Consider the following 53841-nt stretch of genomic DNA (forward strand, 5'->3'; position numbering starts at 1 on the left):
TCAAGACGCACGCCGTGGGCCAGTACCGCACGCTGATGGGCGAGCTGCAGGACTTGGTGAAGAAGGCGCACGCGGAAGGCCGCGACTGGCTGGGCGGCGTGCACTGCGGCCCGCTGGACACCTATGCGCTGACGCTGCTGCGCTGGGGCACCATCGCCGGCATCAACCCCGAGGACTTTCCCGAGCTGTGGGCGCATGTGCAGCGCACCGCCCAGGTGCCGGCGGTGGCGCGCGCCATGGAGCGTGAGAAGCTGCAGCTGAGCCTGTACAAGCCGGCCTGAGGCGGGCGGAGCGGCCGCTTCGATCATCCTGGCGTGCAGAGGCGCTGCATGGCGTCGGTGCGAGCGGACTGTAGGGGGGGTATGCGGCTCCAGCGCCCGCCAATAGGGCGCTATCGGCTTACTTATAGGGGAGTATGTGGTGACCGCGGGCTGTGGGAGCGGGCTTGCCCGCGATGCGGCGTCGCCTCGCGTTCAGTGCTTCATCGCGGGCAAGCCCGCTCCCACGAAAAAGCCATCGAGCCGTGGCCTGCCTGGCGGGGCGATGATGCCCGAATCCTGCGCCGACGCCCGCCCGCCGGGCGCCTCAAGCTATCGACAAGATAGCGCCATCAACTTGCCCGAAAACGCACCGTGAAGCACGCGCCCGGCGGCTGCTGGCCGGGGTGGGCGTCGTCCACGCTGACCTCTGCGCGGTGCTGCGCCGCGATCTCCTGCACGATGGGCAGCCCCAGGCCCGAGCCGTGCACGTTGGTGCCCAGCGCGCGGTAGAAGGGCTGGAACACGCTGGCGCGCTCGGCCTGGGGGATGCCGGGGCCGTTGTCCTCCACCTGCACAGCCAGCGCGCGGCTGAACGGCTCCACGCGCAGCCGCGCGGTGACGACGCCGGGCGATTCGGGCGTGGAAGGCGTGTAGTGGATGGCGTTTTCCACCAGGTTGCGGATCATCTCGCGCAGCAGCGTGGGGTTGCCCAGCAGCGTCAGCTCGGGCGCGCCGGGCGCCGGGCCGTCGTAGCCCAGGTCGATCTGCTTGTCCATGGCCTGCGGCACGGCCTCGCGCACCACGTCGATGGTGAGCTGCGCCAGGTCGCACGGCTGCTGCGCCATCACGGCGCCGCCGGCCTCGGCACGGGCCAGCGCCAGCAGCTGGTTGACGGTGTGCGTGGCGCGCACGCTGGCGTGGCCGATCTGCTGCAGCGACTGTTTCAGGTCGTCGGCGCTGGCGTCCTCGCGCTGCGCCAGGTCGGCCTGCATGCGCAGCCCGGCCAGCGGCGTCTTCAGCTGGTGCGCGGCGTCGGCCAGAAAGCGCTTCTGCGTGGCGATGGAGTCCTTCAGCCGCGTCAGCAAGTCGTTGACCGAGCCGACCAGCGGCCCCACCTCCTGGGGCACGGCGCTTTCGTCCAGCGGGCTTAGGTCGTCGGGCTTGCGCGCGCGGATGCGCGAGGCCAGCGCCGACAGCGGCCGGATGCCGCGCACCAGCGCCAGCCACACCAGCAGCACCGCCAGCGGCAGGATGGCGAACTGCGGCAGCATCACGCCCTTGATGATCTCGGCCGCCAGCACGCTGCGCTTCTCGCGCGTTTCGGCCACCTGCACCAGCGCCTGGGCGCCGCTGTCGCCGATGGGCACCCACAGGTAGGCCACGCGCACCGGCAGGCCGCGGAATTCGGCATCGCGCAGCTGTGGCTCTTCGGCCAGTTCGCCCGTGCTCGGCTCGTGGCCCGCGCGCGGCGGCGCGGGCAGTTCGCGCTCGCCCGACAGGTATTCGCCCTTGGCGCCCAGCACCTGGTAGTAGACGTTGTCGGAGTCGTCGGCGCGCAGCAGCTCGCTGGCCGGCTGCGGCAGCAGAAAGCGCACGCGCTGGCCGGGCGTGACCTGGATGAACTGCGCCAGCGCCTGCACGTTGTAGACCAGCGCGCGGTCGAACGGCTTGTTGGCCAGGTTCTGCGCCACCAGCCAGGTCAGCGCCAGGCTGACGGGCCACAGCAGCAGCAGCGGCGTGAGCATCCAGTCCAGGATCTCGCCGAACAGCGAGCGCTGGGCGCGTTGGAATATCTTCACTGCATTGCTGCTGTTTCGGTAGCTGCCAGCGCTTGCCCAGCAAGCGCGGGCGCCTGATTCAACCCGGAATCTTCTCGAGGCAGTAGCCCAGCCCGCGCACCGTGGCGATGCGGATCGGCCCCTTCTCGATCTTCTTGCGCAGGCGGTGGATGTAGACCTCGATGGCGTTGTTGCTCACCTCCTCGCCCCACTCGCACAGGCGCTCCACCAACTGCTCCTTGCTCACCAGGCGGCCGCTGCGCTGCAGCAGCACCTCCAGCAGGCCCAGCTCGCGCGCCGACAGGTCGACCATCTTGCCGTCGATGCTGGCCACGCGGCCGGTCTGGTCGTATTCGAGCGGGCCGTGCTTGATGGTGGCGCTGGCCGCGCCCATGCCGCGCCGCGTGAGGGCGCGCACGCGCGCTTCCAGCTCGGTCAGCGCGAACGGCTTGGCCATGTAGTCGTCGGCGCCGTAGTCCAGGCCCTTCACGCGCTCCTCGATGCTGTCGGCCGCGGTGAGGATCAGCACCGGCAGCGTCTGCCCGCGCGCGCGCAGGCGCTTGAGCACCTCCAGCCCGTGCAGCTTGGGCAGGCCCAGGTCGAGGATCAGCAGGTCGAACTCGGTGTTGGTGAGCAGGGCGGTGTCGGCCTCGGTGCCGGTGGCCACGTGGTCCACCGCGGCGCCGTGGGTGCGCAGGCTGCGCATCAGGCCATCGGCCAACACCTGGTCATCTTCGGCGATGAGGATGCGCATGAAAGTCTCCTGTGGCGGCGCCGCGCGCCGCATCGTTGTACTGGGCGTTGGCAGCAAATTCTAGAGCGCCGCCGCGGGGGCCGCGCTGGGGTTGTCCCCCGCATCGGCGGGGTGGGCATGCGGGTGCGCGGATGGTTGCGCGGGGCGAGCAGCGCAGGCCACGCCATTCGCTATCAACAAGATAGCTATCGGCGCTTGCTGTACAAGCTCTGAAGGCCGATTTCGCCTGAAACATCAGGCCGCATACGCCTCCAGCCCCAGCGCCACCACGGTGGCGACCTCGTCGCCCACGGCGGCGCGGAACTCGGCCTCGGCCTGCGCCACGGCGTCGCGGAAGGCGGCCAACCAGTCCAGCCCCGTCGGCGTGAACACGATGCGCCGCGCCCGGGCGTCGCGCGGGTCGGGCTCGCGCGCCACCAGGCCCCAGGCTTCGCATTGGTCCACCAGATCGCCCATGGACTGCTTGGCTATGCCGGCCCAGGCGGCCAGCTCGGTCAGCCGCGCGCCGCCCAGCGGCAGGTGGCGCGTGATGTGGATGTGCGCCGCGCCCACCTTGTCGCGCGCCGCCAGGTTGGCCAGCGCCAGCGGCGCCTGCTCGCTGGCCGCCATCAGCTGCAGCACGCGCTCGTCGAAGCGGCGCATGGCGTGGCCGAGCAGGCGGCCGAGGTGCGTCTCGCGCCAGCGGTCATCGTCGGGCTCATTCATGCGCTAGATAGTAAGGCAAACTGACCATAAATCGGCTTTACGGCAATCAATGGATTGATATACAGTCCTGTTCAAGCATCCAGTTGATTCGGGTGCATCCGCTTCAACCCATTGATCTCAAAGGAAAAATCATGGACATGGCCGTCGCCGACAAGACCGAAAAAGCCAAGGCCCTGCAGGCCGCGCTGGCGCAGATTGAAAAGCAGTTCGGCAAGGGCACCATCATGCGCCTGGGCGAAGGCGAGGTGGTCGCCGACATCCAGGTCGTTTCCACCGGCTCGCTGGGGCTCGACGTGGCCCTGGGCGTGGGCGGCCTGCCGCGCGGCCGGGTGATCGAGATTTACGGCCCGGAATCGAGCGGCAAGACCACGCTCACGCTGCAGGTCATCGCCGAGATGCAGAAGCTGGGCGGCACCTGCGCCTTCATCGACGCCGAGCACGCGCTGGACACCGCCTACGCGCAGAAGCTGGGCGTGAACCTGCAGGACATGCTGATCAGCCAGCCCGACACCGGCGAGCAGGCGCTGGAAATCGTCGATTCGCTGGTGCGCTCGGGTGCCATCGACCTGGTGGTGGTCGACTCGGTCGCCGCGCTCACGCCCAAGGCCGAGATCGAGGGCGACATGGGCGACAGCCTGCCCGGCCTGCAGGCGCGGCTGATGAGCCAGGCGCTGCGGAAATTGACCGCCACCATCAAGAAGACCAACTGCACGGTGGTGTTCATCAACCAGATCCGCATGAAGATCGGCGTGATGTTCGGCAGCCCCGAAACCACCACCGGCGGCAACGCGCTGAAGTTCTACGCCTCGGTGCGCCTGGACATTCGCCGCATCGGCACCATCAAGAAGGGCGACGAAGCCATCGGCAACGAAACGCGCGTGAAGGTGGTCAAGAACAAGGTCAGCCCGCCCTTCAAGCAGGCCGAGTTCGACATCCTGTTCGGCGAAGGCATCAGCCGCGAGGGCGAGATCATCGACATGGGCGTGACCGCCAAGGTGGTGGACAAGAGCGGCGCCTGGTATTCCTACCAGGGCGAAAAGATCGGCCAGGGCCGCGACAACGCCCGCGAGTTCCTGCGCGAGAACCCCGATCTGGCGCGCGAGATTGAAAATCGTGTTCGTGAGTCGCTAGGCATCGCCGGGCGACCCGCAGCGGTGGAAGCCGCTGCGGAAGAGGCGTGAGCCTCTTGAACACGATTTCAGTGCAGGCTCATATTGGCGCAGCCTATGTGAAGGCCGCGTCAGCGGCCGTGCCGAAATTAAAACAAGGTGCGCGAGTCGCTCGGCATCGCCGGGCGACCGGCGGCGGCGGAAGCCGCCGTCGATGAGGCGTGAGCCGAATTCGCACCGCAGTTTCAGCGCAGGCTCACGTGCGCGCAGCGCACGTGAAGCCGCGAAGCGGCGTGCCGGAGCTAAAACCGGCGTCCGTGAGTCGCTCGGCATCGCCGGCAGGAGGCTGACGCTCTCTTATTGGGAGCTGCTTGCGCCTTCTGCAAGCGGACTTCATAGTGATTTCATTATGAAATCAAGTGTGAATCGGCGCGAACAGCCATCAAATTGATAGCATCCAGCAGCCCATGACCCCACGCCCCGCGCAGACCCTCTCCCTCAAGGGCCGCGCCCTGCGCTACCTCGCGGCGCGCGAGCATTCGCGCGCCGAACTGGCCACCAAGCTGTCGCGCCACGTGGGGCCCGAGGACGACCCGGACGCTGTGGCGCGCGTGCTCGACGAACTGGCCGCCAAGGGTTTCATCGACGAGGCGCGCGTGGCCGAGTCCGTGCTGCACCGCCGCGCCGGGCGCCTGGGCGGCGCGCGCGTGCTGCAGGAGCTGCGTGCCAAGGGCCTGCCCGACGAGGTGGTGGCCGACGCCGCCGCGCAGTTGCGCAGCACCGAACTGGCACGCGCGCAGGCCGTCTGGCGCAGAAAGTTCGGCCAGCCGCCCGCCGACGCGGCCGAGCGGGCGCGCCAGCTGCGCTTTCTGGCCGCGCGCGGCTTCAGCGGCGACGTGGCGCGCCGCGCGCTGGGCGGCGCTGCGGACGACGACGATTTCTGACGCCGCGCGCACCCGCCACCACCCCTTCAAGTGCGGGCTTGACAGCCGCGCGGGTTGCCGCCGCAATCACCCCGCCAGCGTCATGGTGATGGAGGCCCTTGGGCCGCACCCACATGGGCTGCAGGGAGAACAAAACAATGAGAATCGTCTACGCCTTGAGCGACAAGGGCGCGCGCGAGTGTGCCGCCGCGCACAGCACCTTGCCGGTCGAATTGCATGGCTTGCTGCGCATGGTGGATGGCCGGCGCACGCGCGAGGATCTGCTGGCCGCCACCGGCAAGAGCGCGCTGACCGCGGGCGGCCTGCGCTGGCTCAGCGCCTCGGGTTACATCCAGCCTTCCGAGATGGCCGACCTGGACACGCGGCCGGCACCAGCCACAGCGCCTTTTGCGCCCTCCGCGCCAGCGCACAGTGCGCCATCGCCCCTGTCGCGCCGCCCCGACGACGTGTGCCACGCCATGTCGAACTTCATGATCCGCTCGATCCGCCGGCACCTGGGCCGTTATGCCTACGAGCAGCAGATCGCCACCGCCACCACGCTGGGCGAGTTGCTGCCGTACCTGCACCCGCTGATCGACGCCATCGTGGCGCGTGCCGGCACCGAGGCCGGTGCCGAGTTCGCCGACTCGGCGGCCTTTCTGCTGCAGCCGCCGCGCCGGGCGCAGCGGCGCTGATCCTGCGCCGCCGGCGCCGATTCAGCGCGCGCCGGTCACAGCCCCAGCATCAGCCGCAGGTTCTGCACCGCCGCGCCGCTGGCGCCCTTGCCCAGGTTGTCCAGGCGCGCCACGCACACCGCCTGCTTCGCCTCGTCGTTGCCGAACACCCGGATTTCGAGCTGGTTGGTGTTCTTCAGCGCCACGGCATCCAGCTTACCGGATTCGGGCGCCGCTTCCACGCTGACGGCCTCGGCGCCCGCGTAATGGGCGCGGTAGGTGTCGAGCAGCTGCGCGGCGGTCGGCTGGCCGGGCAGGGTGTCAAGGTGCAGCGGCAACTCGACCAGCATGCCCTGGTCGAAATTGCCCACCGCCGGCACGAAGATCGGGCGGCGCGTGACGCGACCGTACTTCATGATCTCCGGGATGTGCTTGTGCTTCAGGCCCAGCGCGTACAGCTCGTAGGCCGGCGCGCCGCCGGCTTCATAGGCCTCGATCATCTGCCGGCCACCGCCGGAGTAACCACTGACCGACGGCAAGGCGACCGGGTAATCCGGCGGCAGCATGCCGGCGTCCACCAGCGGCCGCAGCAGGGCGATGGCGCCGGTGGCGTAGCAGCCCGGGTTGGCCACGCGATCGGCAGCCTGCACGGCGGCGCGCTGGTCCTTCGACAGCTCGGGGAAGCCGAACGTCCAGCCCTCGGCCACGCGGTGCGCCGTGCTGGCATCGATGATGCGCGGCTTGCGGTTCGGCAGGGCGTCGATCATGGCCACCGACTCGCGCGCGGCGTCGTCGTGCAGGCACAGGATCACCAGGTCGACCGCGGCCATGATCTCGCGCTTGGCCTCGGGGTCCTTACGGCGCGCGGGGTCGATGCTGACCACCTCCACGCCCGGCATGCCCTGCAGGCGGTCGCGAATCTGCAAGCCGGTGGTGCCGGCCTCGCCATCAATGAATACCTTGGCCATTGCTTGAATCCTTCCATCGCGGGGCCTGCGTCATGGCAGCGTAAGGCCCTCGCGCACAATTGGTGCGTCGCACCATGATACATTCGCCGAGGCGGCCCGCTGGCCCTGCGGCAGTGCGGCGCCCGACGGCCCACCGGTGGCCCGACCGTTTTCTCTCTCATCACACCAACACTCCTCAGAGGGGCCTCATGAAGATCCACGAATACCAGGGCAAGGAGATCCTGCGTCAATTCGGCGTGCCCGTGCCGCGCGGCATTCCCGCATTCACCGTTCAGGAAGCCGTGGAAGCGGCGCAGAAACTCGGCGGCCCGGTGTGGGTGGTCAAGGCGCAGATCCACGCCGGCGGCCGCGGCAAGGGCGGCGGCGTGAAGGTGGCCAAGTCCATCGAACAGGTCAAGGAACTGGCCACGCAGATCCTGGGCATGCAGCTCAAGACGCATCAGACCGGCCCCGAAGGCCAGAAGGTGCGCCGCCTCTACATCGAGGACGGTGCCGACATCCAGAAAGAGTATTACGTCTCCGTGGTCACCGACCGCGCGACGCAGAAGATTGCCTTCATCGCCAGCAGCGAAGGCGGCATGGACATCGAGGAAGTGGCGCACAGCCACCCCGAGAAGATCATCAAGGTGTTCGTCGATCCGCTGCAGGGCATGACCGACGCGCAGGCCAAGGAACTGGCCGACGGCATCGGCATCCCGGCCGACAGCACCGCGCAGGCTGTGGACGTGTTCAAGAAGCTCTACACCTGCTACATGGACACCGACGCCTCGCTGGTCGAGATCAACCCGCTGAACCGCGACAGCAAGGGCAACATCATCGCCCTCGACTCGAAGTTCAACTTCGACAGCAACGCCCTGTTCCGCCACCCCGAGATCGTGGCCCTGCGCGACCTGGATGAGGAAGACCCGGCCGAGATCGAGGCCAGCAAGTTCGACCTGGCCTACATCAGTCTCGACGGCAACATCGGCTGCCTGGTCAACGGCGCCGGCCTGGCCATGGCCACCATGGACACCATCAAGCTGTTCGGCGCCGAGCCGGCCAACTTCCTCGACGTGGGCGGCGGCGCCACCCCCGAGAAGGTGACCGAGGCGTTCAAGATCATGCTCAAGAATCCCAAGGTCAAGGCCATCCTGGTCAACATCTTCGGCGGCATCATGAAGTGCGACACCATCGCCACCGGCGTCATCACGGCCAGCAAGGCGGTCGACCTGAAAGTGCCGCTGGTGGTGCGCATGAAGGGCACCAACGAGGAACTGGGCAAGAAGATGCTCGCCGAAAGCGGCCTGCCCATCATCAGCGCCGACACCATGGCCGAAGCGGCTCAAAAAGTGGTTGCCGCCGTCAAGTAAGGAGCCCTGAACATGTCCATCTTCGTCAACAAAGACACCAAAGTCATCACCCAGGGCATCACCGGCAAGACCGGCCAGTTCCACACCGAGAAGTGCCAGGAATACGCCAACGGCAAGAACTGCTTCGTCGCCGGCGTGAACCCCAAGAAGGCCGGTGAGTCGATCTTCAACATCCCTATCTTCGCCAGCGTGAAAGATGCGGCCAAGGAAACCGGCGCCACCTGCTCCGTGATCTACGTGCCGCCAGCCGGCGCCGCCGCCGCGATCTGGGAAGCCGTGGAGGCCGACCTCGACTTCGTCGTCTGCATCACCGAGGGCATTCCGATCAAGGACATGCTGGAAGTGCGCAACAAGATGAAGCAGAAGGAAGAAAAAGGCGGCAAGAAGACGCTGCTGCTCGGCCCCAACTGCCCCGGCATCATCACGCCCGACGAGATCAAGATCGGCATCATGCCCGGCCACATCCACAAGAAGGGCCGCGTCGGCGTGGTCAGCCGCTCCGGCACACTGACCTACGAAGCCGTGGCACAGCTGACCGAGCTGGGCATCGGCCAGTCGAGCGCCGTGGGCATTGGCGGCGACCCGATCAACGGCCTGAAGCACATCGACGTGATGAAGGCCTTCAACGACGATCCGGATACGGATGCCGTGATCATGATCGGCGAGATCGGCGGCCCCGACGAGGCGGAAGCCGCCCGCTGGTGCAAGGACCACATGAAGAAGCCCATCGTCGGCTTCATCGCCGGCGTCACCGCGCCCCCCGGCAAGCGCATGGGCCACGCCGGCGCGCTGATCAGCGGCGGTGCCGACACGGCCGACGCCAAGCTCGCCATCATGGAAGAGTGCGGCTTCACCGTCACGCGCAACCCGTCCGAGATGGGCAAGCTGCTCAAGGGCTTGCTGTAAGCAGATCGCGGGCCGAGGCCGCCCTGAAGCGGCCTCCATGCTGCAGCCGGATGCCCCGCCAGGCCATCCGGCTGTATTATTTGAGCCGCCCCAAGTTCCTAGGGAAGAGACAAAGTGGAAGAATTTTTCACCGCCCATTTCTGGGTCGCCGTCGGTCAGATCATCATGATCGACATCCTGCTCGGGGGCGACAACGCCGTGGTGATCGCGCTGGCCTGCCGCGGCCTGCCGGCGCACCAGCGCACCAAGGGCATCATCTGGGGCACGGCCGGTGCCATCGTGCTGCGGGTCATCCTCATCGCCTTCGCGCTCGCCCTGCTGCAGGTGCCCTTCCTCAAGTTCGTCGGTGCGCTGCTGCTGATCTGGATCGGCATCAAGCTCATCGCGCCGGAAGAGGAAGACGCGCACGGCAGCATCCAGGGCAGCGACAAGCTGTGGGGCGCCATCAAGACCATCATCGTGGCCGATCTGGTGATGAGCGTCGACAACGTGATCGCCGTCGCCGGTGCCGCGCAGGGTGCGGGCGAGCAGCACCAGCTGCCGCTGGTCATCTTCGGCCTGCTGGTCAGCATCCCCATCATCGTCTGGGGCAGCCAGCTGGTGCTCAAGCTGATGGACCGCTTCCCCATCATCATCCTGCTGGGGGGCATGCTGCTGGGCTGGATTGCCGGCACCATGATGCACTCGGACCCGGCGCTGGTGCCCTACATCCCGCAGGACAAGACCGTGCACTACGCCATGGGCGTGGCGGGCGCGCTGCTGGTGCTGGCCATCGGCAAGTGGGTGCAGAGCCGTCGCAGCCCGCCACCCGCCTCGGCGGCATGAGGGCCCGTTGCATGTGGCTTTGCCCCTCGGCCCCCGGTTGATCGCAGCGACGGCCTGACATGGAGTTCGAGTACGGCGCACTGTCCGACGTGGGGCGCGTGCGCACCAACAACGAGGACGCCGTGATGGTCGATGCCGCGCACGGCGTGGCCGTGCTGGCCGATGGCATGGGCGGTTACAACGCCGGCGAAGTGGCCAGCGCGCTGGCGGTCGAACTGATCGCCGGCGAGATGGCGCGCTGGCTGCACGAGGCCTCGCCCGTGGCCACGCTGCGCGACGTGCGCCGCGCGATGGAAATCTGCGTCGACAACGCCAACCGCGCCATCTTCGACGCTGCCAACACGCACGCGGCCTATGCCGGCATGGGCACCACGCTGGCCATGGCGGTGGCGCATGGCGGCAAGTTCGTGATCGGCCATGTGGGCGATTCGCGCGCCTACCGACTGCGCGAGGGCGTGCTGGAGCAGCTCACGCGCGATCACTCGCTGCTGCAGGAGCAGGTGGACATCGGCCTGATCACGCCGGAAGAGGCCGCCGCCTCCGGCAACCGCAACCTGGTCACGCGCGCCCTGGGCGTGGAAGACACGGTGCTGCTGGATGTGCGCGAGGTCGACGTGCTGTGCGACGACCAGTTGCTGTTGTGTTCCGATGGCCTCAACGACATGGTGCGCAACGACGAGATCGCCGAGATCCTGGCGGCAGACCTGACGCTGGATGCCAAGTGCCAGCGGCTGGTGGGGCTGGCCAACGAACGCGGCGGGCGCGACAACATATCGGTGGTCATCGTCAAAGCCCATGAACCGCCCAAAAAGTCCGGGATGATGGCCAAATTGTTGAGAAAATAGGCAATAGTTGGCTTGTCGGCGCCCCAGCGGCTACGCTCCAATAGGCCACTCATACCAGTACAAGCCAGAAAACGGGAGCCGTTCATGCCGAAGTTGATCGTTTCGATCGACGGTGTCGTCGTCAAGGAATACCAACTGATCAAGGATCGCTCGACCATCGGTCGGCGGCCCTACAACGACGTCGTCATCGACAACCTCGCCGTCAGCGGCGAGCACGCCGTCGTGCAGATGGTGGATGGTCGCGCCGTGCTCGAGGATCTGGGCAGCACCAACGGCACCTACGTCAATGGCAAGGCGATCAAGAAGCAGGAACTGGCGCACGACGACACCATCGAGGTCGGCAAGTACAAGGTCAAGTTCGTCGACGGCGACACCATGTCTGCGCCGGTCAGTCTGCCCGGCGCCGGCCTGTCGGTGCCCATGGGGGTGGATGTCGGCTTCGGCCCCGAGGCCACCGGCCCGCGGGTGCGCGTGCTGAACGGCTCCGCCGCCGGGCGCGAGCTGCCGCTGACCAAGGTGGTCACCACCATCGGCAAGCCCGGCCTGTCGGTGGCCTCCATCACGCGCCGCGTGCATGGGTTCGACCTGGCGCAGGTCGAGGGCACGCACGTGGCGGCCGTCAACGGCGTGGCCGTCGACGCGGGCCCCATCACCCTCAAGAACCGCGATCAGATCGACCTGGGCGGCATCCGTCTGGAGTTTGTCGACCGCTGACACGGCGCCCCGGCGCGGGCGATGACAACGCATGGCTTGGGCTGGCTTGAAGCGCCATCGAAAGCGCACGCTGGCCACAGCGGTGCTGGTGCTGCTGGCGATCCTGCATGCATCCGGGGTGTGGAGTTTCGCCGCGCTGCACCGCGTGGACGAAGCCCTGTACGACCTGCGCCTGCGGCTGACGATGCCGCAGACATTCGACGAACGCATCGTCATCATCGACATCGACGAACGCAGCCTGGCGCGCGTGGGCCAGTGGCCCTGGAGCCGCGCCCGCGTGGCCGCGCTGGTGCGCGAGCTGACCGAGCGTCAGCAGGTGGCGGCGCTCGCGCTGGACGCGGTGTTTGCCGAACCCGACCGCAGTTCCGGCCTGCAAAACCTCGAGCGCCTGGCCCGCGAGGACCTGCAGCACGACCCTGCGTTTGCCGACTGGCTGGCCCGTGCCGCGCCGCAGCTCGACTACGACGGCGTGCTGGCCCGCGCGCTGCAGCAAGGCCCGGTGGCGCTGGGCTACTACCTCAGCAGCGACCGCGACGCGCGGCGCAGCGGCACCCTGCCGCGCCCGCTGGCCGAGGTGGATGCGCCGCCGCCCGGCATGCTGCACTGGGATGGCTACGGCAGCAACATCGCGCCGCTGACCGCGGCCGCCCCGCGCGCCGGCTTCTTCAACTCGGTGGCCGACCCCGATGGCAAGGTGCGCGCCGTGCCGCTGGTGGCGGCGTTCGAAGGCCGGCTGTACGAATCGCTGTCACTGGCCGCGCTGCGGCTGGGGCTCGACAACCCGCCGCTGCGGCTTGAGCGCGTGGCCGGGCAGGCGGCAGGCGGCCTGGCGGCCGTCACCCTGGGCTCGGGCGCGCAGGCCCTGCGCGTGCCGGTGGATGCGCGCGGTGCCGCGCTGGTGCCTTTCCGCGGGCCGGGCGGCCCCGGGGGCGGCTCGTTCCGTTACATCTCGGCGCTCGACGTGCTCGAAGGCCGTCTGCCCGCCGGCGAGCTGAAGGGCCGCTACACCCTGCTCGGCTTCACGGCGCCGGGGCTGATGGACCTGCGCGCCACGCCGGTGGGCGAGGTGTATCCGGGGGTTGAAGTGCACGCCAACCTGCTCTCGGGCATGCTCGACGGCCGCATTGCCGTGCGGCCCGACTACGCCGCCGGCTACGAAGTGGCCCTGCTGCTGGCCCTGGGGCTGGTGCTGATCCTGGGCCTGCCGTTGCTGCCCGTGGCGGCATCGCTGGGGCTGGGGCTGGCCTTGCTGGCCGGCATTCTGGCGCTGGATTTCTCGCTCTACCTGGGCGCCGGCCTGGCCATGCCGCTGGCCACGGCGCTGGTGCTCACGCTCACCGCGCTGGCCGTCAACATGGCGCTGGGCTACTTTGTCGAAAGCCGCGCCAAGCGCGAGCTGGCCCAGCAGTTCGCCACCTATGTGCCGCCCGAGCTGGTGCGCCAGATGGTGCGCAACCCCGAGCGCTACGGCATGCAGGCGCGCGCCGAAGAGCTCACCGTGATGTTCTGCGATCTGCGCGGCTTCACCAGCCTGTCGGAAACCATGGAGCCGCTGGCCCTGCAGGCGCTGCTGAACGACGTGCTCTCGCGCCTCACCCACGTCATCCGCGCGCACCAGGGCACCATCGACAAATACATGGGCGACTGCGTCATGGCCTTCTGGGGCGCGCCCGTGGCCCAGCCCGACCACGCCCGCCTGGCCGTCGATGCCGCCGTCGCCATGACCGCCACCATGCGCCAGTTCAATGCCGAGCGCGCGGCGCGCGGCGCGCCGTCGGTGTCCGTCGGCATCGGCCTGAACACCGGCGTCATGTCGGTCGGCAACATGGGCTCCGATCTGCGGCGCGCCTACACCGTCATCGGCGATGCGGTCAACCTGGCGGCTCGGCTCGAAAGCCTTTCGCGCGTGTACCAGGTCGACATCGTCGCCAGCCAGGCCACCGTCGACCACGCCGCCGCCGGCCAGCACCTGTGGCAAGAGCTGGATCGCGTCCGCGTCAAGGGCAAGCACCAGGCCACCACCATCCACACCGTGCGCGCCGCACCCGGCCAGGCCAGCGCCGCGCTGCAGGCCGAACTGGCCCTGTGGCAGGCCGCGCTGCCCCTGTGGCGCGCCGGCAGCTTCGAAGAGTTTCGAACAAAAGTTAACGAGCTTCAGCAAGCGAATGCCAACTTTTTCCTTTACCGGCTGTATGCCGCACGCGTAGCCTCACAGCTTCAAACACCGCCCGGCCCCGGCTGGGACGGCACCACGGACTTCGACGCCAAATAACAGCGCGGGGAGCTGAACATGAGGGTGCGTGTGCTCGGCTGCTCCGGCGCCATCGCTCGCGATTGCAAGACAACGTCGTTCCTGGTCGATCAGGACGTGCTCATCGACGCCGGCACCGGCGTGGGCGACCTCACGCGCGAGGAAATGCTGCGCATCGAGGACGTCTTCCTCACCCACGCCCACCTCGACCACATCGCCTGCCTGCCGCTGATGGTCGACACCATCGCCGGTGCGCGCGCCGGCCAGCCACTGCGCGTGCACGCCCTGCCGCACACCCTGGCCGCCCTGCGCCAGCACGTCTTCAACGACCTCATCTGGCCCGACTTCACGCGCCTGCCCTCGGCCGCGGCGCCCCTGGTCACCTTCCACCCGCTCGACGTCGGCGCCGTGCGCCACGTCCAGGGCCGCGCCATCGAGGCCCTGCCGGCCGAGCACTCGGTGCCCGCCGTCGGCTTTGCCGTGCGCGGCCCGCAGGCCGATGCGCCCTGGTGGGTCTTCAGCGGCGACACCGTGGGCAGCCCGGCCTTCTGGCAGCGCGTCAACCAGCTCCACGTCCACAGCCTGGTCATCGAAACCGCCTTCTCCAATGGCGAGCGCGCACTGGCCCAGCTGGCCCGCCACCTCTCGCCCGCCGCGCTGGCCGACCAGCTGGACCAGATCGACCCCGCACGCCGCTACCCCATCTACATCACCCACACCAAGCCGGCCGAAACCGAAACCATCATGCGCGAGATCGCCCAGTTCGACCAGGTGCGCCCGCCGCGCCGCGAAGCCGCGCACGACATCCGGTGGCCGAGCGCGGGGCATGTGTTCGAGTTGTAGGGGCGTGGTGCTGGATTGCATGCCAAATCTGCCTTCAGTGCCCTCCAGACAAGCGCTGACAGCTATCGAAAATTGAGTTGCACCGCGTCGACTTCATCTTCGTCCTCGGGCATAGACTCCAAAATATACGTTTTTAGCGTATAGTCCGCCCATGTTCACCGTCAGCGAAACCCGCGCATTCGTTCGCTCGATGGAGAACATCTGGGGCGAAGGCGAGCGCGCTGAATTCATCAACTGGATTGCCGCCAATCCGACCGCTGGCGATGTGATCGTCGGCTCGGGCGGTTTGCGCAAATTGCGCTGGTCGCGTCCGGGTCAGGGCAAGCGCGGCGGTGTGCGGGTCATCACCTATGCGCGCGCCGAGGGCGGGCAAGTGTGGCTGTTGATCGGGTACACCAAGGCCAGGTTCGACAAGCTACCCACCGAATTTTTAGTGAACTTGCGCAAGGAGATGGACGATGCCCAAGACGATGGACCCTGACATGCAAGCCTTCCAGGCCGAACTGCTGGAGGCCGTGCGCGACATGAAGGTCGGCCGCGCGGCGCGCACCACGCAGGTCGAGGTGCCGAACGCCGCCGACGCCCGTGCGCGGGTCGGCCTGTCGCAGTCGCAGTTCGCCACCTTGCTGGGTGTGTCGGTGCGCACGCTGCAGAACTGGGAGCAAGGCCGCAGCCAGCCCTCCGGCGCCGCGCAAACCCTCATCCGCGTGGCGATGACCGCGCCCCAGGTGCTGCGCGCAGTGGCATAGCGTTCGCCGTACCATCGCCCCCATGCTGCTCGATGAACTGAACGCCCAGAGAGACGCCATCGCGGCGCTCGGCCGGCGCTATGGTGCGCGGCGCATCCGGGTCTTCGGCTCGGTGGCGCGGCGGCAAGAAACCGCCGGCAGCGACATCGACCTGCTGGTCGATCTGCCGCCCGGCTACGACATGTTCGGCCAGCGCCTGCCACTGGCCCAGCAGCTTGAGCAGCAGCTGGGCCGCCGCATCGAACTCATCCCCGAGCACGAGCTCAACCAGCACATGCGCGAACACGTGCTGCGCGAGGCGGTGGATTTGTGAGCCTCGCACATTCCGTGGCGCGAAATCTCCGGGTTTCGCAACATCCTCGCTCACAACTACCTGGGCGCCATTGATCCCCAGACCGTCGCCCGGGTGGTTGCGCACGATCTGCCTGCCCTACAAGCCGCCATCCAGTTCCTGCTGAGCTTGCCGCAGGAATGAGGCCGGCCGTGTACTCTCGGGGCAAGAGGCCCTGGACGTGGCCTTGAGCTTGGGGTTGCGGCCATCGAAGGCCGGTGCGCAGGCTTCCCCTGTCGGGGTTATCGCTAGATACTCCCATGCCAGACGGCATCCAGCGCCTGTAATTCAAGCGCTGGAAACGTATACCCCCCCATCAACCTGGGCTTCTGCTGCTTTGATGCGGCCTGGCCATGCGCGCTGCAGGGCACGCAGCGCAGCGCCTGTATCGCCCGCGCCGGGGTAGTGACAAATCGTGTCACGCCGCCCGGCTGGGGCGCCGACCGACCAGATTTGTCAATCCTCTGGGCGCCTTGGGCGTCGCAAATTGTCACCTGGCACGCCCCGCCTGGCGCTGACCGTGAACTGCCGCACGAATCACCGCCCCCACGCGGGTTGGCACGGAACCTGCAAAAGAAAGGGTGCGCGGTGACGCACTGACAAGCGAAGTGTTTCCCGGTTAGCAATCAATTTCTTCCAAAGGACTGAACCATGAACAAGACTCTGCAAAAAGGCTTTACCCTGATCGAATTGATGATCGTCGTGGCGATCATCGGTATTCTGGCTGCCGTGGCGCTGCCTGCGTACCAGGACTACGCCATCCGTGCGAAGGTGTCTGAGATCGTCCTGGCTGCTTCGCAGTGCCGTACCAGCGTGACCGAAACGATTCAGTCCTCGCGTACGGCGTTTCCGGCAGCCAATGCGTGGGGCTGTGAAGCTAGCGCACCGACCAAGTATGTGGCCCGCGTGGCGACCGATGGTGTGGGCGTCATTACCGTGACGGCGGCGAGCGCAGCCAACGCTCCCGATCTGAAAGGCGCAGCAGGTGGCGTTATCACGCTGACGCCCTATGCCAACAACACAACTGCCATTGCAGCCACCGACCTGGGCGCAACGGTGTTCAAATGGGTTTGCGGCCCTGCCTCGACCGGTGGCATGCCTGCCAAGTACCTGCCCGGTTCCTGCCGCGGTCAGTAATCCGTCAAGCCTGACGGCCTGAAAGAGCATAGCCCGCAAGGGCTATGCTCTTTTGCTTTTTCTTCTTTTGTTCGCCACTGAAGCTGGATTTGCCCTGATGCGTGCCGAAACGTTCAAGCCCCTGGTGGCGCTGCTGGCCGTGCTGGTGGCGCTGTACGCCTTCGGCAGCGGCGGTATTTTTTTCTTTGACGACGCGCCGTCCATGGACGGCATGCTGGCCGTGCAAGACCGCATGGGCGCGCTGGCCTACATCTTCTCCGGCGATGCTGGGCCCCTGGGCCGGCCGGTGGCGCTGGCCACCTTCTTGTTGCAGCGCGGCGCCTACGCGGCGGGCAATGCCGACGCCTTCTTGTGGGTAAACATCGGCATCCACCTACTCAACGTGGCGCTGCTTGGGTGGCTGGTGTTTCGGTTGCAGCGGCAATGGCCACAGCACCTGGGCCGCAGCGAATGGCTGGCGCCGGCCGTGGCGTTTTTCTGGGGTGTGCTGCCAATCCTGGCTTCGGCCTCGCTGATGATCGTGCAGCGCATGACCACGCTCAGCGCATTGTTTGCGCTACTGGGCATGCACGCTTACCTATGGGCGCGCGACAACGCGGCCTGGGGGCGCTGGCCCGGCATGCTGGCGGCGCTGGTCTGCCTGGGGCTGTGCACGCTGCTGTCCGCCCTGAGCAAGGAAAACGGCGTGCTGCTGCCGCTGCTGCTGCTGGTGCTGCACAGCGTGCTGCTTCGCGCCCCCACGCGCGGAGCGGCAGGCGGCGCGCTGCCTGCCGACGGGAATCGGCGCCTGGGGTGGGTGCTGGGGCTCGCCCTCTGGCTGCCCAGCCTGGCGGTGCTGGGCTACGTGGCCAGCCGTCTGCCTACCATGGCCGGCACTTACTGGCTGCGCCCATTCACCTTGTCAGAGCGCTTGGCCAGTGAGGCCGTGATTCTGTGGGAATACCTGCGCGTGGCGTTTTTGCCGCGCCTGGCCGACCTCAGCCCCTTTCACGACGACTATCCCGTTCGCCATTTTTCCGACGGTGTCGTGCAACTGGCGCTGGCCGCCTGGGCAGCGGTGCTGGTGGCGGCGGCCGTGCTGTGGCGGCGGGGCCAGCCCCTGCTGCTGTTTGCGGTGCTTTGGTATTTGGCGGGGCATCTGCTTGAGTCCAGCGTTTTTGCGCTTTTCCTGTATTTCGAGCACCGTAACTACGTGCCGCTCATCGGCCCGGTGCTGGCGCTGGCGGCCTGGTTTGCCCAATGGTCGGCAGTGCCAGGCCGCATACGCGGGCTGATGGCCGGGGTATACGGTGTGTTTCTGGCCTTCATGCTGTGGCAGACCACCAGCATGTGGGGTAGCCGCCAGCAGCTCGTCTGGGCAAGGGCGCATCCGGATTCGCCGCGCGCCTTGCAGATGCTGGCCGGGGCCTACATGCAAGCGGGCAAGGTCAAAGACGTCGACACGATGTATGAAGGCGCCATACGCCGCAACCCGCGCCTGACCAGCGTGGCCATGCAGGGCCTGCGGGCCAGTTGCTACTTGAACGACGAAGGCCAGGCCACGCGCCGGTGGCTGGGGCATGCGCGGCAATCGCTGCCCACGGGGGTGCACAGCCATCTGACGGTGAGTTCACTGAGCGCCGTGGCGCAGTTGCAGATGCAGGGGCGTTGTGTGGGACTGGCGCCGGCAGACGTTCTGGCGCTGGCCGGCCTGATGCAAGGCAACCCCGTATTCCGTGGGGTGGATGATCGCCAGGGCCTGAGCGCCATCCGCGCCAATGTGCTGCTGTCAACAGGCGACGTTTCGGGTGCAATGGCCGAGTTGCGCCAGGCGCTCAAGGTGCAGCCAGACATGGATACCATTCAGGCGCTGTACGGTTTGATCATGTCAACACAGGGCCACGCAGCAGCGGACGCGTTTTTGCAGGAAGCCAGAGCCATCCAGCCCACTGGAAGCGCCTACGCGCGGCAGCAATGGCAACACAAGCTGGATGTGCTGGGCAAGCCTTGAGCGCGGCGAGCATCGTTCATCGGCACAAAGGATTCGGTTGGTCTATGTGGTTGGCAAAGATAAAGGCGTTTTCCCTTCATTTCGTGGTCACCGCACTGGTGGCGGTGCTGGCCGCATGGCTGGTATTCGCTCTGTGGTACCCGGCCCCCTTTGCAGAAATGATGGGTGGCATGAAGCTGTTCGTGCTGGTGGTGGCCTGCGACCTGGCGCTGGGGCCGCTGATGTCGCTGGTGATCTACAACCCCAAAAAAAAACGCAAGGAGCTTCTGACGGACTACGCTGTGGTGGTGGCGGTTCAGCTCGCGGCCTTGGCCTATGGCCTGAATACCGTGGCGCAGGCGCGGCCGGCGTTCCTGGTGTTCGCGGTGGATCGCTACACGGTGGTCAGCGCCGGGGAACTGCCGGCGAGCGAACGGGAGAAAGCCGTGCGCCCGGAGTGGCAGAAATCCAGTTTGCTGGCCGGCTACCAAACGGTGTACGCGCTGCGCCCGACCGATCCGGATGCCTCTTTTGATCTGATCATGAGCGCGCTGGGCGGTGGGCGTGATGTGCAGCACATCGTTGAAAACTACCGGCCGGTGGCCGAGCACCTTGGCGATGTGTTGCACGCGGCGCAGCCGGTGGCCGTGCTGCGCGAGCGCCATGCCGCGCAGGCTGCGGCCATCGATGCTGCTGTGGCGAAATCCGGAAAGGCAGAACAAGCGCTGCGCTGGCTGCCGGTGCAGGCCGGCACCGTGTTCTGGACAGCTTTGATCGACATGCAGACGGGTATGCCCGTGGCGTGGGTCAATGTGGATCCGTTCTGATCATAGGATTTGTGTTTGGTTGAGTCAGGAGTGCGCAGCGTGAGCGTCAGTGTCGTCCTCCCCGCAAAGAATGAATCCGCAGCGCTTGGCTTGACCATCCGTGGCATTCGACAGGTGCTGCCCGATGCTGAGGTGATCGTGGTCAACGACGGTTCTACCGACGACACCGTCGAAGTTGCCGGCATTGCAGGCGCCCGCGTGGTCAGCCATCCCTACAGCAAAGGCAACGGCGCGGCCATCAAGACTGGCGCCCGCGCGGCTGCGGGCGAAGTCATCGTGTTCATGGATGCGGATGGCCAGCACGACCCGGCCGATATTCCCCGTCTACTTGCGTCGTTAGCGCAAAGCCACGACATGGTGGTCGGCGCACGGCAAAAAGGCTCGCAGGCCAGCATGGGGCGGGGGCTTGCCAATGGCCTGTACAACCGCCTGGCGAGTTGGATGACCGGGCATAAGGTAGAGGATCTGACCTCGGGTTTTCGCGCTGTGCGCGCAGATAAATTCCGCGAGTTTCTCTATTTGCTGCCAAATGGATTCTCATACCCAACGACCAGCACCATGGCTTTTTTTCGTGCCGGATATTCGGTGGCGTATGTGCCAATTCATGCTGCCAAACGCTTGGGCAAAAGCCATATCGGTTATTCGGGGTCAGATCACGATTTCAACCCACCAGCTCTGGTTATTCGGGGTCAGATCACGATTTCAACCCACCAGCTCCGGCAAATCGGCGTAGATAACCCGAAGGCCGACGCTGGCCCGCAGGCAGAGCCGGTTGAAGGCGTCGTCCGGCTGTGCCAGCCGCTGGTGCGTCCAGCCGCCATCGTCGCCGCGCTGGAGTAAAAATGGGGTAAAAATGGGGTCAGATCACGATTTTTGGTCCGCCCACCCGGGGTCACGCGACGCTCAAATCCGCTAGGTCGACATAAATCTCGCCCAGCGTGACATGAGCACCCAGGCATTCCAGCGTGAGCACGTCGCCCGGCGCGGTCAAGCGTTGGTGCTGCCAGCGGCCATCAGCGGCACGCTGATACAGGTCGGCTTGCAGGCTGTCCTGGCGCAGCAGCAGGTATTCGCGCATGCTGGGCAGCAGGCGGTAGGCCAGCAGCTTTTCGCGCGTGTCGATGTGTTCGGTGCTGGGCGAAAGCACTTCGACAAGCAGGCAAGGGCGGCGCACGTAAAGCGGTTCGCGGTCGGTGGGGTCGCAGGCGAGCACCAAGTCGGGGTAATAGAACCAGCTGCCGCTGTCGTGGTCGATACGCACCTTCATGTCGGCTGTGAACAGCTGGCAGCCCTTGCGGCGGGCGTGGGGCAGCAGCAGGCCACCGAGGCCGATTTCGAGCGCGTGCGCCGGCTGCTGCCGCAGCAGCGTTTCGATGCGCAAACTCTTTTGGGCGTCCGGACCATCGTGGCGGTGCAGCTCGAATCGCCCGATTTCGCGGCCAGCCGCCGGCACACGCTGGGCCTGCTGGACGAGATGCGGGCGATCCCGAGGTTCCGGGCTGCCCATTTGTTCAATCGCGTGGAGCCGTACCTCAGGGGGCTGCTGTTGATGGCAGAAGGTGAGCCAGACGCGGCCATGCCACACCTGAAGGTGTCCATGCAGCGCTTCAACGACATCGACAATGCCTTGTCCACGGTCGCCAACATGGCCAACAGCGGTTATGTTTCGCATGCGCTGCTGCTGCTGGACGAAGCGCAGCAGGTGCTGGACCGGCAACCAGACGTCCAACTGGTGCGCAGCAGAGGTGCTTACGAAATGGAAGTCCAACGCGCCAGAGGGGAGTTGCAGCAGGCCCTGAAAACCCAGGAAGGAACACCGCATGGTGAGCGTTAGCGTGGTCATGCCCGCGAAGAATGAGGCGGGCGCCATTGGTGGCGTGGTCAAAGCCCTCAAGGCTTTGATGGAAGAAGTGGAGGTGATCGTCGTCAACGACGGCTCCAGCGACGACACCGCCGCCGTGGCCACTGCTGCCGGCGCCCGCGTGGTCTCGCACCCGTATTCCAAGGGCAACGGCGCTGCCGTCAAGACCGGCGCGCGCGCCGCCACGGGCGAGGTGATCGTGTTCATGGACGCCGACGGCCAGCATGACCCGGCGGATATTGCACGCTTGTTGGAAAAAATGGCCCAGGGCCACGACATGGTGGTGGGCGCCCGCCAGAAAGGCTCGCAGGCCAGTGTGGGCCGGGGATTTGCCAACGGCCTGTACAACCGCCTGGCCAGTTGGATGACCGGGCACAAGGTGGAAGACTTGACTTCGGGCTTTCGTGCCGTGCGGGCGGACAGGTTTCGCGAATTTCTCTACCTGCTGCCCAACGGGTTTTCGTACCCCACCACCAGCACCATGGCGTTCTTCCGCGCCGGTTATTCGGTGGCCTACGTGCCCATTCACGCAGCCAGGCGGATCGGCACGAGCCACATTCGCCTGCTGCGCGACGGCGCGCGGTTTTTTCTCATCATCTTCAAGATCGGCACCTTGTTTTCGCCAGTGAAGATTTTTGCGCCGGTGGCGCTGGGCATGTTCCTGCTGGCGACCGGCTGGTACGGCTGGACGTGGTGGCATCAGGGGAGATTCACCAACATGAGCACGCTGCTCTACACGGGCAGCGTGATGGTGTTTCTGATGGGCCTGATCTCGGAACAGATCACGGCGCTGATGTACAAGGATTCGGCGTGAGTGCGCCTGTCCCTGGATCGTGCGACAAGCACCTACAGCCCATACAATCTGACGATTGAATCATCGAATTGTATAAAAAATGTTTTCGCGCCAACTCGCCGATACGCTGAAACGCCTGGCCACCACCTTTCCCGTGGTGGCGGTAACCGGCGCGCGCCAGTCTGGCAAGACCACGCTGGTGCGCCAACTGTTCCCGGACAGGCCCTATGTGAGCCTGGAAGACCCGTCCGAGCGCGCCTTCGCGGCCGAGGACCCGAAGGGCTTTCTGGCTCGCTTCTCCTCGGCGGGGGCCATCTTCGATGAGGCGCAGCGCTGGCCGGATCTTTTCTCCTGGCTGCAAGGCATGGTGGATGCCGACCGCGCCCCCGGGCGCTTCGTGCTGACCGGCTCGCAGCAGTTCGGCCTGCTGTCCGGCATCAGCCAGACCTTGGCCGGGCGGGTCGGGATGACCCGCTTGCTGCCCTTGGCGCTGGGTTCCGAACTGCCGCTGGCGCAAGTGCGGCAGCCTGGCCTGGATGCCCTGATGCTGCGCGGCTTTTACCCGGAGCTGCATGTGCACAACGTGCTGCCGCAGGACTGGTTTGCCAGCTACGTGGCCACTTACGTGGAGCGGGACGTGCGCCAGGTGCTGCGCGTGCAAGACCTGGCCACCTTCCAGCGCTTTCTGCGCCTGTGCGCGGCACGCACGGGGCAATTGCTCAATCTGAGCGCATTGGCGGGAGAAACCGGCATTGCGCACACCACGGCGCGGGCCTGGCTGTCGGTGCTGGAAGCCAGCGACATCGTGCACCTGCTGCCGCCGTACCACCGCAACTTCGGCAAGCGCCTGGTCAAGATGCCCAAGCTGTACTTCGTGGACGTCGGTCTGGCCAGCTGGCTGCTGGGCATCGGCAGTGCCGATCTGCTGGCCTTGCACCCGCTGCGAGGCGCGCTGTTCGAAACCCTGGTGGTGGGCGAGTTCATGAAGGCGCGCCTGCATGCCGGGCAGCCGCCTCAGCTGTATTTCTGGCGGGACAACAACGGGCTGGAGGCCGACCTGGTCTTCGAGGTGGGTACCCGGCTGCAAACGGTGGAGATCAAGTCCGGGCAAACGGTGACGCCCGACTACCTGCAGGCCGCCCGCAAGGCCACGCGCTTTGCCGGTGACGAGGCTCTGCAGCCCTGGCTGGTGCATGGCGGCAGCGACAGCTACGAGCGCAGCGGCGTGCGTGTGCTGGGTTGGCAGGACGCGCCATACCAGGACAAGCCATGACTGGTGCAGCGGCTCGGCGCCCCGTTTTGCTGGTTCTTGCGTCCACCTATCCCCGATGGACGGGCGACCCCGAGCCCGGTTTCGTTCACGAACTGTCCAAACGCCTCGCCGATGACTTCCGGGTGATCGTGCTGGGCCCCCACGCACCCGACGCCAAGCCGCGCGAGATGCTGGAAGGCGTGGAAGTGGTGCGCTACCGCTATGCGCCCGAGCGTTGGGAAACGCTGGTCAACGATGGCGGGATCGTCACCAACCTGAAGCTGCAGCGCTGGAAGCTGCTGCTGGTGCCTGGCTTTGTTCTGATGCAGGCCTGGTGCGCGTGGCGCTTGTGCCGGCGCGAGAAGGTGGACGTGGTCCATGCGCATTGGCTGGTTCCGCAGGGGCTGATCGCCGCCGGGCTGGGTCGGCCGTTTCTGGTGACTTCGCATGGCGCCGACCTGTACGCGCTGCGCAGCGGGCCCATGCAGGCGCTTAAACGCCTGGTGCTGCGCCAGGCGCAGGCGGCGACGGTGGTGAGCCGCGCCATGCGCGATGCCGTGGCAGCGCTGGGCGCAGATGTTTCAAAGGTGTCTGTGGTGCCGATGGGCGTAGACATGGCCGGGCGCTTTGTGCCCGACGCTGCGGTGCAGCGCTCGCGCAGCGAGCTGCTGTTTGTGGGCCGTCTGGTCGAGAAGAAGGGGCTGCGCTATCTGCTGGACGCCTTGCCCGCCGTGTTGCGCGAACGGCCCGACGTGACGCTGAGCATTGCCGGCTTCGGGCCGGACGAAGAGCGGCTGAAGGCGCAGGTGCACGAACTGGGCTTGCAGGATGCGGTGCGCTTTCTGGGCGCGGTGGCGCAAAAGGATTTGCCCGCGCTGTACCGGCGCGCGGCGCTGTTTGTCGCGCCCTTTGTGAGGGCGGAATCCGGCGACCAGGAAGGGCTGGGCCTGGTGCTGGTGGAGGCCATCGGTTGCGGCTGCCCGGTGCTGGCCGGTGACGTGCCCGCTGTCAGCGATGTGCTTGCCGAGAGCTGGCGCATCGATGTGCGCGACACACGGGCGTTGGCCGCACGCATCGTGCAGATGCTGGCTGATCCCACCGCATCGATGAACCAGGCCCAGGAGGCGCGTGGGCGTCTTGTGAGCCACCTAGGCTGGGATCAGGTGGCTGCGCGTTACGCAGGTTTGCTGCAGAGCGCCTTGCCTCGTGACGGCGGTATGACCCCATGAGCGACCAGTCGGCTTTCTTGCCCCCGGAGCCGCAGAACGATGTCGAATGGCGAGCGGATCGAAAAAACCCATGCGTGCTGGTGCTCGTCGACGCCTTTCCCGTGCCTTCCCAGACTTTCATTCTCGATCATGTGCTGGGCCTTGCCAGGCACGGCGTGCACGTGACGCTGATCGCGCGAAAGGTGGACACGGCGGCAGCCGAGCGCCTGCAGTTGCCCAACGATCGGATTCAGCTACACGAGGCGCCACGGTGGTCGCTGCGCGCTTTCAGGAATCTTGCCGGGGTCATGCTGGCAAACCCCCGTTGCGCCCTCAGCCTCCTGCTGCTTCGCTGCGCCTGGCACGCGGCGCGCCTGATGGACACGCCTGCTGCGGCTGGTGACTGGGATGCCGTGCATGCCCATTTCGCCAACAACGGCATCGTGGCGCTGCTGGCCTGCCCCGGCTGGAAGCGGCGCTTGTTGGTCAACTTTCACGGTCACGATGCCACCGCCCTGCCGCATCGGTACGGCTGGTGGTCGTTGCGCGTCATGCTAGGGTCTGGCCATGCCATCGTGCACAGCGATTTCATGGCCAGGCGCATCGCCGCCCACACATCGATGAACGTCCACCGCGTGACGATGGGTGTGGATACGGGCAGGTTCTGCTCGCCCATGCGTGGACGCGAATGGCCGCGCCCACTGAGGCTGTTGTTCGTCGGTCGATTGGTGCCAACCAAAGGCGCCGACGTGGCGCTGTCGGCATTGGCGCTTTTTCGCGAGCGCCACCCTGAATACGACGCCCGGCTTTGTCTGGTGGGCGACGGGCCGCAGAAGCCTGTGCTTGAGCGCCTCGTCGCCGAACTGGGGCTTGAAGCGGTGGTGGAAGGGCCATCCCTCCTTCCGTATGGGCAAATGCCTGACGCCATGGTTCGGGCGGACGTCCTGCTGATGCCGTCGCAGATTGGACTGGACAAATCGCAAGAAGCGTTTGGGCGCGTGGCCATCGAGGCGATGGCCTGCGGCATCCCCGTCGTGGGCTGCCCGAGCGGTGGCTTGGCCGACACCATCGGGCCGGGCGGTGCTGTGGCAACCGGGTTCGACGCTTCTGGTCTCTGTGAAGCCCTACATTCCGCACTTGTCCAGGCCACTCCCGAGGCTTGGCAACGGGTGACGACGGCGCGCGCGGCAGCGCAAAGCCTTGGGCGGATGGAGGCCGACTACCTTGGCCTGCTCGCGATGATCGAGAAGGAAAACCGCCAACCATGAACGCACTTTCAACCGGACAGCCTGTACTGTCCATTCCCTATCTCAGATTCTTCGCAGGCCGTCTTCGGATGTGGGTTTCGCGCAAGCTGGAGTTGGGTGCAGGCCAGCGCCGCATCCGCCTGTTCACGCTGGACAACGACGTCATCGGCCGCCGGATACGTACCCAGGGTGCCTATGAGCCGGAGGTGCTGGCGGCCATCGATGCCGTCGCGGCAGGTGCTGGGCGCAGCGCGGGTGTCGCGCTCGATATTGGCGCCAATATCGGCAACCATGCCGTCAGCATGGCTCGCAGCTTCTCGCGCGTTGTTGCCTTTGAACCCCACCCGGTCATGGCAGCGGCCTTGCGCGCCAATGCCCTGCTGAACGGCTGCAGCAACTTGCAGGTGATGGAGATGGCATTGAGCGCGCACGTGGGGGATGGCGTCCTGCAACAGCAGCGGCCCGATAACAGCGGCACGCTTGAGCTGGCGGCAGATGGCGCCTCGGCGATGGATGCGCCTGGCCGGGTGGCCGTGCAGTTGATGCGTGGCGACGATGTGCTGGACAGGGTGCTTGAGCCCGGCGAGCGCGTCACGTTGATCAAGATCGATGTCGAAGGGGCGGAGCTGCCGGCCTTGCAAGGTTTGGCGGCCTGTTTGCAGCGCGATCACCCGGTGATCTGCTTCGAGGTTCGCCATCCTGCCGAAGGTCAACTGGTCCGCGCCTTCCTGGAAGATGCCGGGTATCGGGATTTCCAGGCCATTCGCGCATCCCGCATCGGGCTGGGCTCGCTGCACCGCTTGCTCACCCGCGCCGGGCGCAGCAAACACTACCAGTTGGAGCCGGTCGCCGAGTTCGAGGATCGCCACTATGCGGCGGTGTTTGCATTCGCTGCGCAGTCCGCATGACGCACCGCATGGGCGCGGAAGCGCTACGGCAGTTTCTTCGCCGCGCACTGGATGGCCCGCAGTTGTTCGTGGTGGCCTCCCAGTTGATGCGGGTGGGTTTGTTGACGCTGTATCTGTTCGCCGGCACGCGGCTGCTGGGGCCGGGTGGGTATGGCGCGCTGGCCACCGCAGTGGCACTGGCGGCCATTGGGGCCACGCTGGTGGGCTTGGGCAGCGGGATTGGCCTGGTGCGGCTTGCATCGCGGGACGCGGCGGTGTTCCCCCAGGCTTGGGGTGCATGCCTGGCGCGGCATGTGGCCAGCGGGCTGCTGATCTTGTGCGCCTACGCGCTTTTTGCGGGTCAATGGCTGTCCGGCCCGCTGTTCGCCGATGCCTTGGTTCCAATCGGCATTGCCGAGCTGTTGCTGGTGCCGCTTATCTCTGCCGTGGGTTATGCCTTCATTGCGCATGCGCGTTATCGCATGGGCGCCCTGATCCAGAGCCTGCCAGCGGTGGCGCGGTTCCTGGTGGCGGCTGTGCTTTTGTGGCGGGGTGCCGCTCCCGATGTCGGCGCATTTGCCCTTTGGGTATTGCTGGCAATGGCCGCAGCTTGCGTCCTGGCGATCTTGCTGGCCTGTGCATGGCTGCCATGGCCCGCCTGCCCGCGCTTGCGGGCGGTGCTGACGCCGGATTACAGCGTGGCCTACGCCGGATCGAACCTGGTGAACAGCCTTGCAGGCGAGGCGGACAAGTTGGCCGTGTACCGTCTGACTTCCGCCGACCAGACGGGCATCTATTCGGCCACGACGCGCATCATGGCGGCCTTTGCCATCCCGTTCGGTGCGTTAATCCAGTCCCGCAGCCACCATTTGTTCGCACTGGGAACGGCCATCGGGCCAGGCCACATGCAGTTCTTGCGTCGCTATGCCATGGCATTCGCGGGTTATGGGGTGATCTGCGTGCTTGTCAGCCTGCTGGCGGCGCCTTACCTCGTCCGCTGGCTGGGGCCGGGGTTCGAGGCCGGCGGTGCGCTTGTGGCGATATTGGCGTTCTGGGTACCGCTCAATGGCTTTCGGCAACTGGTGGGCAGCCTGCTCACCACCAGCGACCGGGCCTGGCGCCGTTCCTTTTCCGACATTCTCACGACGGGGGTGTTCGTCGTTGCCGCCCTGGTGCTGGTGCCTGCCAATGGCGTGACAGGCGCAGCCGAGGCCAAGCTTGCGGCCGAGTTCATCGGCTTGATGGCGACGTTCCTCATCTTCATGCACGCCCGCAAGACTTCCCGATGAATCTCTCCGAACACGTTCCCCAGATCAGCGTGATCATTCCGGTCTTCAACGACTTGAAAGGTTTGACGCGTTGCCTGCAACGGCTGGCTGATCAGCAACCGGATACGTCTGCCTTCGAGGTGATCGTGGTTGACAACGGTTCCACACCGCCGATCGAGGTGGCTGCGGCGCTGCCATTCCCGGTCAAGCTGGTACGCCATGAAACGCCGGGTTCCTACGCGGCGCGCAATGCCGGTGTCCGTGCATCGAGCGCGGATGGCCTGGCGTTTACCGATGCGGACTGCTTGCCGGCGCCCGATTGGCTCCGCGCGGGCCATGCCGCGCTGCTGGCGGGCAACGGTGGCCGCATCGTGGGCGGCGAGGTTTTGTTCACGCCCGAAAGCAAGCCGACGGCCGTGGCGATGTACCAGCAACTGATGGGGTTCGGGCAGGACAGCAACGTGAAGGAAAAGGGCTTTACCGCCACGGCCAATCTTTTCTGCACGCGTGCGCAGTTCGACGCGACAGGCCCTTTCGAGGAGCGATTGCTCTCTGGCGGCGACCGGGAGTGGTGCTGGCGCGCGACGAAACAGGGCTTTGCCGTGTGTTACACGCCGGAGGCCGTCGTGATGACCCCGGCCCGATCCAGCCTGCGCAGTGCCATGAAGCAGGCGCGACGGGTGGTGGCGGGTAGAAGATCCTTGCGCCAGCTTGGCTTGGCCCATGCCGGTACCGCCGCTCTGGCCAAACAGCGGTCAGCATGGCAGGCGGTCGGCTGGATCCTGTCGAATCAAGACATTGGCTTCTTCGACAGGTTGCGCGTTCTGTTCGTGGCGGTTCTGATCAGGGTGGTTGCCATGCTGGAAAGCCTGCGGCTCATGCTGGGTGGCAAGCCCGAGCGCCTTTGAGGGCGGCCCCTTGTTCCAAGGCGGTGCTGTAGAGATGGGCGTAAGCGTCCACCATGGCTTCCACCGAAAAGGTTGATTCAATGCGCCGGCGTGCCGCGGCTGCCATGTTGGCGCAAAGCGCGGGGTCCGCCGCCAACATGCGCGCAGCCGTGGCAAACGCCTGCACGTCGTCTTGCGGGCACAGCAGACCGGTCACGCCGTCCTGGACGACTTCAGTGAGGGATGAGCCGCGTGTCGCGATCACCGGAAGGCCGCAGGCCATGGCCTCTGCCGCCACCAGCCCAAAGCCTTCGCTGCGCGATGGAAACAGCAGGGCGTCTGCGGTCTGCATGGCGGCCACGACGGCAGCGTCGCCTTGCAGGCGGCCAATGTCGTGCATATGGGCTGGCAGGTTCTGTTTGTCTTGTGCAGAGGCAGGCCCGTCGGTGTAGTGCAACTCAAAACCCTCACCCAGTTCGCGCAGGATGGGCGCGAGCAAGTCCACGCCTTTGCGCGCCATCCAACTGCCCACGTACAGCAGCCGAAAAGGTTCGCCCGTACCTCGCTGGCGCACACCTGGCACGAACAGGGCGGTATCCACGCCGTTGTAAATGACGTGCATGGGGGCATCCAGCAGGGTTTGCCGAGCGGTATCTGCGACGAACTGGCTCACTGCGGATATGCCGTTGGCGCGGCGCAGAACACGGCGCTCGTTGGGTGCAATCCACAGGCGGTGATAGGCAGAGCGCAGCACGCCTTTGTAGGCGCTGGCGGCCGGGTGATGCACGGAATGGTGGAGGGTGGCGAGGATGGGCAGTTTCGGGGGCAGAAAGCGCGGGTGCAGCCAGGTGTTGACATGCGCGATGTTGGCCCACGCCGGTGGCTGCGGTATGGCCACTGTCCAGGGGGCATATTCGGCACGCAATGGCAGCCAGGTGATTGCTGCGCGCAGGCCGCGCGCCTGCAAATCGGTTGCGAGGCGCTCGGTGAAGACGTCGGTGCCGGTGCCCGTGCGTACTGTGGGAAACCAGATGGCGGGTTGCCTATTCATGTGCAATGCAGATTGACAGCGGCGGCACGCGTCACGCCAAGCACCTGCCGTGTGTCGTCCACCCCGATCACCAGCCGCCCGTCGCATTGGCGAAGGCCACGAGCGTTTTGAGCACGTTGCGCGGCGATGACAGGTCGCGTTTGAACTCCAGCATCTTGCCTTCGGGTTGCTTCAGGAGTGGAGCGATCATGGGGGCAGGCAAGGCAGGCAGATCAGCCTACGCGCTGACGATGTTGGGTGCGGACGTCCAGCGTCCCCGCGTGTCCACGATCAGCTGCGCATGGCTTTTCAGCAGCGCGTAGTCAAATCCATCGTGATCGGTGGCGAGTATCACGCAGTCGTAGCTGGCCAGGGTTTGGGCGCTCAATGGCACCGACTCCAGATCGAAGTGATAGTCCCGCTTGCGCGGGAACACCGGCACGTGCGGGTCGCTGTAGCCGATGTGCGCGCCCCTGGCTTGCAGCAGGTCCATGATTTCCACCGCAGGCGATTCGCGCGTGTCGTCGATGTTCTTTTTGTAGGCCAGCCCCAGCACCAGGATGCGGCTGCCCTTGACGGCCTTGCCACGCTCGTTCAGCGCGTCGGCCACCTTGCCGACCACCCAGTGCGGCATGTGGTGGTTGATCTCGCCGGCCAGCTCGATGAAGCGGGTGTTGACGCCGTACTCGCGTGCTTTCCAGGTCAGGTAGTAGGGGTCGATGGGGATGCAGTGGCCGCCCAGGCCGGGGCCGGGCTTGTAGGGCACGAAGCCGAAGGGTTTGGTGGCGGCGGCGTCGATGACCTCGTGGATGTTGATGCCCATCTTGTCGGCGACGATCTTCATCTCATTGACCAGACCGATGTTGACGCTGCGGTGGATGTTTTCCAGCAGCTTGGTCATTTCGGCAGCGCGGGTGCTGCTGACGGGCACCATGGTTTGAATGGCGTGCTGATAGAGCGCTGTTCCCAACTCCAGGCAGCGCGCAGTGGTGCCGCCGATGATCTTGGGGATGTCCTTGGTTCCGTAGTGGGGGTTGCCTGGGTCTTCGCGCTCGGGCGAAAAGACCAGGGCGCAGTTGACGCCGGGCTCCAGCCCGTGCGCGCGCAGACGCGGCGCCAGCACTTCGTCCGTGGTGCCTGGCCAGGTCGTGCTCTCCAGGCTGACGAGCTGTCCTGGGTGTGTGTGGGGCAGCGCTGCTTCGACGGTATTGACAATGAAGCTCAGGTCCGGCTCGCGGTGGCGGTTCAGTGGTGTGGGAACGCAAATGATGAGGGCGTTAACTTCAGAGGTTCGGGCAAAGTCGGTTGTGGCCTCGAAACCCTGGTCGAGAGCGTGCTGTATGCGGTCCGGGGTGATGCGCTCGATGTAGCTTTGACCTGAATTCAGCAGCGCTGCCTTGCTTGTGTCGATGTCAAAGCCGACGACTTTGAGCCCGACCTCACTGAATCTGAGTGCCAGTGGCAAACCGACGTAACCCAGGCCATAGATGCCGACGACGGCGGATTTCTGGGCAATGCGGTTTCGTAGGACGTGAAGAGTTGACATGGGGCGGATCTGGGGCGGGACGTGTGAATGCCAGTGCCCATGGCACATGCATCCTGCATGATGCCAGCACTGACGCGCTCGTTTATCAACGCTTGGTGTTTGTCGCTGAGATGTCGATGACAAACTTCTCGCTTTATCGACGCTGTTGCATCAAGGGCAAATGCCGATCGAACAGGCTGGGCAGCCGATATGCCATGGAAGGCATGGGCGGCGTGTGCAAGCTGCGTGGGCGCCGGGAAATCGCTGCAAGAGCGGTGGCGTGCGCGTCATCTAGTCGTCCACGCTGATGGGCACAAGACGGGTGGCGGGCGGTGATGACATGGCACCGTCCTCCAGGGTATGGGCAGTCTAGCTGGGGCGCTGCGCGGGTGCCGAGCCCGCGACGCCGCTTCGGCACAATCCGCCCCCATGCAACCCTTGGTTCGACGCACGCTGCTGGCGTGCCTGCTGGCGCTGCCCTGGCTGTGGCCGTTCACTTACGGCCCGGTGGCGGCGACGCTGCCCTACCTGGCTTCGGCCGTGCTGGCGGCGCTGGCGCTGGCGTTGTGGCCGGCGCGCGATCGCGCGGGGGCGGTGGCTGCGGTGGCGGGCGGCTGGCTGGCGGCGGCGCTGCTCAGCAGCGGGGTCGCGCTGCTGCAGTACTTCGATCTGGAGGCGGCGCTGTTCCCCTGGGTCAACATCGCGCAGCCGGGGCAGGCGTTCGGCAACCTGCGGCAGCCTAACCAGCTGGCGTCGCTGCTGGTGATGGGGCTGCTGGCGCTGCGCTGGTGGGTGCAGGCGGGGCGCGTGCCGATGGGCGCGGCGCTGGCGCTGGGCGCGCTGCTGGTGTCGGCGCTGGCGGCCACGGCCTCGCGCGTTGGGCTGGCGGGAAAATGGGGTCAGATCACGATTTCAGACTTCATTCGTCATATGGGCGCGGACTTGCCCGCGATCAAGCGTTCGTGGCGAAGCGTCGTCTTATCGCGGGCGAGCCCGCTCGTGCTGCGCTGTCTGAGGCTTTTCGCTAAAAAAACTTGCCTCTCAGGCGCCGCGCAGCGCAGCGGCCACAAAGGCTTCGGGGGTGAGCACGGGGCCAGGCGCAGCTCGGCATGGGCGGCAAGCAGGTTTCACAACAGCCGCACGACGATGGTTGACGCCGGATCTTAGCCAGACTAAGCTAGTCTTCCTTCATAAGGAGTTCTGCTATGCAACCCGTCAACATGCTGGAAGCCAAGTCGTCCCTGTCGCGGCTGGTGGAGGCCGTGGAACAGGGGCAGGTGCCCGAGGTCGTGATCGCCCGCAATGGGCGGCCGGTGGCGCGGCTGGTGCCTTTGGCCGACGCACCGGTGGGACGGCGAATTGGCGTGGCGCGCGGTCGGTTCGTGGTGCCGGACGACATTGACGTGCACAACGCCGAGGTGGCGCGTCTGCTGATGGGCGGTGCGGCGCGATGAACCTGCTGGGAAAATTGGGGTCAGATCACGATTTCAGGCCGTGACCTTGCGTGACACGCTCGCTGCCACGGTGGACTGCTCATCACCGCAAGCGTTGGGCAGGCGGGCTGGCCCCCGCCTGAACACCCGCCTCAAGGCCGGGCCTGCAAGGACAGCTTGTACCCCATGGCGCGGATGACTTTGAACAGCGTTTCGCTGCTGGGCGCGCGTTCGCCCGACAGGCTTTCGTACAGGCTTTCGCGCGACAGGCCCGTGTCGCGGGCCAGTTGGGTCATGCCGCGGGCGCGGGCAATGTCGCCCAGGGCGGCGGCCAGTTCGGCCGGGTCGCCGTCTTCGAGGGCCTGACGCAGGTACTCGGTGATTTCCGCCTCGCTGCCGAGGTAGTTGGCCATATCAAACGGCCGGGTCTTGATCCGGATGGTGCGTTGCTCATCTTGCAACTCCAGCGCCATGGCTTTGGCGCGCTCGATATCGCTTGTTGTACAGCTCGGCGTGCAGGGTGTCCTGTGGTGCAGCTGCAGGTATTCGTGCAGGCTGCTTGGCGGAAGCATCAAGTCGCCCTCCGGGGCCGCACCAGCTGCGTCCGCCAGGGTCGATATGCGTGATGTGTTAGCATCAAGCATCACATCAACATGCAGGACACAGTCATGCGAACTACCCTGGACATTGCGGATGACGTCTTGTTGGCGGCGAAGGAGTTGGCCCGGCGGCAGAAAAAGCCCCTGGGCGAGGTAATCAGCGAGTTGGCGCGCCAGGCGTTTGCCGCGCCAGAGGCGCCGCCGGTGGTGGTGTCGCGCACGGCAGAGCCGCTGGCGGCTTATGGCATTCATCCGCTGCCGGCGCGGGGAGCCATCATCAGCAACGCGCTGATCGACCGCCTGCGCGACGAAGAGGGTGTGTGAGGTGCGGGCGCTGCTCGATGTCAATGTGCTGATCGCGCTGCATGACAGCGATCACGTGCATCATGGCTTGGCTTCGCGCTGGTTTCAGGCGCATGCCGGGCAGGGTTGGGCCAGTTGCCCGCTGACGCAGAACGGCTGCCTGCGCATCATGGCGCAGCCGGGTTACCAGCAGCCGCAACCACTGCGCACGTTGGTGGCGATGCTGGCGCGCTCGACAGCGGCACCGTTCCACGAGTTCTGGCCGGACGATGTCAGCCTGCTGGATGCCGCGCGCTTTGAGCACGGCCATATTCACAGTCCGCGCCAGTTGACCGACTTGTACCTGCTGGCGCTGGCGATGCGGCACGGCGGGCGACTGGTCACGTTTGACCGGCGCATGCCCTTGAGCGCGGTGCCGGGCGCATCAGAGGAGCATCTGGTGGTGCTGTGAGCGCCGAAATCCAGCAGAAGCATGGCGCTTGGTTATTCGGGGTCAGATCACGATTTCAACCCACCAGCTCCGGCAAATCGGCGTAGATAACCCGAAGGCCGACGCTGGCCCGCAGGCAGAGCCGGTTGAAGGCGTCGTCCGGCTGTGCCAGCCGCTGGTGCGTCCAGCCGCCATCGTCGCCGCGCTGGAGTAAAAATGGGGTAAAAATGGGGTCAGATCACGATTTTTGGTCCGCCCACCCGGGGTCACGCGACGCTCAAATCCGCTAGGTCGACATAAATCTCGCCCAGCGTGACATGAGCACCCAGGCATTCCAGCGTGAGCACGTCGCCCGGCGCGGTCAAGCGTTGGTGCTGCCAGCGGCCGTCAGCGGCACGCTGATACAGGTCGGCTTGCAGGCTGTCCTGGCGCAGCAGCAGGTATTCGCGCAGGCTCGGCAGCAGGCGGTAGGCCAGCAGCTTTTCGCGCGTGTCGATGTGTTCGGTGCTGGGCGAAAGCACTTCCACCAGCAGGCAAGGGCGGCGCACGTACATCGGTTCGCGGTCGGTGGGGTCGCAGGCGAGCACCAAGTCGGGGTAATAGAACCAGCTGCCGCTGTCGTGGTCGATACGCACCTTCATGTCGGCTGTGAACAGCTGGCATCCCTTGCGGCGGGCGTGGGGCAGCAGCAGGGCGCTGAGCGAGAGGGCCAGCAAGCCGTGCGCGCGACTTGCGCCGCCCATGGCGACGATCTGGCCGTCGAGGTATTCGTGCTTGACCTCGGCGCGCTGCTCAGCTTGGAGATAGTCGTCCACGCCAAGGCGTTCGAGCGGGTGGATGGCGGCGTTCATGGGCAGTCCTTCGAGGGCTAGGCCGTCAGTGTAGGCGGCGGCGGGTGTTTTGCCCACGCCGGGCAGGGCCGAGGGCATGGGCACAATCCAGCCCATGTCCTTTGTTCCTCTGTGCGCACTGCTGGTGGCGCTGCCCTGGCTCTGGCCCTTTACCTCTGGCCCCGTGGCGGCTACGCTGCCGTATCTGGCGGGCGTGACGGTGGCGGCTGTGCTGCTGCTGGCGTGGCCGGCGCGGGCTTCGGGGCGAGATGCGCCCCTGCGCGCAGTGGCCGCGGGCTGGCTGGGGGCGGCGCTGGTCAGCAGTGGGATCGCGCTGCTGCAGTATTTCGATCTCGAGGGTCCGCTTTTCCCCTGGGTCAACATAGCCGAGCCGGGGCAGGCGTTCGGTAATCTGCGCCAGCCCAATCAATTGGCTTCTCTCCTGGTGATCGGGCTGTTGAGCTTGCGCTGGTGGTTGCGCAGGGGCCTGAGCAACCGGCTTGCGGCGGGCATGGCCACGCTGCTGCTGACGGGACTGGCGGCCACGGCCTCGCGCGTGGGTCTGGGGGGAAAATTGGGGTCAGATCGCGTGCGGCCTTGGCCAGCCAAATGCACGGGAAAATGGGGTCAGATCACGATTTCAGACTTCATTCGTCATATGGGCGCGGACTTGCCCGCGATCAAGCGTTCGTGGCGAAGCGTCGTCTTATCGCGGGCGAGCCCGCTCGTGCTGCGCTGTCTGAGGCTTTTCGCTAAAAAAACTTGCCTCTCAGGCGCCGCGCAGCGCAGCTGCCACAAAGGCTTCGGGGGTGAGCACGGGGCCAGGCGCGGCTCGGCATGGGCGGCAAGCAGGTTTCACAACAGCCGCACGACGATGGTTGACGCCGGATATTAGCCAGACTAAGCTAGTCTTCCTTCATGAGGAGTTCTGCTATGCAACCCGTCAACATGCTGGAAGCCAAGTCGTCCCTGTCGCGGCTGGTGGAGGCCGTGGAACAGGGGCATGTGCCCGAGGTCGTGATCGCCCGCAATGGGCGGCCGGTGGCGCGGCTGGTGCCTTTGGCCGACGCACCGGTGGGACGGCGAATTGGCGTGGCGCGCGGTCGGTTCGTGGTGCCGGACGACATTGACGTGCACAACGCCGAGGTGGCGCGTCTGCTGATGGGCGGTGCGGCGCGATGAACCTGCTGCTGGACACGCATGTGGCGTTGTGGGCCCTTGCCGACAGCCCGCGCCTGAGTGATCGTGCGCGCGCGCTGATCGAGTCGCCGGCGGCCACGGTGTGGGTGAGTGCGGCAACGGTGTGGGAGATCGCCATCAAGCATGGCCTGGGGCGTGGCGACATGCCGGTGTCGGGGCAGGAGGCGCTGGGCTACTTTCAGGAGTCGGGCTATCGGCTGCTGGCAGTCTTGCCGGAGCACGCCGCAGCGGCGGCGGACCTGCCGCCCCATCATCAAGACCCTTTCGACCGCCTGCTGGTGGCGCAAGCCCTGACGGAGCCGCTGCGTTTGCTGACGCACGAGGCGATGGTGGCGCGGTACAGCGACACGATCATCGAAATATAAAAACTGGAACGCCTCGAGGCTCGGTCGCGATTTCAACCCATGAGCTCCGGGATATCGGCGTAGATGTCCCGCAGGCTGACGCTGGCCTGCAGACAGAGCAGGCTGAAGGCGTCGTCCGGCTGTGTCAGCCGCTGGTGCGTCCAGCCGCCATCGCCGCCGCGCTGGTACAGCTCGGCGTGCAGGGTGTCCTGGCGCAGCAGCAGGTATTCGCGCAGGCTGGGCAGCAGGCGGTAGGCGAGCAGTTTTTCGCGCGTGTCGATGCGTTCGGTGGAGGGCGACAGCACTTCGACGAGCAGGCAGGGGGTGCGCCGGTACAGGGGTGATTCGCGGTCGGCGGGGTCGCAGCTCAGCAGCAGGTCGGGGTAGTAGAAGTAGCTGGCACCGTCGTGGTCCAGGCGCAGCTTCATGTCGGCCACGAAGAGCTGGCAGCCCTTGCGGCGTGCGTGGGGCAGCAGCAAGCTGGCAAGTGACACCGTCAGCAGCCCGTGCCGGTCGCTCGCACCACCCATGGCGACGACCTGGCCGTCCAGGTACTCGTGCTTGATGTCGGTCTGCTGCTCGCCGAGCAGATAGTCGTCGACGCTGATGCGCTCGAAGGGGTGGGTGACGGCGTTCATGGCTGTGGCAGGTGGAAAGGGTGCGGCCTGACAGTGTAGGTGCCGACGGCGGATTGCCCAAGGCCGCGGCGGCTGCCCGCGCCCGGCCTGCCGCGCTGAAGACGAACCTCAATGCAGCGCTGCCCCAGCCCCCGCGTTGGGCACAATCCGCCCCCATGCCGATCATTCCCCTGTGCGCCGTGCTGCTGGCGCTGCCCTGGCTGTGGCCGTTCACCGCCGGCCCCATGGCGACCACGCTGCCGTATCTGGTGGCGGCGGGCGTGGCGGCGGTGCTGCTGGTGCTGTGGCCGCGCGATGCCGAGCGCGGCGCGACGGTGGCGGCCACGGGCTGGCTGGCGGCGGCGGTGCTCAGCGCGCTGATCGCGCTGCTGCAGTATTTCGATCTGGAGGCGCCGCTGTTCCCCTGGGTCAACATCGCCCAGCCGGGGCAGGCCTTCGGCAACCTGCGGCAGCCCAACCAGCTGGCGTCGTTGCTGGTGATCGGCGCGCTGGCGCTGCGCTGGTGGGTGCAGGCCGGGCGCGTGCCGGTGGGCGCGGCGCTGGCGCTGGGCGCGCTGCTGATGGCGGCGCTGGCGGCCACGGCGTCGCGCGTGGGGCTGGTGGCGCTGTTGTCGTGCGGCATGCTGGTGGCGTGCTGGGCGCTGCGGGCCGGCCGCGGGCAGCGCGCGGTGCTGGCGGTGGGGGGCGCGGTGGCGCTGTATGTGCTGGCGGCGCTGGCCTTGCCGCAACTGGCGCAGTGGGCCGATGGCGTGGCAGGGCGCGACATGCTGGAGCGCCTGCGCACGGGCGAATCGACCTGCGGCAGCCGCCTGATCCTGTGGCGCAACGTGCTGCACCTGATTGGCCTGAAGCCGTGGACGGGCTGGGGCTGGGGCGAGCTGGATTACGCGCACTACATCACGCTGTACGAGGGCGCGCGCTTTTGCCACATCCTGGACAACGCGCACAACCTGCCGCTGCACCTGGCGGTGGAATTGGGCGTGCCGGTGGCGCTGGCGGTGTGCGGGCTGGTGGCCTGGCTGGTCTGGCGCGGACGCCCGTGGGCCGAGCAGCACCCCACGCGCCAGCTGGCCTGGGGCGTGCTGGCGGTGATCGGCATTCACAGCCTGGTGGAATACCCGTTGTGGTACGGGCCGTTCCAGATGGCGGCGGTGGTCTGCGCGTGGCTGCTGTGGGCCACGCGCGATGGCGCGCGCGATGCGGCGCCGGGGCTGCGCGCGCTGCGCTACCCCGTGGCCGCGGCGATGCTGGCGGCGGTGGCCTACGCGGGCTGGGATTACCACCGCATCAGCCAGATCTACCTGCCGCTGGAGCAGCGCGCCGCGATGTACCGCGACGATGCCATGGGCCACGCGCAAAAGTCCTGGCTGTACGCCGACGCGGTGCGCTTTGCCGAGGTGACCACGCGCCCGGCGGTGCGCGACAACGCCGCGTGGATGCTGCCTGCCGCGCTGCGCACGCTGCACTTCTCGCCCGAGCCGCGCGTCGCCATCAAGGTCATCGAAAGCGCCACGCTGCTGGGGCGCGACGATATTGCGCTGGCGCACCTGGCGCGCTTTCGCGCCGCGTTCCCGAAGGAGCACGCGCAGTGGGTGCAGGACAACGCCAAGGTGCTGCAAGGCGCGCGAGAGCAGTTGCAGGGGGCGAGTGCGCCGTAAGCCAGTGTCGGCGCAAGCAGGACTTGCGCAGGGCGGGCACTGCATCGCGGCCAAGGCCGACCCTACAGGTCAAGCATTTATTGGGGGAGTATGCGGTGCTAGCGCCCTACGGACGGGCGCTGCAGGCTGCCATCATGGGGAGTATAGGCTTCCTGTGGTGCGCAACGTTCTGTGGGAGCGGGCTTGCCCGCGATGGGGCGCATCGCCTCCCGCAGAGGTCGAATGCGTCACCCAGCCACGTAGCTGCCCGACTTGCCGCCGTGCTTCTCCAGCAAGCGCACGCCGGTCATCACCATGCCACGGTCCGCCGCCTTGCACATGTCGTAGATGGTGAGCAGGGCGACCTGCACCAGAGGGAAGCCGCCATTTCAAACAGCCAAAATTCAAGGATCGACCCAACGCGGGTTGGACAAAAATTGGACAAGGAAGCCTTGTCCGACAATTGTACGTTGCGCCGCTGCAGGATGACCTCGGTAGCGGTCAAGCGCCCTTTCTCGGCTGGCGCAGCACATAGTTCACTGGCGAAGAGGCATTCTTCGACTTGGCCCGCCACGGATAGTGATCCAGCGGCTCCTTGGCTCCATGGCTGCGACCGAGCTAATTCATGATGCCATCGAGCATCGACCTCCTTGAACCGGCTGAGTGCTTCCAAGGTCCGAGCCACCTAAATGAACAGGAACATGCAACCATCATTCAGATACCAAGTGAAGCCTGATCGGTATCCAGATACCCTTGGAAGGGCCGTAGACGATGTTGTGAAGGCGACTGGTGCACCGCGGCCCCTTGTAGAGTGTGCTGCACTGGGCGCACTGGCTGTCGCTGGGCAATCAATCGCTCGGGTTCAGCGTCCAGGCCTGCCTGGAACACCGCTGGGACTCTTCATTTTTGTGGTCGCTGAGTCCGGCGAGCGCAAGTCGACGGTCGATGCAATTTTCAGGAGAGATCTCCAAGAGTTGGAGGCCCGTTGGATGGCAGAGCACGACGGTGCTCAGCATCAGAATGCAGCTCAGGTCATTGCTTGGAACGAGCAAGTCAAAGGCCTAAAAGCAGAGATTCGGCGGGCTGCGGTGAGGAGGCCGGAATCTATCCAGGAGCTACAGCGACAGCTGGAGCGGGTGTTGGCAGGCCGGCCCGTGAAGCCGGCGCAGCCCCGACTGTTCTATGACGACATCAGTCCGCGTGCATTGCTGGAAGGTATGCAGCAATGGCCCGCTGGGGGAGTGTTTTCTCCAGAAGGGGCTAGGCATCTGACGGGTCAAACAATGAGGGATCTCGAAACCCTCTGTCTCCTGTGGGGCGGGGAGATGGCGCGTGTGGAAAGAAGTCGAACGACGTTGATAGAGACGATTGATACATCCTTGACGATTTCTGTCATGGTTCAATCCAAAGCTTTCAAGCAGTTCTGTCAATCCAAGGATGAGATGGCCCGTAGTTCGGGTTTCTTGTCACGCTGCCTAGTCATCAATCCAGAATCCACTCAAGGTACGCGCACTTCCGGAGTGGCATTGGGTAACAGGGATGGTCTAGATAACTTTCTAGCGAGACTGCGTGAATTGGCAGAAGAGTCTCGCGCGACAATCAAAGGGGAAAGAAGTCGGAGAAAGTTGTTTTTTTCTGAATCTGCCCAAGACGAGCTGGATTCCTATGTGAACAAGAGCGAAAGCGGATCTCTTGTGGATGCAAAGTACGGGGCTATCAGGGACTGGGTTTCCAAATCGGGTGAGCATGTGACTCGTTTGGCTGGCTTGTTTCATCTTCTTGAATCAAGCGGCGACGAGATTGGAGAGGATATCCTCAAAAAGGCGATAGCATGGGTTGAAGATTTCAAGGGCGAGCATCTTCGGCTGTTTGGATCATTTGGGGTTTTTGTGGAGGATTATGAAGATGCAAATACTCTTTCCAAGTGGCTGAGGAAAAAGAGAGATAATTATCCGGCTAGGGCAACGTGGACTGTTCGTGAGTTGAGGCAATATGGTCCCGTGTTTATGCGCGCAAAATCCAACGGGAGGCTGGAGCGCGCGCTGGAAAATCTCCGGGAGAATAACATCATAAGCTTTCACTCTCTGTCGAATGGCGTGGAACTCTGCTACCTAAGGCGTGATTGGGATTTTATTCGGTTGGATCCGCAGGTGGTAAAGGAAATAAGCGATAGAGAAGCAAATATCAACAGAAGGAAACCTCAGGCTAAAGCGCACACAGGAGCTTTCGGCCTCATGGATAGCTCCAAATATGACCTCCTGTAGTGCACCCTTCCAGTGCGCATGCACTGCTGTCTCCTCGTTGTTTTTTCGGGCATTACGATTCTGAGCAGTTACATTGCTCTAGGAAGAGCCCTGCCGTAGTGTTTCAAAGAAATCTATGACGTCATAAGCGACCCGGCTACATCTGCTACGCGTAGCAGATGTAGCGGGATGTCTTGACGTTATTTGATTAGAAGACGAACACGCCGGGGCCCGAGGTGTACTTCTGGAGCATCAGCTATCCCGCGCTGAATGTGAGACCTGTGATCTACACGACTTTCGTGACCATTTTGCTCTAAGTGACAATTTATCAGTCGTGCACACTCTGCACGCAACGCACTGACCTCTTTGGTGAGAGCGTTACGATCCTTGCCGCCACTTGTTTTTCTGCATCCGCCCAATCCTGGGTCGCGCGCGTTGTATCGCCTGAAGTGAGCCTCTGGCAACCTATCGATGCCGTCGGTTACCCTGTCAGAAAACATCAAATGAACATGAGGCTGCGGTCCACCCTCCAAGGCCGCTGATGGGGAATGAATAGCCCATTGGTAGGTTTTTTCGCCGATGACGCTCTGAACCAAATTCTTTACCAGCTCTATATTTTGTTCGTTGCTTAGCTCCCTGGGTAGAGCAAGCTCTATTTCTCGATATGCTGCTCCGTTGAGACGCTCATAGCGGTCTGCAGTGCGCCAGAATGTTCTTGGTGAGCCGTGCGCCCAAAAGGGAAGATTCCCTGATTCCTGGGCCACCAGGTGATCGGCTCCCGGCTTTCTTCCAAACCTTCCTATGCGTGCAATGTAGTCTGAATGTGGCAGGGCCTGTCCCCGCTTTCCGCTCTTGATGCTCATGTGAAATGTCGCCATTCGTGTACTCCAAATGAATAAGGCCTCTTTAAGGGACTTTGAGTGGGGATTGATGAGAAACGGTAAGTGCGCATCCATTTCTACTCTCTGTAGAACAAGAATCTGAGCTCTTATCGATGAATCCATTTCCCATAGCATTTGGTTATGAATAATTATTTCATTGAATATATCTTCTTCGTATTGATTGGCAGGAATGCAGACTGATTTCAAAATATACTTTTATATACATATGAGAGGTCTTTGCCTTTCGGTTCCATATTGTTATATTTAAAAGGAGTTTGACATGCCAGCTGCCATTCCAGTGGTACTTGACCACAAGACCTTCACCAGTCAGAACAAAGCCCGTCTGCACTTTTCTGAAATGCTTCACAGATACAAGGTGGGCGAGACGGTGAGCGACGTCGACAGGCAGGAGCTACAAAGCCTGCTCAAGCACCATCCACTTCACGACGCGACTGCGGCGATTGATCACATTGCTGTAGCCAAGAGCGGCTTTGGCCGCGAATGCTTTATGGCCGTAAGGCCGGACTGCACAACGCAGCGGCTTTCCTACGTGGGTTGCATTCGCCACAGCGCGCAGCCCGAAATAGAGGAGGAGCCGCATCAGCCGGCACCACAGCAGGCTGCTCAGGGCAAGGAGTTGTCGCCGACGCCTCAGAGGAAAGCAGGCAAAAACAAACCGAGGGGAAAGCAATGACTGCGCCCATGCTGGTATCGAAGGTGCGCGATCCCTGGGAGCGGGATGTCTTGACTCGCTTGGAGCCTCTCTTGAAGCAGCTGGGGGCGAAGCCGGGCTCCATCACAGAGGTGCGGTTCCGATGGGGTAGCCGGACCATTCAGCTGTCGGACTATCTGCCCTTGGTAGACGACGGCGTAGTTGCTCTGCACTAGAGTGCTCCCAAGCCCAGAGCCGAACTCGCCCCTTGCTGTTCTGGGCAGATGCCGATCAACCGGGAAGGCCGGCTTTGTTCTGGTCGCACAGTTTCGGTCGAAGCTCGGCCATCAACGCCGTTGAATCTCGGGACTTCATTTCCGCTAGTCCTGCACCGCCAGTGGAAGCATATGAAGCACACGTGCCGGCTATCGGCGTTCTTGCCGCGGATGTAGAAGCACATGGCTGGTAGCTCATCGGACACGATGCGCTCCTCCGTCGCACCCACACAAAACACCAAAAAAAGAACCCCGAGAACGCCAAAGCCCTCGGGAGTCCTTCAAGCCTAGAACCGAGACCTGGCAGCAGACTCTGAGGGCCTTGCACGCACCTCATGGATCTCCTGTGACCCGCTCCCCCTGCCGCCGCAGCCTGCGCTCCAGCTTGGCTTCCAACGTGGCCCTCGAGGCTTCATCGGCCTGGGTCTCCTGCCCATCGGCGTCCGGGTAGAACTCCTCCACCACGGCCGCCCCTTCTTCTTCCGACTCCTCGAACGCCCCGGCCGCATAGCCTTCACGAGCGGCCTCATCCAGCGCCCACTGGTCAAACCCCAGCTGCTTGCGCCGTTCATCCTCCTCGCCGGCCTGCACGATCGCCTGCTCCAGGCTCATGCCCGCAGGTGTCGTCAGATCCACGTAGTAGATCGGCGTGCGGTGCGACATCGTCGTCGACTTGCCCCTCAGGCGCAGCGTCAGCGGCAAGGACGCCAGCATCCCGCCCGACACCGCCTTGAAGTAGGCCAGGCGCGCTGCCAGCGTGCGGATGCTGTTGAAGCCCGTGGTTCGGAACACAAAGGTTCCCAGCCCGTCGTCCTCTCCTGCGCCCGCTCCTGCACCTGCTTCTACTTCCGGCGCCATGACCCGCACATGCAGCCGCCCATACGGCTTGCAGCGCCCCTCCTGCCCCAGGGGGCAGGCCGCCGGCGTCGGACACGGCAAACTCTCGATGCCTTGCTCGGTCACCCGCTTGCAGCGCTCCCCATCGCCCACGCACCAGGGCCGGCCGGTGCTCCGGTCGAACAAGGTGAAGCTCGCCCGCAGGTTCAGCTCCGGCGCGCCGAACACCAGCCGCACCGGAATGCTGCGCAGCTTGGCCCCGTCCTGGCGCAGCGCCGCATCCAGCGGATGCCGCACCCAACCGTCGAGACCCTGCACCTGGCTGGTCAGGGTGAACTCATCGTCCTTCTCCGGCAGGCGCTTGCCGTTTCGCTCCACCACGCGCCCAATCGAAATCCGCCCGATCACGGGCGGGGTCATGGCCAATCCTTTCAACATGGCTGTTTCTCCTTCATTCAGTTGGTTCGGTTGATTCGGTTGATTCGGCAGCTGTCATCAGAAACCGCCGGCTGCCCGGCCTGCGCTTGCCATAGCTCTCCATCAGCTGCGGCTGCTCGGCCAGCAGCTGCCTGGTGTCCAGCACCACGCTGTCCCTGGCCCGGCGCCAGCTCACCTCGCCGGTCTCGAACACCGCCTTGGACGCCTCGCCCATGCGTTCCTCGATGCGCTGGCGCAGCCGCGCTTCCTCCAGCGCGCAGGCCTGGATGCGCTGGCGGATGGCCTGCAGGTCGGAGAAGGTGCTGCCCATCTCCGTGTCCTGCGTGAAGTCCAGCGTCTGCCCGTCGTCCTGCGGGTACAGCGCCCGCAAGGCGGCCTCGGCCGAGTCCGAACCGTCCGCCGGTGGCGCCTGCCGGCTCTCTACCCGCTGCCAGAACGCCGCCTCCAGCGCGATCAGCCGCTCGATCACCGCCTCATCGCGCTCGATGCGGTGAATGCGCAGCTCCTGCCCGCCGATCAGCACCGCCACGTCACAGGCCGCCTTGCCCGTGACGGCCAGCTGGTGCATGACCTGCAGCTGCACGTACTCCGGTACCCCGTCCTTCCACAGTCGGGCGCCATGGATGCCGGCGGTCTTGCACTCCAGAAGCTGCACCTCCGGTGACCCCATGACCTCGCGGTCCACGTTGGCCAGCATCCAGGGGTGGCGGGGGTGTTGCAGCACCGCGTTGATGCGGCGCACGCGCCGACCGGTGCGCCGGGTGTAGTGCGCGGCCACGATGGGTTCCAGCAAGGTGCCCCAGTACATGGGGTGGCGGTCGTCCTTGGGATCCGGCTCGGGAAACCGCGCCTGCCCGGTCTTCTCGGCCCACAGCTGCAGGGGCGACTTGTACGGGCTCAGGCCCACGGCCGCGGCGGCGTCCGAGCTGCCGATGCCCTGCTGGCGCACCTGCAGCCAGTCCTCACGGCTGAGTTGCTGGGTCTTGACCAGGCGCAGGGCCGGTCGGGGTTTGGGCGCCGGACTGGAGGCCGGCGTCGATTCGATCAAGGGATTCATGATTCACACCTTCAGATGGAAGAAAGCCCCGGCGCCTTGCGATGCCGGGGCCTGTGACAAGGTTGAAACAATGGGCTCAGGCCACCATGGCCAGGGCCTGATCCAGCGCCCGCTGCTTGAGCTGGGCACCGGGGCCGAACCAGGCGCTGTCGAGCCGGTACTCGGGGCTGCGGGCACGCCGTTCGTGGTCGACGAACTCGGTGATGGCGCACAGCAGGCCCCAGGCGGTGTCCTGGGACGCGCCGACTTCGGCACCGCGCCCGCGGCCGTCGTACAGGGCCTGCACCTTCTTCAGGGCCCGCTCGTTGCTGAGCTTCATGCGACCATCGCCCGGGCCATCGGCATGGCACAGCACCTTGAGGAAGTAGTTCATCGCCTCGTGGCGCTTGACCTTGCGCTCGGCCAGGGTCTTCATGCGGTACATGAAGCTGTCCCACTGGGAGACGGCCACACCCAGCTGTTGCTTGACGGCCTGGGCGTCGAAGCGGGTCGAGTGCGGCACCTTGACGGCCCCGGTGGCGCCGTTCAGGGCGATGCCGAGGGTGTTCTGGCACACCACGCGCACGGTGGTCGGGGTGGCGGTAGTGGCCAGGCTGCCATCGCAGGAGCTGGCCAGCAGCAGGTAGCCGCGGACCAGGTCGCGCCCCTTCAGCACGGTCTCCTGCCCGGTGCGGGCCAGGGCCCAGAACCTGCGCCCGGCCTTGAGCACGCCGGCGGTTTCCAGCTCGTAGCCGGAGACGGCCACCAGGTCGCGGTAGAACTCCAGCACTTCACGGGGTTGCACCACCTGGTAGCGCGCGCTCACCACGGACAGGGGCAGCTGGGTGTCGCTGCGGTAGAGCACCTTCTGTTCGTCGAAGGTCTGGATGGCACCGAGCGCGCCGGCCTGCTCGCTGAGAAAGCGCACCGGGGTTTCACGGATCTGCCAGTCCATGCCGGCAGCCCGTGCCCAGGCCTCGATGGGTTGCTTCGGGGGCAGGTTGCTGCCCAGGGTTTGCCAGGGGGTTTCGGCAGGGGTGATGGTCGCCAATGCAACAGACATGGGAATGCTCCTTCAAACAGACATGAAAAAAGGCCCCGAGGGGCCCACGCAAAACAAGATCAAAGAGAAAGGGACAGCTGGATCGACAGCTCAGACAGCCAGCCGCGGACTGAAGTGGTGGCCACAGACCACGCAGGCGTGGCTGTCGAGCCAGTGGGTGTCGATGGTGTTGCCGACTTCGCGGCCGAATTCGTGGCCGATGGCGCCGCCGATGAGGCCGCCGATGCAGGCGCCGGCGATGGCGCCCACGGAGGCACCGGCGGGGCCGGCGATGAAGCCGACGGTGGTGCCGGCTTCGGCGCCCACGCTGGCGCCGCGCAGGGCTGCAGCGATGCCGCTGGCAGCGCCGGCCACGGAGCCGATGGCGCCGCCGGTGTCGCGCCCGAGGTGGCGTTCGACAACGCGGGTGGATTGGCAGTTGGGACAGGTGTGCATGCAAGATTCCTTCAGTCAGATGGAAAACCCTGACGGCAGACAGCCCGGCGATCCGCTGGGGATGGCCGGGCTGCTGAGGTCGTCAGGGTGTGGTGAGCTTTGGAGGCTCACCTCAGTAATATGTGACTGAAAAAATCTAGACTGAGACGGCAGCCGAGATGGGGCTGTCGGCCAGGCTTTGCCAGCGGGCTGCGCCGATACACTCCGTCACATGGCCACCCAAGCAGCCCTGTCCTCCTTCATCTGGTCGGTTGCCGACCTGCTTCGCGGCGATTACAAGCAGTCCGACTACGGCAAGGTCATCCTGCCGTTCACCGTGCTGCGCCGTCTCGACTGCGTGCTCGAACCCACCAAGGACGCCGTGCTGGCCGAGCTGGCCGCCAAGCAAAAGCTGGGCGTCAACCCCGGCCCGTTCCTGCAGCGCAAGACCGGCCTGCCGTTCTTCAACCAATCCCCGCTCGATCTCAAGAAGCTGCTGGGCGACCCGAGCAACGTCGAGCAAAACCTGCTTACCTACATCCAGGGCTTCTCTTCGGAAGTGCGCGACATCTTCGAGCGCTTCGAGTTCCAGACCCAGGTCGAACGCCTGTCCAAGGCCGGCCTGCTCTACCAGGTCACCGAGAAGTTCTGCCAGATCGACCTGCACCCCAGCCGGGTCAGCAACGCCGACATGGGCACCGTGTTCGAGGAGCTGATCCGCAAGTTCGCCGAACTCTCCAACGAAACCGCCGGCGAGCACTTCACCCCGCGCGAGGTCATCCGCCTGATGGTGAACCTGCTGTTCGTCGAAGACAGCGATGCACTGTCCAAACCCGGCGTGGTGCGCACCCTGTACGACCCGACGGCGGGAACGGGTGGCATGCTCAGCGTGGCCGGCGAATACCTGGCCGAGCTGAACCCCCGCGCCAGCCTGAACGTCTACGGCCAGGAGCTCAACCCCGAGTCCTACGCCATCTGCAAGGCCGACATGCTGATCAAGGGCCAGAAGGTGGAGAACATCGTCTTCGGCAACACCTTGAGCGACGACGGCCACCACGGCGAGCACTTCGACTACATGCTCTCCAACCCGCCCTTCGGCGTGGAATGGAAGAAAGTCGAGAAGGAAGTCCGCCGCGAGCACGAAACCCAGGGCTTTGCCGGCCGCTTCGGTCCCGGCCTGCCGCGCATCTCCGACGGCTCCATGCTGTTTCTGCTGCACCTGATCAGCAAGATGCGCCCGCTCAAGGAAGGCGGCAGCCGCTTTGGCATCGTGCTCAACGGCTCGCCGCTGTTCACCGGCGGCGCCGGCTCGGGCGAGAGCGAGATTCGCCGCTACGTGCTGGAAAACGACCTGCTGGAAGCCATCGTCGGCCTGCCCACCGACATGTTCTACAACACCGGCATCGCCACCTACGTCTGGATTCTGTCCAACAAGAAACCCGCCGAGCGGCGCGGCAAGGTGCAATTGATCGACGCCAGCGGCATGTGGCAGAAGATGCGCAAGAGCCTGGGCTCCAAGCGCAAGGAGCTGTCCGACGCCCACATCGAGCGCATCACCCGGCTCTTTGGCAGCTTCCAGGAAGCCAGGGACGAAGACGGCACGCCCATCAGCCGCATCTTCGACAACGAGGACTTCGGCTACCACAGCATCACCGTGGAGCGGCCGCTGCGCGACGAAGCCGGAAATATCGTGCTGGGCACGCGTGGCAGGCAAAAAGGCAAGCCCCAGCCTGACAGCAAGCTGCGCGACACCGAGAACGTGCCGTACAAGGAGGACGTGGCCGAATACTTCGAGCGCGAGGTGCTGCCGCACGCGCCCGATGCCTGGATCGACCCGGACAAGACCCGAGTGGGTTACGAGATTCCGTTCAACCGGCACTTCTACGTCTTCAAGCCGCCCCGGCCGCTGGCCGAGATCGATGACGACCTGAAAGCAACCACCGACCGCATCCTGGAGATGATCAAGGGGCTGTCGGCATGAGCTTCCCCAAGTACCCAGCCTACAAGGACAGTGGGGTGGAGTGGCTGGGGGAGGTGCCGGCGCATTGGGATGTCGTCGCGCTGAAACGACTGGTGAGCATGCGAAGCGGTGATGCCATCACTGCAGATTCGATAGACGAAATTGGCAACTACCCCGTGTATGGAGGGAACGGCCTGCGCGGATTTACCAATGCGTTCACACACGATGGTCTCTTTGCGCTGATCGGGCGGCAAGGAGCGCTCTGCGGCAACATCAATTATGCGGAAGGTAGGTTTTGGGCATCTGAGCATGCTGTCGTTGTGACACCGCATGTATTTGTCCAAGTGCGCTGGCTTGGGGAGCTGCTTCGCGCGATGAACCTTGGCCAGTACTCCGTTGCCGCAGCCCAGCCGGGGCTGGCTGTAGAGATTATTGGGAACCTGCGAATACCCCTGCCAGCAGCTGAGGAGCAGTCGGCCATCGCCACCTTCCTCGACCGCGAAACCGCCAAGATCGACGCGCTGGTGGCCGAGCAGGAAAAGCTGATCGCGCTGCTGAAGGAAAAGCGCCAGGCCCTCATCTCGCACGCCGTCACCAAGGGGCTTGATCCGTCGGTGCCGATGAAGGATTCGGGGGTGGAGTGGTTGGGGCAGGTGCCGGCGCATTGGGGAGTGCTCGCCCTCAAGCGCCTAACGCCAAGTATGACGGTTGGGATCGTGATCAATCCGTCGGACTATGTTTCTCAAGAAGGCCTACCGTTCATCTACGGTGGAGACATCCGCGAGGGCACCATTGATTACGAGAACGCTCGACGCATCACCGTTGACGACAGCGCGCGGCAGTCCAAGACGTATCTGCGAGCTGGGGACTTGCTGACAGTGAGAGTGGGGGCACCCGGCGTGACTGCGGTCGTGCCGCCTGAATGCGAAGGCGGCAACTGCGCCTCCGTCATGCTGATAAGAAAAGGCCACTTCGACTCGGACTGGCTTTGCTATCTGATGAACAGCAAAGTAGTGAGATATCAGGTTGAGGTGGTTCAGTACGGCGCTGCTCAGGAGCAGTTCAATATCAGCCACGCAGTCGAGTTCAAAGCGCTAGTGCCTCCGCTGGCTGAGCAGCAAGCAATCGCGCAATACCTTCGGACGGAGGTTGATCGAATCGAGCGCTTGGCAGACATGGCAGGTGAAGCTGTTCTCCTTCTCCAAGAGCGTCGTTCCGCCTTGATCTCCGCCGCCGTCACCGGCCAGATCGACGTGCGCGGGCATGTGCTTGCTCGAGAAGGCCCATGAGCTTCAACGTCAGGAGCTTGTGGCTCCCCTTGGGGTTTGAGGAGCAGTGGGGAGCCATGACGGACGAGCAGCCTGCGTACCGTTACGCTGCTAAAGGCTTTGAGCTGAGCGCTGCCCGCGTCATGAACAAGTGGTTCGAACCGTGTTTCTTGGTTCATGGCCATGCGCAGAGTGCGAGATCGCTAGCCCGGATTCAATTTGAGATGCCCGTTGACGTTGAATCGTTCGAGCAGGGCTTGGCGTGGCTGGCCCATGGCGTGGGCACCTGCGTTCCAGACAGCGAAGCGCCGAGGTGGTTGCTTGAAGGGCGGCTGCTGCAAGATCACTTGCCCTGGGTGCGCAGGCAGCAGGCATACGAAAGGCGGCCTCAGTGCTGTGTGGAAAAGGATTGGTTCAAGCTGGCCGCCAAAGCATTGCGCCCATTGGCTGCGACCGCTGCTGAGACAGATCCCGCCATCTTCTCCTTTGATGGAGCGGTTTTTCGGGTCGAGGCCTGCTCTGAAGTGATCGCCATGCCTGGAATCGGTGCGCCGTGGCCTGCGAGTTTCGCGATTCCGGCGATTCATCTGGATCACTTGCCCCAACGTTATGCCGGGGCATCGGTACATGTTTCGGTGTTCGACGGTCGTCTGACGATTGCGAACCGTGCCTGGCATCTGATCGAGGTTGATCAGTCGGCAAACAAGCCTGAGCACTAAACCCCGGACGGAGGATCGATGGCCGTACACAACGAAATTGCGTTCGAAACCGACATCTGCACTCACCTCGCCGCCCACGGCTGGCTGTATTCCGAGCCCGGCACCGAAGGCGACGCGCGCAGCTACGACACCCCGCGCGCCTTGTACCCCGCCGATCTCATCGCCTGGCTGCAAGCCACCCAGCCCCAGGCCTGGGAAACCCTGGTCAAGAACCACGGCGCGGCAGCCGAAGCCATCCTGCTCGACCGCCTGCGCAAGGCCCTCGACACCCAGGGCACGCTGGATGTGCTGCGCCACGGCTTCGACATGCTCGGCCTGCGCGCGCCCCTGCGCATGGCGCAGTTTCGCCCCGCGCTGGGCATGAACCCCGAGCTGCAGGCGCGCTACGCCGCCAACCGCCTGCGCGTGCTGCGCCAGGTGCGCACCAGCCATGACGACATCATCGACCTGGTGCTGTGCCTGAACGGCATCCCGGTGGCCACGGCCGAAATCAAGACCGACTTCACCCAGGACGTGAACCGGGCCATCGACCAGTACCGCTTCGACCGCCTGCCGCGCCCCAAGGGCAGGGCCAGCGCCGAGCCCCTGCTCGACTTTCCGCGCGGCGCGCTGGTGCACTTTGCGCTCAGCAACCGCGACGTGCACATGGCCACCCGCCTGCTGGGGCCGGCCACCCAGTTCCTGCCCTTCAACCTGGGAGACCGTGGCGGCGCCGGCAATCCGCCGCATGCGGACGGCCACCGCACCCACTACCTGTGGGAGCAGGTCTGGCAACGCGACTCCTGGCTGGAGATCATCGAGCGCTACCTGGTCACCCTGCGCGATGAGAAGAAGCGCATCCGCGCCATCATCTTTCCGCGCTACCACCAGCTCGACGCCACCCGCCGCCTGGTGCAGGCAGTGCTGGCCGACGGCCCGGGCGGCAAGTACCTGATCCAGCACAGCGCGGGCTCGGGCAAGACCAACTCGATTGCCTGGACGGCGCACTTTCTGTCCGACCTGCACGACGCCGGGCACCACAAGCTGTTCTCCAGCGTGTTGGTGGTGAGCGACCGCAATGTGCTCGATGTCCAGCTGCAGGACGCCATCTTCGACTTCCAGCGCACCACCGGCGTGGTCGAGACCATCACCGGCGACGATGCCAGCAAGAGCCAGCAACTGGCCCAGGCGCTGTCGGGCGGCAAGAAGATCATCGTCTGCACCATCCAGACCTTCCCCTTTGCCCTGGAGAAGGTGCGCGAGTTGGCCGCCACCGAGGGCAAGCGCTTTGCGGTGATTGCCGACGAGGCCCATTCCAGCCAGACCGGCGAGGCCGCCGCCAAGCTGAAGGAGCTGCTGAGCGCCGAGGAGCAAAAGGACCTGGCCGACGGCGGCGAGGTCAGCCACGAAGACATCCTGGCCGCACAGATGAGCGCCCGCGCCGGAGCGGATGCCGGCATCACCTACATCGCCTTCACCGCCACGCCCAAGGCCAAGACGTTGGAGCTGTTCGGCAGGCGCCCCGACCCCGGCCAGCCGGCCGGCCCCACCAACCTGCCGCAAGCCTTCCACGTCTATTCCATGCGCCAGGCCATCGAGGAGGGCTTCATCCTCGATGTGCTGAAGAACTACACGCCGTACCGGCTGGCCTTCAAGCTGACCCACGACGGCAAGGACTGGACCGACACGGAAGTCGAGCAAAGCGCAGCCGTCAAGGGCCTGATGCGCTGGGTGCGCCTGCACCCGTACAACATCAGCCAGAAGGTGGCTATCGTCGTCGAGCACTTCATCGACAACGTGCAGCCCCTGCTGGGTGGCCAGGCCAAGGCCATGGTGGTCACCGCCAGCCGGTTGGAGGCGGTGCGCTGGAAGCGCGCCATGGACCAGTACATCCAGGAGCACCGCTACGCCATCGGCACCCTGGTGGCCTTTTCGGGCGAAGTGCTCGATGAAAGCACCGGCGAGCCGGTGTCCGAGCGCTCGGCCGAGCTGAACCCTGGGCTGGACGGCAAGGGCATTCGCGAGGCCTTCAACACCGCCGCCTTCCAGATTCTGCTGGTGGCCAACAAATTCCAGACTGGCTTCGATCAACCGCTTTTGTGCGGCATGTACGTGGACAAGCGCTTGGCCGGCATCCAGGCGGTGCAGACCCTGAGCCGGCTGAACCGCGCCTACAACGGCCCGCACGGCCAGAAGGACACCACCTATGTGCTGGACTTCGTCAACGACCCGGACGAGGTGCTGGCCGCCTTCAAGACCTATTACGAAACCGCCGAACTGGCCGGGGTGACCGACCCGAATCTGATCCTGGATTTGAAGGCCAAGCTGGATGCCAGCGGGCATTACGACGAACACGAGGTCGAGCGCGTGGTGGCCGCCGAGCTGAACCCCAGGGCCACCCAGGCCATGCTGGTGGCGGCCATCGAGCCGGTGGCCGATCGTCTGCTCAGGCGCTACCGGGCCGCACAGGACAAGCTGCAATCGGCCAAGCCGGAGGGCCCCGAAGCCCAGGCGGCCCGGGACGAGCTGGATGCGCTCTTGCTGTTCCGGCGCGATCTGGGCACCTATGTGCGGGTCTATGCCTTCCTGAGCCAGCTGTTTGACTACGGCAACACCGCCGTAGAGAAGCGCGCCCTGTTCTTCAAGCGCCTGTTGCCGCTGCTGGACTTTGGCCGCGAGCGCGAGGGGATCGATCTGTCCAAGGTGGTGCTGACCCACCACAAGCTGAAGGACCAGGGCCGGCGCGATCTGGCGCTGAATGAAACGGAAGGCGAATACCGCCTGCAA

57 protein-coding genes and 1 pseudogene (2 of these 58 only partly in view) are annotated in these 53841 nt (G+C 65.2%); 41 read left to right on the plus strand and 17 right to left on the minus strand.

The window, feature by feature from the left end; translation table 11 throughout:
* On the plus strand, positions 1–281 hold the final stretch of the coding sequence (locus tag ACFSCU_RS01575) for a glutathione S-transferase family protein (RefSeq protein WP_180550322.1). The gene continues 379 nt to the left of window position 1, outside the view; the window shows 281 of its 660 coding nt (coding positions 380–660); its start codon lies beyond the left edge, outside the window; its stop codon occupies positions 279–281.
* A gap of 329 nt (positions 282–610) precedes the next feature.
* On the opposite strand, the gene ACFSCU_RS01580 is transcribed toward ACFSCU_RS01575, so the two are convergent.
* The 3 genes from ACFSCU_RS01580 to ACFSCU_RS01590 form a co-directional block, all read right to left on the minus strand.
* Positions 611–2059 carry a sensor histidine kinase gene (locus tag ACFSCU_RS01580; RefSeq protein ID WP_180550321.1) on the minus strand — a complete coding sequence of 483 codons (1449 nt, stop codon included), beginning with the start codon at positions 2057–2059 and terminating at the stop codon, positions 611–613.
* Positions 2060–2117: 58 nt separating this feature from the next.
* Positions 2118–2792, minus strand: coding sequence for a response regulator (locus ACFSCU_RS01585; RefSeq protein WP_180550320.1), 675 nt, complete (start codon positions 2790–2792; stop codon positions 2118–2120).
* A gap of 234 nt (positions 2793–3026) precedes the next feature.
* Positions 3027–3497: a MarR family winged helix-turn-helix transcriptional regulator gene (locus ACFSCU_RS01590; protein WP_180550319.1), complete on the minus strand. Its 471-nt coding sequence runs from the start codon at positions 3495–3497 to the stop codon at positions 3027–3029.
* 131 nt (positions 3498–3628) lie between these two features.
* Here ACFSCU_RS01590 and recA point away from each other — a divergent pair, with 131 nt between their 5' ends.
* The 3 genes from recA (at position 3629) to ACFSCU_RS01605 (ending at position 6224) form a co-directional block, all read left to right on the plus strand.
* The gene (gene recA / locus ACFSCU_RS01595; RefSeq protein ID WP_180550318.1) at positions 3629–4678 is read left to right on the plus strand and encodes a recombinase RecA; all 1050 of its coding nucleotides are present in this window, start codon (positions 3629–3631) and stop codon (positions 4676–4678) included.
* Positions 4679–5073: 395 nt separating this feature from the next.
* Positions 5074–5550: a recombination regulator RecX gene (gene recX, locus ACFSCU_RS01600; protein WP_377559674.1), complete on the plus strand. Its 477-nt coding sequence runs from the start codon at positions 5074–5076 to the stop codon at positions 5548–5550.
* A 137-nt stretch (positions 5551–5687) separates the two neighbouring features.
* On the plus strand, positions 5688–6224 hold the full coding sequence (locus ACFSCU_RS01605) for a hypothetical protein (protein WP_180550317.1): 537 nt from the start codon (positions 5688–5690) through the stop codon (positions 6222–6224).
* A 35-nt stretch (positions 6225–6259) separates the two neighbouring features.
* Here the strand turns inward: ACFSCU_RS01605 and argC are convergent, their stop codons facing one another.
* Positions 6260–7171: an N-acetyl-gamma-glutamyl-phosphate reductase gene (argC, locus tag ACFSCU_RS01610; RefSeq protein WP_377559675.1), complete on the minus strand. Its 912-nt coding sequence runs from the start codon at positions 7169–7171 to the stop codon at positions 6260–6262.
* A 188-nt stretch (positions 7172–7359) separates the two neighbouring features.
* On the opposite strand from argC, the gene sucC reads away from it, so the two are divergent.
* From sucC to ACFSCU_RS01685, 15 genes are all read left to right on the plus strand, one after another.
* Positions 7360–8520 (plus strand): ADP-forming succinate--CoA ligase subunit beta, encoded by a 1161-nt coding sequence (sucC, locus tag ACFSCU_RS01615; RefSeq protein ID WP_333707546.1) that lies wholly within the window; start codon positions 7360–7362, stop codon positions 8518–8520.
* 12 nt (positions 8521–8532) lie between these two features.
* Complete coding sequence (gene sucD / locus ACFSCU_RS01620; protein ID WP_377559676.1) at positions 8533–9426, plus strand: succinate--CoA ligase subunit alpha; 894 nt, start codon at positions 8533–8535, stop codon at positions 9424–9426.
* A gap of 114 nt (positions 9427–9540) precedes the next feature.
* Positions 9541–10251 (plus strand): TerC family protein, encoded by a 711-nt coding sequence (locus ACFSCU_RS01625; RefSeq protein ID WP_377559677.1) that lies wholly within the window; start codon positions 9541–9543, stop codon positions 10249–10251.
* A 59-nt stretch (positions 10252–10310) separates the two neighbouring features.
* Complete coding sequence (locus tag ACFSCU_RS01630) at positions 10311–11096, plus strand: Stp1/IreP family PP2C-type Ser/Thr phosphatase (RefSeq protein WP_377559678.1); 786 nt, start codon at positions 10311–10313, stop codon at positions 11094–11096.
* Positions 11097–11180: 84 nt separating this feature from the next.
* A complete protein-coding gene (locus tag ACFSCU_RS01635; protein ID WP_180550315.1) occupies positions 11181–11810 on the plus strand; it encodes an FHA domain-containing protein in 630 nt (209 codons plus the stop codon).
* A gap of 46 nt (positions 11811–11856) precedes the next feature.
* Positions 11857–14082, plus strand: a complete 2226-nt coding sequence (locus tag ACFSCU_RS01640) for a CHASE2 domain-containing protein (RefSeq protein ID WP_377559679.1) — start codon at positions 11857–11859, stop codon at positions 14080–14082.
* Positions 14083–14100: 18 nt separating this feature from the next.
* The gene (locus tag ACFSCU_RS01645) at positions 14101–14904 is read left to right on the plus strand and encodes a 3',5'-cyclic-nucleotide phosphodiesterase (protein WP_377559681.1); all 804 of its coding nucleotides are present in this window, start codon (positions 14101–14103) and stop codon (positions 14902–14904) included.
* Positions 14905–15055: 151 nt separating this feature from the next.
* A complete protein-coding gene (locus ACFSCU_RS01650; protein WP_180550314.1) occupies positions 15056–15385 on the plus strand; it encodes a type II toxin-antitoxin system RelE/ParE family toxin in 330 nt (109 codons plus the stop codon).
* A gap of 1 nt (position 15386) precedes the next feature.
* Positions 15387–15653 carry a helix-turn-helix domain-containing protein gene (locus ACFSCU_RS01655; protein ID WP_257645726.1) on the plus strand — a complete coding sequence of 89 codons (267 nt, stop codon included), beginning with the start codon at positions 15387–15389 and terminating at the stop codon, positions 15651–15653.
* Between the two features lie 22 nt (positions 15654–15675).
* A complete protein-coding gene (locus tag ACFSCU_RS01660; protein ID WP_180550313.1) occupies positions 15676–15966 on the plus strand; it encodes a nucleotidyltransferase family protein in 291 nt (96 codons plus the stop codon).
* Positions 15967–15975: 9 nt separating this feature from the next.
* Complete coding sequence (locus tag ACFSCU_RS01665; protein ID WP_180551756.1) at positions 15976–16128, plus strand: HepT-like ribonuclease domain-containing protein; 153 nt, start codon at positions 15976–15978, stop codon at positions 16126–16128.
* Between the two features lie 507 nt (positions 16129–16635).
* Complete coding sequence (locus ACFSCU_RS01670; RefSeq protein WP_377559684.1) at positions 16636–17121, plus strand: pilin; 486 nt, start codon at positions 16636–16638, stop codon at positions 17119–17121.
* A 97-nt stretch (positions 17122–17218) separates the two neighbouring features.
* Positions 17219–19111, plus strand: coding sequence for a tetratricopeptide repeat protein (locus tag ACFSCU_RS01675; protein ID WP_377559686.1), 1893 nt, complete (start codon positions 17219–17221; stop codon positions 19109–19111).
* A 44-nt stretch (positions 19112–19155) separates the two neighbouring features.
* Entirely contained in the window at positions 19156–19917 is a 762-nt protein-coding gene (gene tfpZ / locus ACFSCU_RS01680; RefSeq protein WP_377559688.1) for a TfpX/TfpZ family type IV pilin accessory protein, read from the plus strand.
* 39 nt (positions 19918–19956) lie between these two features.
* The gene (locus ACFSCU_RS01685) at positions 19957–20757 is read left to right on the plus strand and encodes a glycosyltransferase family 2 protein (RefSeq protein ID WP_377559689.1); all 801 of its coding nucleotides are present in this window, start codon (positions 19957–19959) and stop codon (positions 20755–20757) included.
* Between the two features lie 52 nt (positions 20758–20809).
* On the opposite strand, the gene ACFSCU_RS01690 is transcribed toward ACFSCU_RS01685, so the two are convergent.
* Positions 20810–21184, minus strand: coding sequence for a Uma2 family endonuclease (locus tag ACFSCU_RS01690; RefSeq protein ID WP_377559690.1), 375 nt, complete (start codon positions 21182–21184; stop codon positions 20810–20812).
* Between ACFSCU_RS01690 and ACFSCU_RS01695 the strand changes: the two genes are divergently transcribed.
* From ACFSCU_RS01695 to ACFSCU_RS01730, 8 genes are all read left to right on the plus strand, one after another.
* Positions 21164–21751 (plus strand): hypothetical protein, encoded by a 588-nt coding sequence (locus ACFSCU_RS01695; RefSeq protein WP_377559691.1) that lies wholly within the window; start codon positions 21164–21166, stop codon positions 21749–21751. The genes ACFSCU_RS01690 and ACFSCU_RS01695 overlap by 21 nt on opposite strands.
* Positions 21738–22592 (plus strand): glycosyltransferase family 2 protein, encoded by an 855-nt coding sequence (locus ACFSCU_RS01700; RefSeq protein ID WP_377559692.1) that lies wholly within the window; start codon positions 21738–21740, stop codon positions 22590–22592. Before ACFSCU_RS01695 ends, ACFSCU_RS01700 begins: the two co-directional genes overlap by 14 nt.
* A 79-nt stretch (positions 22593–22671) precedes the next feature.
* Complete coding sequence (locus tag ACFSCU_RS01705) at positions 22672–23844, plus strand: ATP-binding protein (RefSeq protein WP_180550307.1); 1173 nt, start codon at positions 22672–22674, stop codon at positions 23842–23844.
* On the plus strand, positions 23811–25052 hold the full coding sequence (locus tag ACFSCU_RS01710; RefSeq protein WP_377559694.1) for a glycosyltransferase: 1242 nt from the start codon (positions 23811–23813) through the stop codon (positions 25050–25052). Before ACFSCU_RS01705 ends, ACFSCU_RS01710 begins: the two co-directional genes overlap by 34 nt.
* Positions 25049–26299, plus strand: coding sequence for a glycosyltransferase (locus ACFSCU_RS01715; RefSeq protein ID WP_180550306.1), 1251 nt, complete (start codon positions 25049–25051; stop codon positions 26297–26299). The genes ACFSCU_RS01710 and ACFSCU_RS01715 overlap by 4 nt, the downstream gene beginning before the upstream one ends.
* On the plus strand, positions 26296–27186 hold the full coding sequence (locus ACFSCU_RS01720) for an FkbM family methyltransferase (RefSeq protein WP_377559695.1): 891 nt from the start codon (positions 26296–26298) through the stop codon (positions 27184–27186). The genes ACFSCU_RS01715 and ACFSCU_RS01720 overlap by 4 nt, the downstream gene beginning before the upstream one ends.
* On the plus strand, positions 27183–28454 hold the full coding sequence (locus ACFSCU_RS01725; RefSeq protein WP_377559696.1) for a lipopolysaccharide biosynthesis protein: 1272 nt from the start codon (positions 27183–27185) through the stop codon (positions 28452–28454). The genes ACFSCU_RS01720 and ACFSCU_RS01725 overlap by 4 nt, the downstream gene beginning before the upstream one ends.
* Positions 28451–29341: a glycosyltransferase family 2 protein gene (locus ACFSCU_RS01730; protein ID WP_180550304.1), complete on the plus strand. Its 891-nt coding sequence runs from the start codon at positions 28451–28453 to the stop codon at positions 29339–29341. The genes ACFSCU_RS01725 and ACFSCU_RS01730 overlap by 4 nt, the downstream gene beginning before the upstream one ends.
* Here the strand turns inward: ACFSCU_RS01730 and ACFSCU_RS01735 are convergent.
* From ACFSCU_RS01735 to ACFSCU_RS01745, 3 genes are all read right to left on the minus strand, one after another.
* On the minus strand, positions 29310–30371 hold the full coding sequence (locus ACFSCU_RS01735; protein ID WP_180550303.1) for a glycosyltransferase family 4 protein: 1062 nt from the start codon (positions 30369–30371) through the stop codon (positions 29310–29312). The two genes, ACFSCU_RS01730 and ACFSCU_RS01735, sit on opposite strands and share 32 nt — an antisense overlap.
* Positions 30372–30438: 67 nt before the next feature.
* The gene (locus ACFSCU_RS01740) at positions 30439–30561 is read right to left on the minus strand and encodes an AlbA family DNA-binding domain-containing protein (RefSeq protein WP_257645721.1); all 123 of its coding nucleotides are present in this window, start codon (positions 30559–30561) and stop codon (positions 30439–30441) included.
* A gap of 27 nt (positions 30562–30588) precedes the next feature.
* Entirely contained in the window at positions 30589–31896 is a 1308-nt protein-coding gene (locus ACFSCU_RS01745; RefSeq protein ID WP_377559697.1) for a nucleotide sugar dehydrogenase, read from the minus strand.
* Positions 31897–32304: 408 nt separating this feature from the next.
* Between ACFSCU_RS01745 and ACFSCU_RS01750 the strand changes: the two genes are divergently transcribed.
* On the plus strand, positions 32305–33042 hold the full coding sequence (locus ACFSCU_RS01750) for a pilin glycosylation ligase domain-containing protein (protein ID WP_377559698.1): 738 nt from the start codon (positions 32305–32307) through the stop codon (positions 33040–33042).
* 38 nt (positions 33043–33080) lie between these two features.
* Positions 33081–33329: a type II toxin-antitoxin system Phd/YefM family antitoxin gene (locus ACFSCU_RS01755; RefSeq protein ID WP_180550301.1), complete on the plus strand. Its 249-nt coding sequence runs from the start codon at positions 33081–33083 to the stop codon at positions 33327–33329.
* A 131-nt stretch (positions 33330–33460) separates the two neighbouring features.
* Here the strand turns inward: ACFSCU_RS01755 and ACFSCU_RS01760 are convergent, their stop codons facing one another.
* Positions 33461–33952: an addiction module antidote protein gene (locus ACFSCU_RS01760; protein ID WP_377559699.1), complete on the minus strand. Its 492-nt coding sequence runs from the start codon at positions 33950–33952 to the stop codon at positions 33461–33463.
* Positions 33953–33961: 9 nt separating this feature from the next.
* Here ACFSCU_RS01760 and ACFSCU_RS01765 point away from each other — a divergent pair, with 9 nt between their 5' ends.
* Positions 33962–34231 carry a CopG family transcriptional regulator gene (locus ACFSCU_RS01765; RefSeq protein ID WP_257645718.1) on the plus strand — a complete coding sequence of 90 codons (270 nt, stop codon included), beginning with the start codon at positions 33962–33964 and terminating at the stop codon, positions 34229–34231.
* A 1-nt stretch (position 34232) separates the two neighbouring features.
* Positions 34233–34661 (plus strand): TA system VapC family ribonuclease toxin, encoded by a 429-nt coding sequence (locus ACFSCU_RS01770; RefSeq protein ID WP_180550300.1) that lies wholly within the window; start codon positions 34233–34235, stop codon positions 34659–34661.
* Between the two features lie 245 nt (positions 34662–34906).
* Here the strand turns inward: ACFSCU_RS01770 and ACFSCU_RS01775 are convergent, their stop codons facing one another.
* A complete protein-coding gene (locus ACFSCU_RS01775) occupies positions 34907–35569 on the minus strand; it encodes a Uma2 family endonuclease (protein ID WP_377559700.1) in 663 nt (220 codons plus the stop codon).
* A 16-nt stretch (positions 35570–35585) separates the two neighbouring features.
* Between ACFSCU_RS01775 and ACFSCU_RS01780 the strand changes: the two genes are divergently transcribed.
* Genes ACFSCU_RS01780 through ACFSCU_RS01790 form a run of 3 tightly spaced genes read left to right on the plus strand, consistent with a single transcriptional unit; the run spans position 35586 to position 37035 of the window.
* Positions 35586–36365 carry a pilin glycosylation ligase domain-containing protein gene (locus ACFSCU_RS01780; RefSeq protein WP_377559701.1) on the plus strand — a complete coding sequence of 260 codons (780 nt, stop codon included), beginning with the start codon at positions 35586–35588 and terminating at the stop codon, positions 36363–36365.
* 38 nt (positions 36366–36403) lie between these two features.
* The gene (locus ACFSCU_RS01785; protein ID WP_180550298.1) at positions 36404–36652 is read left to right on the plus strand and encodes a type II toxin-antitoxin system Phd/YefM family antitoxin; all 249 of its coding nucleotides are present in this window, start codon (positions 36404–36406) and stop codon (positions 36650–36652) included.
* Positions 36649–37035 carry a type II toxin-antitoxin system VapC family toxin gene (locus ACFSCU_RS01790; protein ID WP_180550297.1) on the plus strand — a complete coding sequence of 129 codons (387 nt, stop codon included), beginning with the start codon at positions 36649–36651 and terminating at the stop codon, positions 37033–37035. The genes ACFSCU_RS01785 and ACFSCU_RS01790 overlap by 4 nt, the downstream gene beginning before the upstream one ends.
* Before the next feature lie 32 nt (positions 37036–37067).
* Here the strand turns inward: ACFSCU_RS01790 and ACFSCU_RS01795 are convergent, their stop codons facing one another.
* A complete protein-coding gene (locus tag ACFSCU_RS01795; RefSeq protein ID WP_377559702.1) occupies positions 37068–37652 on the minus strand; it encodes a Uma2 family endonuclease in 585 nt (194 codons plus the stop codon).
* 155 nt (positions 37653–37807) lie between these two features.
* Here ACFSCU_RS01795 and ACFSCU_RS01800 point away from each other — a divergent pair, with 155 nt between their 5' ends.
* The gene (locus ACFSCU_RS01800) at positions 37808–39310 is read left to right on the plus strand and encodes a PglL family O-oligosaccharyltransferase (RefSeq protein ID WP_377559703.1); all 1503 of its coding nucleotides are present in this window, start codon (positions 37808–37810) and stop codon (positions 39308–39310) included.
* 227 nt (positions 39311–39537) lie between these two features.
* Here ACFSCU_RS01800 and ACFSCU_RS01805 read toward each other — a convergent pair.
* Positions 39538–39660 (minus strand): annotated as a pseudogene (locus ACFSCU_RS01805) (cyclic pyranopterin monophosphate synthase MoaC); the annotation flags it as partial.
* Positions 39661–39990: 330 nt separating this feature from the next.
* Between ACFSCU_RS01805 and ACFSCU_RS01810 the strand changes: the two are divergent.
* Entirely contained in the window at positions 39991–41553 is a 1563-nt protein-coding gene (locus tag ACFSCU_RS01810; RefSeq protein ID WP_377559704.1) for a YfjI family protein, read from the plus strand.
* A gap of 179 nt (positions 41554–41732) precedes the next feature.
* On the opposite strand, the gene ACFSCU_RS01815 is transcribed toward ACFSCU_RS01810, so the two are convergent.
* Positions 41733–42620: a MobA/MobL family protein gene (locus ACFSCU_RS01815; protein ID WP_377559705.1), complete on the minus strand. Its 888-nt coding sequence runs from the start codon at positions 42618–42620 to the stop codon at positions 41733–41735.
* A gap of 73 nt (positions 42621–42693) precedes the next feature.
* Between ACFSCU_RS01815 and ACFSCU_RS01820 the strand changes: the two genes are divergently transcribed.
* A complete protein-coding gene (locus ACFSCU_RS01820; RefSeq protein WP_377559706.1) occupies positions 42694–43107 on the plus strand; it encodes a DUF3223 domain-containing protein in 414 nt (137 codons plus the stop codon).
* A 566-nt stretch (positions 43108–43673) separates the two neighbouring features.
* Here the strand turns inward: ACFSCU_RS01820 and ACFSCU_RS01825 are convergent.
* The 4 genes from ACFSCU_RS01825 to ACFSCU_RS01840 form a co-directional block, all read right to left on the minus strand.
* Positions 43674–44615, minus strand: a complete 942-nt coding sequence (locus ACFSCU_RS01825; RefSeq protein WP_377559708.1) for a recombination directionality factor — start codon at positions 44613–44615, stop codon at positions 43674–43676.
* A gap of 13 nt (positions 44616–44628) precedes the next feature.
* Complete coding sequence (locus ACFSCU_RS01830; protein WP_377559709.1) at positions 44629–45672, minus strand: YqaJ viral recombinase family nuclease; 1044 nt, start codon at positions 45670–45672, stop codon at positions 44629–44631.
* A 76-nt stretch (positions 45673–45748) separates the two neighbouring features.
* Entirely contained in the window at positions 45749–46714 is a 966-nt protein-coding gene (locus ACFSCU_RS01835; RefSeq protein WP_377559712.1) for a DUF932 domain-containing protein, read from the minus strand.
* A gap of 90 nt (positions 46715–46804) precedes the next feature.
* Positions 46805–47149 carry a glycine zipper domain-containing protein gene (locus ACFSCU_RS01840; protein WP_180550292.1) on the minus strand — a complete coding sequence of 115 codons (345 nt, stop codon included), beginning with the start codon at positions 47147–47149 and terminating at the stop codon, positions 46805–46807.
* Positions 47150–47360: 211 nt separating this feature from the next.
* Here ACFSCU_RS01840 and ACFSCU_RS01845 point away from each other — a divergent pair, with 211 nt between their 5' ends.
* The 4 genes in view from ACFSCU_RS01845 to ACFSCU_RS01860 are tightly spaced (at most 18 nt apart) and all read left to right on the plus strand, a layout consistent with a single transcriptional unit that may run on beyond the window.
* Entirely contained in the window at positions 47361–49109 is a 1749-nt protein-coding gene (locus ACFSCU_RS01845) for a type I restriction-modification system subunit M (protein WP_180550291.1), read from the plus strand.
* Positions 49106–50377, plus strand: coding sequence for a restriction endonuclease subunit S (locus tag ACFSCU_RS01850; RefSeq protein ID WP_377559715.1), 1272 nt, complete (start codon positions 49106–49108; stop codon positions 50375–50377). The genes ACFSCU_RS01845 and ACFSCU_RS01850 overlap by 4 nt, the downstream gene beginning before the upstream one ends.
* Positions 50374–51075 (plus strand): hypothetical protein, encoded by a 702-nt coding sequence (locus tag ACFSCU_RS01855; protein WP_180550289.1) that lies wholly within the window; start codon positions 50374–50376, stop codon positions 51073–51075. Before ACFSCU_RS01850 ends, ACFSCU_RS01855 begins: the two co-directional genes overlap by 4 nt.
* 18 nt (positions 51076–51093) lie before the next feature.
* A protein-coding gene (locus ACFSCU_RS01860) for a type I restriction endonuclease subunit R (RefSeq protein WP_377559718.1) crosses the window boundary here: on the plus strand, positions 51094–53841 show its 5' portion. 408 nt of this gene lie beyond the right edge of the window; only the first 2748 of its 3156 coding nucleotides appear in the window; the start codon lies at positions 51094–51096; its stop codon lies off the right edge, out of view.

Origin of the sequence: Ottowia beijingensis (genome assembly GCF_042680925.1) — a bacterium.
Taxonomy (GTDB): domain Bacteria; phylum Pseudomonadota; class Gammaproteobacteria; order Burkholderiales; family Burkholderiaceae_C; genus Ottowia; species Ottowia beijingensis.

What these genes read in the sequence shown, in the direction of transcription:
- ACFSCU_RS01690 (WP_377559690.1), bottom strand. Translation starts at nt 21,184, where the DNA reads ATGAAGGTGCGTATCGACCACGACAGCGGCAGCTGGTTCTATTACCCC.
- ACFSCU_RS01675 (WP_377559686.1), top strand. Translation starts at nt 17,219, where the DNA reads ATGCGTGCCGAAACGTTCAAGCCCCTGGTGGCGCTGCTGGCCGTGCTG.
- sucD (WP_377559676.1), top strand. Translation starts at nt 8,533, where the DNA reads ATGTCCATCTTCGTCAACAAAGACACCAAAGTCATCACCCAGGGCATC.
- ACFSCU_RS01775 (WP_377559700.1), bottom strand. Translation starts at nt 35,569, where the DNA reads ATGCCCTCGGCCCTGCCCGGCGTGGGCAAAACACCCGCCGCCGCCTAC.
- ACFSCU_RS01590 (WP_180550319.1), bottom strand. Translation starts at nt 3,497, where the DNA reads ATGAATGAGCCCGACGATGACCGCTGGCGCGAGACGCACCTCGGCCGC.
- ACFSCU_RS01750 (WP_377559698.1), top strand. Translation starts at nt 32,305, where the DNA reads ATGCAACCCTTGGTTCGACGCACGCTGCTGGCGTGCCTGCTGGCGCTG.
- ACFSCU_RS01780 (WP_377559701.1), top strand. Translation starts at nt 35,586, where the DNA reads ATGTCCTTTGTTCCTCTGTGCGCACTGCTGGTGGCGCTGCCCTGGCTC.
- recA (WP_180550318.1), top strand. Translation starts at nt 3,629, where the DNA reads ATGGACATGGCCGTCGCCGACAAGACCGAAAAAGCCAAGGCCCTGCAG.
- ACFSCU_RS01655 (WP_257645726.1), top strand. Translation starts at nt 15,387, where the DNA reads ATGCAAGCCTTCCAGGCCGAACTGCTGGAGGCCGTGCGCGACATGAAG.
- ACFSCU_RS01645 (WP_377559681.1), top strand. Translation starts at nt 14,101, where the DNA reads ATGAGGGTGCGTGTGCTCGGCTGCTCCGGCGCCATCGCTCGCGATTGC.
- ACFSCU_RS01700 (WP_377559692.1), top strand. Translation starts at nt 21,738, where the DNA reads ATGGTGAGCGTTAGCGTGGTCATGCCCGCGAAGAATGAGGCGGGCGCC.
- ACFSCU_RS01835 (WP_377559712.1), bottom strand. Translation starts at nt 46,714, where the DNA reads ATGTCTGTTGCATTGGCGACCATCACCCCTGCCGAAACCCCCTGGCAA.
- ACFSCU_RS01785 (WP_180550298.1), top strand. Translation starts at nt 36,404, where the DNA reads ATGCAACCCGTCAACATGCTGGAAGCCAAGTCGTCCCTGTCGCGGCTG.
- argC (WP_377559675.1), bottom strand. Translation starts at nt 7,171, where the DNA reads ATGGCCAAGGTATTCATTGATGGCGAGGCCGGCACCACCGGCTTGCAG.
- ACFSCU_RS01705 (WP_180550307.1), top strand. Translation starts at nt 22,672, where the DNA reads ATGTTTTCGCGCCAACTCGCCGATACGCTGAAACGCCTGGCCACCACC.
- ACFSCU_RS01725 (WP_377559696.1), top strand. Translation starts at nt 27,183, where the DNA reads ATGACGCACCGCATGGGCGCGGAAGCGCTACGGCAGTTTCTTCGCCGC.
- ACFSCU_RS01585 (WP_180550320.1), bottom strand. Translation starts at nt 2,792, where the DNA reads ATGCGCATCCTCATCGCCGAAGATGACCAGGTGTTGGCCGATGGCCTG.
- ACFSCU_RS01800 (WP_377559703.1), top strand. Translation starts at nt 37,808, where the DNA reads ATGCCGATCATTCCCCTGTGCGCCGTGCTGCTGGCGCTGCCCTGGCTG.
- ACFSCU_RS01795 (WP_377559702.1), bottom strand. Translation starts at nt 37,652, where the DNA reads ATGAACGCCGTCACCCACCCCTTCGAGCGCATCAGCGTCGACGACTAT.
- ACFSCU_RS01670 (WP_377559684.1), top strand. Translation starts at nt 16,636, where the DNA reads ATGAACAAGACTCTGCAAAAAGGCTTTACCCTGATCGAATTGATGATC.
- ACFSCU_RS01745 (WP_377559697.1), bottom strand. Translation starts at nt 31,896, where the DNA reads ATGTCAACTCTTCACGTCCTACGAAACCGCATTGCCCAGAAATCCGCC.
- ACFSCU_RS01760 (WP_377559699.1), bottom strand. Translation starts at nt 33,952, where the DNA reads ATGCTTGATGCTAACACATCACGCATATCGACCCTGGCGGACGCAGCT.
- sucC (WP_333707546.1), top strand. Translation starts at nt 7,360, where the DNA reads ATGAAGATCCACGAATACCAGGGCAAGGAGATCCTGCGTCAATTCGGC.
- recX (WP_377559674.1), top strand. Translation starts at nt 5,074, where the DNA reads ATGACCCCACGCCCCGCGCAGACCCTCTCCCTCAAGGGCCGCGCCCTG.
- ACFSCU_RS01810 (WP_377559704.1), top strand. Translation starts at nt 39,991, where the DNA reads ATGCAACCATCATTCAGATACCAAGTGAAGCCTGATCGGTATCCAGAT.
- ACFSCU_RS01830 (WP_377559709.1), bottom strand. Translation starts at nt 45,672, where the DNA reads ATGAATCCCTTGATCGAATCGACGCCGGCCTCCAGTCCGGCGCCCAAA.
- ACFSCU_RS01660 (WP_180550313.1), top strand. Translation starts at nt 15,676, where the DNA reads ATGCTGCTCGATGAACTGAACGCCCAGAGAGACGCCATCGCGGCGCTC.
- ACFSCU_RS01820 (WP_377559706.1), top strand. Translation starts at nt 42,694, where the DNA reads ATGCCAGCTGCCATTCCAGTGGTACTTGACCACAAGACCTTCACCAGT.
- ACFSCU_RS01790 (WP_180550297.1), top strand. Translation starts at nt 36,649, where the DNA reads ATGAACCTGCTGCTGGACACGCATGTGGCGTTGTGGGCCCTTGCCGAC.
- ACFSCU_RS01635 (WP_180550315.1), top strand. Translation starts at nt 11,181, where the DNA reads ATGCCGAAGTTGATCGTTTCGATCGACGGTGTCGTCGTCAAGGAATAC.
- ACFSCU_RS01840 (WP_180550292.1), bottom strand. Translation starts at nt 47,149, where the DNA reads ATGCACACCTGTCCCAACTGCCAATCCACCCGCGTTGTCGAACGCCAC.
- ACFSCU_RS01755 (WP_180550301.1), top strand. Translation starts at nt 33,081, where the DNA reads ATGCAACCCGTCAACATGCTGGAAGCCAAGTCGTCCCTGTCGCGGCTG.
- ACFSCU_RS01720 (WP_377559695.1), top strand. Translation starts at nt 26,296, where the DNA reads ATGAACGCACTTTCAACCGGACAGCCTGTACTGTCCATTCCCTATCTC.
- ACFSCU_RS01730 (WP_180550304.1), top strand. Translation starts at nt 28,451, where the DNA reads ATGAATCTCTCCGAACACGTTCCCCAGATCAGCGTGATCATTCCGGTC.
- ACFSCU_RS01630 (WP_377559678.1), top strand. Translation starts at nt 10,311, where the DNA reads ATGGAGTTCGAGTACGGCGCACTGTCCGACGTGGGGCGCGTGCGCACC.
- ACFSCU_RS01825 (WP_377559708.1), bottom strand. Translation starts at nt 44,615, where the DNA reads ATGTTGAAAGGATTGGCCATGACCCCGCCCGTGATCGGGCGGATTTCG.
- ACFSCU_RS01765 (WP_257645718.1), top strand. Translation starts at nt 33,962, where the DNA reads ATGCAGGACACAGTCATGCGAACTACCCTGGACATTGCGGATGACGTC.
- ACFSCU_RS01845 (WP_180550291.1), top strand. Translation starts at nt 47,361, where the DNA reads ATGGCCACCCAAGCAGCCCTGTCCTCCTTCATCTGGTCGGTTGCCGAC.
- ACFSCU_RS01715 (WP_180550306.1), top strand. Translation starts at nt 25,049, where the DNA reads ATGAGCGACCAGTCGGCTTTCTTGCCCCCGGAGCCGCAGAACGATGTC.
- ACFSCU_RS01850 (WP_377559715.1), top strand. Translation starts at nt 49,106, where the DNA reads ATGAGCTTCCCCAAGTACCCAGCCTACAAGGACAGTGGGGTGGAGTGG.
- tfpZ (WP_377559688.1), top strand. Translation starts at nt 19,156, where the DNA reads ATGTGGTTGGCAAAGATAAAGGCGTTTTCCCTTCATTTCGTGGTCACC.
- ACFSCU_RS01605 (WP_180550317.1), top strand. Translation starts at nt 5,688, where the DNA reads ATGAGAATCGTCTACGCCTTGAGCGACAAGGGCGCGCGCGAGTGTGCC.
- ACFSCU_RS01735 (WP_180550303.1), bottom strand. Translation starts at nt 30,371, where the DNA reads ATGAATAGGCAACCCGCCATCTGGTTTCCCACAGTACGCACGGGCACC.
- ACFSCU_RS01855 (WP_180550289.1), top strand. Translation starts at nt 50,374, where the DNA reads ATGAGCTTCAACGTCAGGAGCTTGTGGCTCCCCTTGGGGTTTGAGGAG.
- ACFSCU_RS01740 (WP_257645721.1), bottom strand. Translation starts at nt 30,561, where the DNA reads ATGATCGCTCCACTCCTGAAGCAACCCGAAGGCAAGATGCTGGAGTTC.
- ACFSCU_RS01650 (WP_180550314.1), top strand. Translation starts at nt 15,056, where the DNA reads ATGTTCACCGTCAGCGAAACCCGCGCATTCGTTCGCTCGATGGAGAAC.